This is a genomic window from Bacillus sp. RIT 809 (assembly GCF_016892495.1).
GTDB classification, from domain to species: Bacteria; Bacillota; Bacilli; order Bacillales; family Bacillaceae_G; genus Bacillus_A; species Bacillus_A cereus_U.
Genome location: NZ_JAFEMR010000018.1, coordinates 1 through 57,671, shown reverse-complemented (window position 1 = coordinate 57,671; position 57,671 = coordinate 1). Strand labels below are relative to the sequence as shown.

The following is a 57,671-nucleotide window of genomic DNA, read 5'->3' as shown; positions in this document are numbered from 1 at the left end:
TTTTATGTATCCGCACTCATAGGGTGGGGATTACTGCACGTTCAGAAACAGATATTAGATTAGGAAGGATGATTCTTATGTGCGGGATTACAGGATGGGTGGATTATAAACGCTCATTAGAAGGGGAAAGGGGCATCGTGACGAAGATGGCGGAAACGCTAGCGAAACGCGGTCCAGATGATAATAAAGTTTGGATTAAAGGGAACGTCGCATTTGGGCATAAACGGTTAATCGTTGTAGATCCTGAAGGTGGTAAACAACCCATGACTTGTTTGAAAGATGAAACTAGTTATGCGATTTGTTATAACGGAGAGCTCTACAATACAGAAGATATTCGCAAAGAGTTATTAAGAAGAGGTTATACATTTAAAGGGCATTCCGATACAGAAGTACTATTGGCCTCTTATATTGAATGGAAAGAAGAATGTGTCGATCATTTAAACGGTATATATGCGTTTGCAGTATGGGATGAGAAAAATGAACGAGTCTTTATTGCGAGAGATAGATTAGGTGTAAAACCGCTTTTTTATAAATATGATAGCGGACGATTATTATTTGGTTCAGAGTTAAAAGCGATACTAGCGCATCCAGATGTGAAGGCGGAAGTAACGTTAGAAGGATTATCGGAAATATTCGGCCTCGGACCATCTAGAACACCTGGTCACGGTATATATGCTGGTATTCAAGAACTGCGCCCGGGTCATGCAATGACGTTCTCAAAAGATGGTTTATGCATATGGAGATATTGGAATGTGGAAAGTAAAAAACATGAAGATTCATTTGAAGAAACAGTAGAGAAAACTCGTTTTTTATTACAAGATGCGATTACGAGACAATTAGTTTCTGACGTACCACTATGCACTTTTTTATCAGGCGGTGTAGATTCAAGTGCTATAACAGCAATAGCTGCAAAAGAGTATGAAAGATCAGGAAAAGGGCAATTACACACGTATTCTGTTGACTATGAAGATAACGAAAAATACTTTAAAGCGAATGCGTTTCAGCCGAATTCAGATGCTCCATTTATTAATTTAATGACAGAGACATTTCAAACAATCCACCATCGCTGCGTCATTTCCAATGAACAACTAGCACAGTATTTAACAGAAGCAGTACTCGTTCGTGATTTGCCTGGTATGGCAGATATTGATTCGTCATTATTATGGTTTTGCCGTGAAATAAAACAAGATTTTGTCGTCGGATTATCTGGAGAATGTGCAGATGAAATATTCGGTGGTTATCCGTGGTTTTATAGAGAAGATGATTTACAATCAAGTGCATTTCCGTGGATGCGTTCTACAGAAGCGCGTGAACAACTTCTAAAGAAAGAATGGAGAAATAAATTAAATTTACAACAATATGTGCAACAACGCTATGAAGAATCGATTCAAGAAGTTCCTATTTTAGAGGGAGAAAGCCCATTAGAAGCGAAGAGACGACAATTATTTTATTTAAACATGGTATGGTTTATGACAACATTATTAGACAGAAAAGACCGTATGAGTATGGGGGCAAGCTTAGAAGTACGCGTTCCATTTGCGGACCACCGACTTGTCGAATATGCGTGGAATATTCCTTGGGAAATGAAAATGTATAAAAACCGCGAAAAAGGTCTATTGCGTAAGGCGTTAGAAGGATTACTTCCAAATGATATATTGTATCGAAAGAAAAGCCCGTATCCGAAAACACATAATCCGCACTATACGAAAGCAGTCACAGTATGGCTCCAAGATTTATTAACGGATAAAGGCTCAATTTTGCATGAATTGTTCGATAAGGAGCAATTGAGCGGGTTGATTGAGTCGGGCGGAAGTGCATTCCGAACGCCATGGTTTGGTCAATTAATGACAGGACCTCAACTTTTAGCTCATTTAGCGCAAATTCATGTTTGGTTTAAAGAGTATGGGGTGAATATTAAAGAATAAGGGAAAAGGGCGGCTTGCAAATTGTTGTGAGCTGCTTTTTTATTAAATGAATTATCATATAAAATTCAAAGTTATATTATAGATAATATTTATTTAGAATTATTATTTTGACGTATTTATTATTGCTTGTTATACTTGAAAACAAATGTTCTTGAAAAAGATTCTCATTTCAAAAATTGAGTTGTCATATAGAGGGCGAAGAAGAAAATAGGTTTGCTTGTGATGGTGTATGGAACGCCAGAGTCATTAGGTGATGTAGAGGCGTATTATACTCACCTTCGTCACGGGCATAAGCCGTCTGAAGAAGCGCCCCAAGAGTTAATCGAACGGTATAAAGCAATTGGTGGAATTTCACCGCTTGCGAAAATAACGAAAGAGTAGGCGCATAAATTAACAGATTCAATGAATAAAATGTTTACAGAGTATGAATTTGCTTGTTACTTAGGTTTAAAACACATTGCTCGATTTAGAAGTTTTATCCCGCATTAACGGGCAGTAAAACTGCCACCTCAAAATTCAGCTGGAGCAAAGAAGTTAGGTGGGAGATCAACCGCCCGTAAATGCCCGATTGGTGCGGGCTAATAATCAGTGGGGGATGAACACCCCCCACTGATTAAAGTTTCACTTTATATGACAACGATTATGAATGTAAAGTTGTAACTGAGAAATTAAATGCCGCATATTTTAGACCGAATATGCCCAATGAACAATCTGTATTTATCGATTGTTTAACTGGAATTGTTTCCAAAAAAATGAAGGAAATAGTTGACAAGGATTTAGTTTTGAATAATAATTAGTTTATAATAATTTTAAATAAATAATTATTACTGTGAAAGAAAGAGGAGGATCCCCCTAGATGAATCCAAATAATCGCTTAACAACAAACCAAGGTGCTCCAGTTGGAGACAACCAAAATTCTCGTACAGCTGGTCGCCGTGGACCGGTATTGTTAGAAGACTATCATTTAGTAGAAAAACTTGCACACTTTGATCGTGAACGTATTCCAGAGCGTGTTGTGCATGCACGTGGTGCAGGTGCTCACGGTGTATTCGTAACGAAAAACAGCATGAAACAATATACGAAAGCAGCGTTTTTACAAAATGAAGGAACTGAAACGCCTGTATTTGTTCGTTTTTCAACGGTTATTCATGGTCAAGGTTCTCCAGAGACAGCTCGTGATCCGCGCGGGTTCGCTGTTAAATTTTATACAGAAGAAGGAAACTATGATATCGTAGGTAACCATTTACCAGTTTTCTTCATTCGTGACGCAATTAAATTCCCTGACATGGTGCATTCTTTAAAACCAGCACCTGATACAAATGTTCAAACACCAGATCGTTACTGGGATTTCATGACGTTAACTCCAGAATCTACACATATGATGACATGGGTATTTTCTGATTATGGTACACCAGCAAACTATCGCGAAATGGAAGGTTTCGGTGTCCATTCATTTAAATGGATTAATGCAGAAGGTAAAATTGTTTACATTAAATATCACTGGAAGCCACAGCAAGGTGTACGTAATTTAAGTGCGAAAGAAGTGCAAGAAGTACAAGGAAAAGACTTCAATCATGCAACTCGTGACTTATTCGATGCAATCGAAAAAGGAAACTATCCGAAATGGGATTTACACGTACAGGTAATGCAACTAGATGAAACGGATTCTTTAGACTTCGATCCATTAGATCCAACGAAAGTATGGTCAGAAGATCGCTTCCCGTTAATTGAAGTAGGGACAATGACGTTAAATCGTAACCCGAAAAACTTCTTTGCGGAAGTAGAACAAGCGGCGTTTACTCCAAGTGCAACTGTAAATGGTATTGAACCATCTGAAGATAAATTATTACAAGGTCGTTTATTCTCTTACCCAGATACGCAGCGTTATCGCCTTGGTGCAAACTATTTACAAATTCCTGTAAACTGCCCGTACGCAGCTGTTCGTAACCAACAACGTGATGGTGCGATGCAAGTGGATCAAAACCCATCTACAATAAACTACGAACCGAGCCGTCATACTGAAAATCCAGTTGAAGATCCAACTTACCGCGATTCAACTATGAAAGTAGAAGGCTACGTATCTCGTGAAAAAATTGAGAAACCAAATGACTTCAAACAAGCAGGTGAACGCTACCGTTCATTCTCTAAAGAAGAGCAAGATAACTTAATTGCAAACTTAACAAATGACTTAAAAGACGTAAATGAACGCACGAAATTATTAGCTGTTTGTAACTTTTTCCGTGCAGATCAAGAGTACGGCATGCGTTTAGCGCAGGCATTAAATGTTGATATTACGCAATATGTAGGAAATGCTCCGAAATAAATAGGGAAAGACGACTGGAAGAATTTTCGGTCGTCTTTTTATTTTACTTGTAGCGTTAGGGGGTATTCTTGGCTTCCGCTATGTCGGAATTTGTTGGTAAATCGATATATCGTGTCGAACCGCCGATATATTGAAAGAAACGATCGATATATTAAAAAAATCGTTGATATATTTACAAAAATACAGGGTGGGGTATGCCGCCCGGTGCGATAAAAAAGAGATGGAATCTACTATTAATAGATTCCATCTCTTTTTATTTAATTTACTCGTTCAGTATACTCGTAAGCTTTCTCCCCATGCATCGAAATATCAAGCCCCATTTGTTCTTCGTGCTCATCGACGCGAACAGGGAGGAAGAAGTTAATGGCTTTAATGATGGCGTACGTCATTATGATCGTGAATGCATATGTTGCGCCGATTGCTATAAGTTGTTTGAAAAGGAGAGTGGCGTTTCCGTAAAATAATCCGTTAGCGCCATCACCGTTTACAGTAGTAGTTGCAAATAGTCCAGTTGCAATACCGCCCCAAGTTCCTCCGATGCCGTGGCATCCAAAGGCATCAAGTGTATCATCGTATCCGAATTTGTTTTTTAAGAAGAAGACAGCACCGAAACATAATATACCACCAATTGCTCCGATAAGAAGAGCGGAGAAAGGTGTAACGAATCCGCAAGCTGGCGTAATTGCGACTAAACCAGAAACAACCCCGCAAGCAGCTCCCATCGCAGTCGGCTTCGATTGGAAGAACCATTCGGAAAGCATCCAAGTTAGAGCTGAGGCAGCGGCGGCTATATTTGTATTAATAAATGCGGCTAAAGCTACGTCATTTAAAGATAATGCACTACCGACGTTAAAACCGAACCAGCCGAACCAGAGTAAGCCTGCGCCTAACATTGTAAATGGTAAATGGTGAGGAGAGGTACCGCTTATGTTTTTTCGTTTTCCTAGGAAAATAGCTAATACAAGACCGGCAACACCAGATGTGATATGAACGACATTACCGCCAGCGAAGTCGAGCGCCCCAAGTTCTCTCAGCCATCCACCGACGCCCCATACCCAATGAGCGACAGGATTGTAAACGATTGTTGTCCAAAGAAGGATAAAAATAAGAAAGGCAGAAAATCGCATTCTTTCAGCGAATGCACCTGAAATTAAAGCGGGAGTTAAAATAGCGAACATGAGTTGGAACATCATAAATAAATTGTGAGGAATAGTAGATGAGTAGTCTGGGTTTGGTGCGTAGGTAACTCCGTTTAAACCGAACCAATCGAGATTGCCGATAAGTCCGTGCCAATCTGGTCCGAATGATAAAGAATAACCGATAACAATCCATTGAATCGAAACGATAGCCATTGCGCTATAACTGTGCATGGTCGTGCTGAGTACGTTTTTACTGCGAACCATACCTCCATAAAAAAGTGCCAATCCTGGTGTCATCAACATAACCATTACTGTCGTTACAAAAATAAAAACTGTATCTCCCGTATTCATTCTCTCTCCTCCTATGATGTTAGAAAATATAACATCGATTCGTTATGTTTCATATCATATTCGAAATAAAAAGAAAAATCAACTAAAAATTCAGAAAACTTTTTAAGTAATGTTAGAAAACCTAACATGATGTATTTTGGAGGGGTAAAGTGAAACTTTAATCAGTGGGGGTTTTGTCCATCCCCCACTGATTATTAGCTGAACCAATCGGGCTTTTACGGGCAGTTATCTCCCACCTAACTTCCTCGCACTCGCCGAATTTCGAGGTGGGAGTCTTACTGCCCACAAATAGCGGGATAAAATCAACGTATGCGATTTGCTCTAAAAATTGGTATAATATTCTTACAATTGGGAGTTTGGGGGGATGCGTGTGAAAAAAATATGGACTAAGGAACTATTCATTTGTTTTTGTTTAGCTGTTATTTTGTTTGTACCAGTACATACTTTTGCGGAAGAAAAAAGGGAATGGCGAGATGAAGTTATATATTCCATTATGATTGATCGCTTCAATAACGGAGAACCGAAAAATGACAAACAGTTAGACGTTGGTAATTTAGAAGGGTATCAGGGCGGAGATATAAGAGGGATTATAAAAAGATTGGACTACATAAAAGAAATGGGATTTACTACTATTATGCTTTCTCCGCTTTTTGAAAGTGAAAAGTATGATGGATTAGGCGTTCGAAACTTTCAAAAAGTAAATGAACATTTCGGAACAGAAAATGATGTGAAAGAACTTGTAAATGAGGCTCATCAAAAAGGAATGAAAGTTGTCTTTCAATTTCCGTATGAAGAAAATGAACAACAATTAATAGACTCGATGAAATGGTGGATAAAAGAAGTCGATTTAGACGGAAGTTATGTGATACATAGTGAAAAAAAGCCGCGTACTTTTTGGGATGAAGTGCAAAAGGATTTGCAGAAGGTAAAGAAAGATTTTCGCATTATGACAAAGGGAGATAATGAGTACTATAAAAAAATAGTAGAGTCATTTTCAAAAGTAGATATGTCTGTGAAACCTTTATATGATGTGAGCGGGAAAGAAGAGGAATTCGCTACGTTTTTAGATAATCAAGAAACAAAGCGGTTTGCGCGTATTGCAAAAGAAAATATATATTACCCGCCGTCTCGTTTAAAACTAGCGCTCACTTACTTATATACATCCCCAGGGATACCGAATTTTTATTACGGAACTGAAATCGCATTAGACGGGGGAGATGCTCCAGATAATAGACGATTAATGGATTTCAAATCGGATGAAAAGTTTATGCAGCATATAACGAAGCTAGGTGAACTTAGACAAGCGAGACCATCTTTACGACGCGGTACGTTTGAACTTCTATATGATAAAGATGGAATGAGTATACTAAAAAGAAAGTATAAAGACGAAGTAACATTAGTAGCGATTAATAATACGAAAGAAACGCAAAAAGTTTCCTTACCTGTAAGTGCAATTGGTGAAAAACAAGAGTTAAGAGGATTGTTAGAAGACGAAATTATAAGAGAAGAAAACGGAAAGTTTTATCTTGTTTTAAAGCGCGAAGAGTCGAATGTGTATAAAGTTAGTGAAGAAACAGGTGTGAATTGGTTATTTATTTCCTTAATAGTTGGTGTGAACGTATTATTTATTACTTTTTTAATTACGGTTAAAAAGAAACGGAAATGAGTAACTCTTCTTTTGGGTAGTCTGTTTACAGTTCAAGATGAGGTGAGATATTTGAGGAGAAAGAAGTTGTTCGCTCTATGTTTTTGTCTTCTTATCGTATTCGTAAGTTTGTATTTTTGGGCTAACGGTGATGATGGGGAATTTGTTCAGTGGGGCGATAGTGTTCATTCTGTCGATACAGCGGTTCTTAAGAGAAATAATATTAAATACAAAATTGAAAATGATAAAGTGTATATTCCAGAAAAATCATTTGATAAAGCAATATATTGTTGCTCGTAATAAGTATAAAACCTCCTCTGAATAGAGGAGGTTTCTTTTTAGCGGTAGTTAATGAACTGTACGTCGATTGGCAAGTCAACGCTGCGAACGGCTGCGATTACTGCTTGTAAGTCATCACGGCTTTTCGCTGTTACGCGTACTTGGTCATCTTGAACTTGTGTTTTCACTTTTAATTTCATTTCTTTAATGATGTTGTTGATTTTTTTCGCGTTATCTTTATCGATACCTTGTTGCAGAGTTGCACGTTGGCGAACAGTGTTACCAGATGCAGTTTCAACTTTTCCGTAGTCCAAGTTTTTAATTGGAACGTTACGTTTTACAAGTTTAGAAATTAGAACGTCTTTTACTTGGTCTAATTTGAATTCGTCATCAGAAGTTAAAACAAGTACTTCTTTTTCTAATTTAATATCACTTTTACTACCTTTAAAGTCATATCGGTTTTGGATTTCCTTTAATGCGATGTTAATTGCGTTTGTTACTTCAGGTAATTCTACTTTCGAAACGATGTCAAAAGAACTCTCTTTTGCCATAGTTAGCACCTCCAAATAAATTTCTATCTTTTAATGCACCTAAATAGGCTATGTAATATACATATTAAAGTATAGCGGAAAATACATCGATTAGATAGAGTGTTGCAACTTAAGTGTTTTGACGGATCATCCGTAGGGTAATATAGTCCTATAGATAAAGTCGTTATTTAATTATAGTGAATTTTGGGCAGTTGGACAAATAAAGGAAAAATCGTGTTATAATTAACTTTTGTTTGGAATGATAAAAAAGATAACTTTATATATATAGAAGGGAATTAAAAAATATGTATTTGCAATTAGGATCGATTGAACAGGTAACTGTTTTACGCGAAACGGAAATCGGATATATGGTTGGAAACGAAGAGGAAGAAATCTTCCTACATAAAAACGAATTAGCTGGAGAAATTGCAGAAGGCGATACGATTGATGTATTCTTATACCTTGATCACCAAAATCGTATTTCAGCAACAATGAAGGAACCAATTATTACAACACATGATTGGAATTGGGTAAAGGTTGTAGAAGTTATTCCTAGTTTAGGTGTGTTTGTTGATATTGGTGTATCAAAAGATATACTAATTCCACTTGATGAGTTTCCAATTTATATGCCAGTATGGCCTCAAGAAGGCGACGAATTATATTGTACGTTAAAATTAACGAATCGTGATCGTTTAATTGCTCTTCCGGCAAGAGACAGTGATATGCAAGAAATTATCGTAGATGCAACGCCATCTATGCGTAATAAAAACGTAAATGGACGTGTGTATCGCTCACTTCAAGTTGGTTCATTCATACTAACTGACGAGCATTTCCGTGCTTTCTTACACCATACAGAAAGAAAAGAACAAGTCCGCATCGGTGAGCGCGTAACAGGCCGTATCATTGACGTGAAAGATGACGGTACAATCAACATTTCACTTCTTCCTCGTAAAGAAGAAGGAATGGAAGATGATGCAGCAGTACTTTATGCATATATGGAAGAACGAGGCGGAGCAATGCCGTTTTGGGATAAGAGCAACCCAGAAGACATTAAAGAACGTTTCAATATGAGTAAGGCTGCCTTTAAGCGTGCACTTGGTAAACTGATGAAAGAAGAGAAGATTTACCAAGAAGAAGGCTGGACTTACTTTAAGAAATAAGATAAATGAAACAGGACTATTTTTTCTCTTGATTTTTAAGAGAAGAGATAGTTCTTTTTTTATTATAAAGTAGATAAAAAGTAAATAAGGTGTAATAAAATTCACAAAATCTGAAGATATACAAACGACTAGAATACGTTATGGTTTTTATTATAACAAGAACGAAGATTATTTCGAATAAAAAGAATATTAAAATGAGTTTTTGGGCTTTTAGTTAACAAAGTTTCAAAAATAAACATTTTATAAAGGTTTCCTTTATATATGATTATTGTATTTCGAGGGTTTCCTTATAAATCTTAGCTATATATTTTACAAAATCAATGATGGGATAGTGTATGAGCGAGCGGTGCTGCGCAAAACGAACTCCTGATTTTTCCATTTTCGAAATGAGTTGTTCAATTTCCAACTCTTTTTGTTGTATCTTATTATAATTTTGATATACAATGTTTTTCCATTGATAGGAAGAACCGTGAAAATAACTCTCTCCTTTTACCCTGTGATTAAATATTATTTCTATTTTTTCTCTACGTTGTCTTTCTTTCATATACGATTCCGTTGACTGCATGTTTATCGCCTCTTTCCTTTGTATTGTATACTGTTTCCAAAAATTCGGTCTAACTCATCATAGCCAATGTACAGTGATTTTGTTGGGAATTGTCGTTTAAGGCTATCTCATCAACTGTATATATTTTCCAAGTTCTTAATCTAATATCTTATATCTAAATAAATTGTTAGTGTGTATAAAACGCCATTAATCTTTTAAGTTTTTACTGCTAATAACAAAATTAGAAAGTAGCGAAAACGCATGAAAGATTAATTGTTTATCAATCTTTATTATAAAACGATTCTTTATGGGTATGCACCTTTTTATAATCACCAAGATTTACAACATGACGAGTATCTTCATCCATGAATGTTATTCTCTATTTACTGAGGATAGTTTTTTTATTTAGGTTAACTAACATATCGTATGCCTCAGTATTCCTTTTATAAAAGAGGACAATATATGTAACGGTTCCCCTTTTGATATGAAGAAATCATATCAAAACATAGCGCTCTTAAAGAATTTTGTTACAAATTTATTATGTTTGACTTTAAAAAAAGGAACGTAATATTTATTTGTAGAAAATTTTAAGGGTAAAAATAGAATGACTATTTATATGATAAGAAAAGGGGGCACTTATAGATGCTAACAAATGATTTAGATTTCCGATTAGAACCACGTTTAAAAGAAATGTATGAACAACATAAAATAAGAGCGCAGAAGATAGACTGGGGTTATCATGAGTTTTTACCATGGGATAAGGGAATGGACTTTAAAAGAGTTCCTTGGGATGAAAGTCAAGTTACTCTTCCTTCTGGTGTAATTACGGCCATCGAAACAGCTTTATTAACAGAAGTGAATTTACCATGGTTTACAACGTATTTATCTGCGACTTTTAAAGGATCCCTTTCTGTTATTACAGACTTTATTCATACTTGGACTTCAGAAGAGGATCAACATTCGAATTTATTGGAGATATATTTACTACTCACTCGAAGTGTGAACCCTAAACGAATACATGAATTAAGAAAGTCAGTCGTTGAGGGTGGATTTGAGCCTGATTTTCATACACCAATCGAAGCAATGACGTATACGACGCTACAAGAACTTGCAACGATGGTGTTTTACAATAATGTAGCTAAGGTTGCAAGTAAGTACGATCCAGATCTTGCTACATTATTACGCCGTCTTGCAAAAGATGAAACTCTTCATTATGCGTTTTATCGAGACGTCATTCGAACACATTTGGAATTGGAACCTAATTATTGCTATCATATTGCCAATGTAATTATGAATTTTAAAATGCCAGGTGCTGTCATGCCTGATTTTGAAAATAGAATGGCTGTGATTGCAAAAGAAGCTAACTATGGACCGCTACAATATTTTGATCAAGTACTTGATGTAGTGGTTGATTATTGGGGGTTAAAAGATTTACGACCAATTGCACCTCTAGCTGAAAAAGCAAGAATTGAGATTTTGGAGTACCACACAAGATTGAAAAAAATACGGGATCGATTTGGTCGTTTTCAAGGGAAAACTGATCTACGTTAATTAGTAGAGGTTTCAGAATATACGCGGGAAAATCCCCCTTCCCTTTATTCGAAATCCGACACGCTCCCTATAAATTTGGTGCTGTTTTTACTAAATTTTATTTTTGAAGAAAAAGATATTGACACTAAAAATAAATTTATGATATTATTAAATATTTGATAAAAAATCACATATATGTTAAGCTTAACAAGGTTACCATATATGGAGGTGGATTATATGTTTCAAATTGGCGATAACATTGTTTATCCAATGCACGGAGCAGGTATAATTGAAGCCATAGAAGAAAAAGAATTCTCAGGGAAAAAACAACAGTATTATGTCATAAAAATGTCAATCAGTAATATGCAAGTCATGATTCCTATGGGTAAAATATTAAGTTCGAGTATACGCCCAGTTACTGATATACTTGCATTAAAACACATTATACACATTTTTCAGCATGGAGAATCAGATAGATTACTGCCGTGGAAACAAAGGTATAAAGTGAACACGGACAAAATAAAAACGGGTGAAATACAAGAAGGTGCTGAAGTTGTACGTGATTTAATGCGTATGAAGAAAGAAAAAGCACTTAATACAAGCGAAAAAAAAATGTTGGATAACGCACATGAATTTTTGATTAGTGAACTAGGATTAATTAAAGGGATCACTGAAAATCAAATAAAAAGTTTCGGTTAAGGTTCATTATAGATAATGTATTACATCCCCCGGAAATATCCTGAATTTTTCGGGAATATGATTATTATTAAAAATAAATCATTTCAAAGACATTCAACTTCTTCAACTCACTTTTAGAGTAGGAACCTCTTTTGTTATTACTTCAATCTAATCCATTTTTATTTTTACATTTCTTTTACGAACGTTCGAAGTTTCATCAAATAACTCGATTAAATAGTCACTTGATTTTTGCAATCCTGATTCACACTGGCACGGACAAGGAGCCGTAAGGATGAAAGAGAGGTAGGGCTTTCATTGTTTTAGGTAATATACTATCTAAGTCATTATTTCTAGAAGAAAAAACAATCAATCTCACCGCTATCTTTAAGAGTTTCTTACATCTATTGAGACAGTGAATAGTAATTGTTTATCTTCTTTACGTAAAATTGATAAACGAACTGGTAACACCATATGGTCAACTACAAAAAATGGTTTCCAGACCAGGAAACCATTTTAAATTTCATTTACATAACAATAGTAAATTAAGCAGTAAGAAGGAGTGCACACATGAAAAAAATGTTAACAAAAGAATTAAGTAATGAATTAAAGAAGCGGGAAGGGATCATTTCTATTACGGTTGAGCCTTATGAAAAAATCGAAGTTGGTGGAATTCGTGTAGATGGACCAGCTGTTATTCTAATTAATCAAGAATAGCTAAAAATAGTTGAATGAACGAAGAAAAGGATCAGCCTTTACGAGAAGGGAAGATCCTTTTTGTTTGCTGCAGTTAATATGGGATATACATAATTTTCATCTGATGTGTTGGGGGTTAAAAGGAAGGAGAGGGTCGGGATTATCATAGTGGAAAGCTTAATATTGGTAGGATTTCTTTTCATGTTATATACATTAGTTGCTAAAAAAACAAACTAATTATTTAAATGGACAGATTTTTCTTTTTAAGGTAGGGATTTATTTTATTGTGAAATGGATAATTTAGATGGATGCAAGGAAAGAACGCATAAAATACGAGGAAATGTCAAAGAATTATGACTGTATTTATTTCGTTTATCCTATTAATTGTGCTTGTTTGTAGTCGTGTGATTATCATAGGAGCTACAGGGGGAAAATATGGAGTGTTTTTATTGTTAGCAATTTTACTTAACGCACGTATTACTAAAGAATCTCAAAAAATGTATGAGCACTATTCTAATAAAGGGCGTATTTAAAATGATACATATCTTGAAAGGAACAGCCTGGATGTACATTCAAAATATCCCTATATAATCACCTATTAACTAGTAAAAGTAACCTTATATAAATAATTTTTTAGCAATTTAGGAATAGAAAACGCACCTTATTAAAATGTTATTTTCGTTCCTATAATGAATTATCCTTCTAGTATAGTTATAAGATTTATATCATATATTAAGAGAAAAAATGTAAGTTAGAAAGGAGTCCTATAGAATGAGTTATTTAGAGGCAAATGACTTTTAGTGAACAAGATATGGTAAGTGTACCTTATATCAGACATTACAATCGGTAATTGGTAAACATGTGGTTATTGAAACTGTAAGAGGTAATGTAAGAGGAAAGTTAAAGAATGTGAAACCAGATCATTTGCTCACTGAAGATAAGGTGCCGCATATTGTACGTATTCAACAAATTGTATGGATTATGCCAAAACAATGATCAAATTACATCTAGTTTGATTTATAACAGATTGGCGTCATAGACGCCCAAATAAAAATACAGGGTTTTATCTCTGTGTTTCTTCAAATTTTCGTTTTTGAATATATGCTTGAGCATGAATGATTTCTTCCTGAAGTGCTTCTAATTCTTCCGTAGATCCTAATTCAATCCTCATATAAGTAGTAACTAAACTAATCATCATATCCATCTTCTCTACTATATTTTGAATGACCTGTTCAGATTGCTCTTTTTTAGGGTGTTGTATTGCTATTAATACATTTTTCATATAATTGTTCTTTCTTTGCTGGATATCATAAATAAACTGTTTTGTGTTTGAGTTCATTTGTTGTTCCTCCTTTTGGATATATTTCCATTCTATCATATTTGAATAGAAAATATTGGATTCCCCTAAATTCACACCTGTCTCGTATATCTCCACAAATATACAAACTAGTTCCTTAACGTACAGGGAATAAATTGAAATGCGTCAATTTTATGTCTAAATGTACAGTTTTCTTTTTTGGGTATGGTGCCCCTAATAGCTTCAGTTGAATTTTGTATGCTTTTAGTTACAAGAGATTAAGAAAGAATAGATGAGATATTGAAACGGAGGTACGGAAGTGCAAGATAATGAACTGGAACAATTAATAAACCGTCGTTCCGTATTATCCTCTGAAAAAGAACGTGAAATATTAGCGACGGATTTAAATGATATATATGAGAGTAGTCAAAGGTTTGAAAAGTTGCTTGAGAGTATGGTGAACTTTCAGCAAAATAAAGACGACTTAATAGATATATTAATTGAAGTAGAGATAGAACTAGATCACATCAATTGGCATTATAAAAGTCTGAAGAAAAAGCTGAAAGTATTAATGAAAGAATAAAAAGCACGACCTTATTTAAAAAAATAAGATCGTGCTTTGTTTTAGTTCCCTTTCCCAAAAAGATGAGAAAATGTATCTTTCAAATCATTATCGTTTATTTTAATATTCGCCTTCTTTAATTCATCTTGTAATAATTTTTGACCGAAGGAAGGGTCGGCAATACGTTCTTCTTCTAAGTCTTTACGTATAGAGTCTTTCACTTTATCGTAAGGTTTTAAATCTTTTTTATCAGTTAGTTTAATAATGTGATAGCCGTTTGGTGATTTAACGGGATTGCTAATTTGTCCAACCTTTAATTTGTAGGCAGCTTTTTCAAATTCAGGTGTCATTTTGCCTGCCCCGAAGTATCCGAGGTCTCCGCCATTATCTTTTGATAATATATCTTGAGACTCTTGTTTCGCTAATTCTTCAAATGAAGTGCCGGTATCTAATTTCTTCTTTATTTCTTTCGCTTCATTTTCGTCACTTACTAAAATGTGACTAGCTTTAATTTCTGGTTTATAGTGGTCTTTCACATCTTTTTCTGTAACGCTTTGTTTAATCGCTTCATTTAATGAAAGTTTGAATCTAATTTGATTTTTGAAATCTTCTTCATCTTTTAAACGATTATTTTCTAGTGTTGCTTTGAATTGTTCTCCATATTGATCTTTTGCTTTTTCTACTTCTTTATCTACTGCATCATTAGATACTTTATATTTTTTAGTAATAACATCTTGTGCTACCATTTCGTATAGCATGTCTTTTCCGTATCGATCTTTCAATTGTTTTTCGAAATCGCTCTTCGTAATGGTTGAGTTTGTTGTTGTAGCGATTGTGGCCGAGTCATTTTTTTGTCCGCAAGCAGATAGCATTAATATACTTATTAGTGCAGTGATAATGAATGTATTTTTTCCTTTCATGCTAACACCTCATCCGAATATGTTATCGCTATTGTAGAATATAGAAGTGAACATGAAGTGAATTTTTAATGTTTTTTCCCTGTAAAATGTAAAAAAAGTACATCAACATTAACGTTGATGTACGATGTAATCAAAGGTGATCGGTTTTCTTAGAATATGCACGTTTTCCTTGCTGAATATTTTTTTGCTCTTGTTCATTTTTTTGAGTGCGCTTTGCATTATTGTCGCGTGCTTTTTTGTCGTTATCGCTCGTATGTGGCATATGTATCAACTCCATTTCTAAACGTTGTATGTTTATCATTTCCTTTTTCGTAAAGACTATGTATAGCGGTGCATTCATGAATACTAAAGGTGGATTAGAAATGGATTTGAAGCTGAATTATACTGAACTTATTAAGAAGTTAGTCGTTGTGATTATTGCAGGTTTATTAAATGCGATTGGGATGAATTTATTTTTAACACCAGCGAAAGTATATGCGAGTGGCTTTGCTGGATTGTCTCAATTATTATCGCAAGTATTAGGTGACTTTTTATCCATTCATATATCTACGGGTGTATTGTTTAGTTTATTTAATATTCCCGTCGTTATTTTAGCGTGGAAAAAGGTTGGAAAGGCTTTTACGTTTTTTAGTTTTCTCTGTGTTATATTTATGACTTTGTTTTTAGAAATTATCCCAGTTAGAGCGGTTTCGAATGATATTATATTGAATGCGATTTTTGGTGGTATTATTTCAGCGATTGGGGTAGGAGTTGCTTTAAAGTGGGGTGCTTCTACAGGTGGCCTAGATATTATCGCCATGATTTTATCAAAGATAAAAGATAAGCCTATCGGCACGTATTTTTTCTTCTTTAATGCAATTATCATTATCGCTGCTGGCTATGTGTATGGATGGGAAAAAGCATTATATACTTTAGTCACTTTGTATATATCAACGAGAATTATTGATGCGATTCATACCCGTCATGTGAAGATTACGGCATTAATTGTTACAAAGAACGGGGCAGATGTGCGAAAAGCGATTCACTCTCGCTTAGTGAGAGGGATTACAACTATACCAGCAACAGGTGCTTATACAAATGAAAATAAAGAAATGTTAATGATTGTTATTACTCGTTACGAGCTGTACGAATTAGAGAGGGTTATTAAACAAGTGGACCCAGGTGCATTTACAAATATACTGCAAACGGTCGGAGTGTTTGGGTTATTTCGAAAAGAGTAAAGAGGACCAAAGCTGGTCCTCTTTTTTAATGCGAATTCGTAATGTTTTGCAATTGCTCCTGCATTTCACGTAGCTGAACTTTTTCAGCAGTTGAAGAGTTTGCATAAGCAGAGTGCAAAGAGTTTTTTGCTCTATAAACGAGTTCCTGTTGTTCAGCGCCACTTGAACAAGAAACGGCACTTGAAACAGCGTCTCTAGCTTGTTGGAATAGTAAGTTTCCCATTAAACCCCTCCAAACGAAGAGTTACTTCTCGCTTTTTCTGCCTCAGCTAATGTACCTCTGTACGGGAATCTTGCATCATGCTTCATAACAGCATCGGCTCCTTGCTGGATAAAACGTTTTGATTTGTTCTTTTTACCCATTCGAAAAACCCCCTTTATTTAGCTGAAAACAATTGACGCGCTGACTTTTGCGTCTAATAATAGTATGAGCGTTTGGCGAGAAACTATAAGCAGGGAATTTTTAGATTACAATCCAAGAACCTCTTCTAAATATAGAGCGATACCATCTTCTTCATTCGTTAATGTCGTATGATTTGCGAGTGATTTTAATTCAGGAATTGCATTACCCATTGCGATTCCATGACCAGCAAATTCGATCATTTCAAAGTCGTTATCCTCATCACCAAAAGCGATAATTCGCTCTTTAGGAATATTATAATGGCCTGAAATTTTTTGTAATCCGACAGCTTTATTTAATCCGCTTTTTACAATTTCAATAATTGGCCAAGGTGCACCCCATTTTCTATGGTCGATGACTTCAGCATGCATATCTGTTAAATGTTGGCGAATTGCAGCAGAATGCTCGTCATGTGCATCGATTAATAAGCAAGTTGGATGGTCGTTTAAAGTATTTAATAAATCTCCTGTGAAAATCTTAGGAGAACCGAATTCAAAAATATGTTTTTTATCTTCATCAATTTCACGGACATACACATCATCGATGACTTCAGCATAGACATTTTTCACGCCGAAATCAAAGCAAGCTCGGACGATTTCTTGCGCTGTTGAAAGTTCAAGAGGAGAGTGATGTGTTCCCCAACTTGAATCAAGAGGGTGATGCACGTAAGCTCCATTAAAGTTTACGATTGGTGTGTTAAGGCTAAGTTCTTTATAATAATCGTAACTAGCGCGGAATGGGCGCCCTGTTGAAATAACGACAATATGACCTTGTTCTTTTGCTTTTGCAATTGTTTTTTTCGTTCTTGGAGAAATTATTTTGTTGTCTGTTAATAAAGTTCCGTCTAAGTCTAATGCGATTAAATGTTGTTTATTCATAATTTCACCTCTTATAATAATTTTTTTGTTTCTATCTGTATTTCCGTTTTTAATATGCAGAAATAAGAGGTTAGACTGGGTGAAACTACTGTAGATGAAAGTTTCACTATATATCCATCTTACGTCGCGAAGCGCTGTGGTGTCTACTATTTCTCATTGGAAATCAGGGGAAAGTCAATATCTTTTTAGAAAGTTCAAACAATGTTTCTTTCATTATGTACAAATTGTGAAAAGGGTTACATTGTTTGGATGATGCGACTTATAATGAACATGTAATCTTCTCGTATATGTTTGACTCTCCTTTGGAACTGGCCTAAACTTAGGTTGGTTTCTTTTTTTTCAACAAATATACCAATAATTCCTGCTTAAGCTTGTGTAATTATATATATGTACATGGATAAACAGTAGTACTGTTTCCTAAACATGACAGAAAAGCTTTCTTTTAAAATGGATATACTAATGAGGCAAGACGTCATGGAAGGAGAATGGAAATGGGACAAAATCGCAGGTTTCGTTCAGGGCAAAAGGCGCCAAATGATGGCATTTACGTAGAAATTGGTGAAACGGGAAGTATGGTGAAAGATCCACAAATGGTGAAATTAACTGCCGGGGAAAGGTTTCCAGAGAACGCAAATCATAACCGTCAGTGGACATATAAAAGAAAACCGTAACAGAAGCCGCAATCGTTATTGCGGCTTTTTTTGATTAGGAAAATGAATGTTACTTTTTTCTTTTTCCAATAATAAGTTGGAACTACATAAGCAAAATTATTGTATAAAAAAGTCAGTTGGCGTATAATCAAATCAAAGGTCAAAGAAAGTCAAACATTTGGAGGGCTGTAAAGATGGACTTAAATCAAATGACAACGAAAACACAGGAAGCGATTATGAGTGCTCAATCTTTAGCGGTATCTCATCATCATCAAGAAGTAGATACTGTTCATCTGTTGCTTACGTTATTAGAGCAGCAAGACGGATTAACAGTACGTATTTTTCAAAAAATGAATGTCGATATAGAAGCGTTAAAGCAAGGTGTAGAAAGTTTAATTAAGAAAAAGCCTTCTGTAACTGGAAGCGGGGCAGAGGCAGGGAAATTATATGTAACAGGTGCTTTGCAACAACTGCTTGTAAGAGCAGGAAAAGAAGCGGAGAAATTGCAAGATGACTATATTTCAGTCGAACATGTATTACTTGCTTTTTCTGAAGAAAAAGGCGATATAAATCAATTATTTACAAAATTTCATATTACGAAAGATAACTTATTACAGTCTTTAATGACAGTTCGGGGGAATCAAAGAGTGACTAGTCAAAATCCAGAAGTAACTTATGAAGCGTTAGAAAAATATGGCCGTGATTTAGTGGCGGAAGTAAGAGCGGGGAAAATTGATCCTGTAATTGGTAGAGATAGTGAAATTCGCCGCGTGATCCGTATTCTTTCACGTAAAACGAAAAATAACCCTGTTTTAATCGGGGAACCAGGTGTTGGTAAAACAGCAATTGTTGAAGGATTAGCACAGCGTATTGTGAAAAAAGATGTCCCAGAAGGATTAAAAGATAGAACGATTTTCGCTTTAGATATGAGTGCACTTGTGGCCGGAGCAAAATTCCGCGGTGAGTTTGAAGAGCGTCTGCAAGCTGTATTAAATGAAATTAAAAAGAGTGAAGGCCGCATTTTATTATTCATTGATGAACTTCATACAATCGTCGGTGCTGGTAAAACAGAAGGAGCGATGGATGCAGGAAATATGTTAAAACCAATGCTAGCACGTGGTGAACTGCATTGTATCGGGGCAACGACATTAGATGAATACCGTAAATATATTGAGAAAGATCCAGCATTAGAAAGACGTTTCCAACAAGTATTAGCAGAAGAGCCAACTGTTGAGGATACAATTTCCATTTTACGTGGTTTAAAAGAGCGTTTTGAAATTTATCACGGTGTAAATATTCATGACCGCGCGATTGTAGCAGCATCTGTTTTATCAGATCGATATATTTCAGATCGTTTTTTGCCCGATAAAGCAATTGATCTTGTTGATGAAGCTTGTGCAACAATTCGAACAGAAATTGATTCTATGCCAACAGAATTAGATGAAGTAACGCGCCGCATTATGCAGCTGGAAATTGAAGAAGCTGCTCTTGGGAAAGAAAAGGACTTAGGTAGTCAAGAGCGCCTAAAAACATTGCAACGTGAATTATCGGATTTAAAAGAAGTTGCAAGTAGTATGAGAGCGAAATGGGAGAAAGAAAAAGAAGACATTCATAAAGTGCGTGACTTACGTGAACATTTAGAGCGTTTGCGCCGTGAGTTAGAAGAAGCAGAAGGAAATTACGATTTAAATAAAGCAGCTGAGCTTCGCCACGGGAAAATTCCAGCTATCGAAAAAGAGTTAAAAGAAGCGGAAGAGATGGGTGCACATAATAAACAAGAGAATCGTTTATTACGCGAGGAAGTAAGTGAAGAAGAAATTGCAGACATTGTTTCAAGGTGGACTGGTATTCCTGTCGCAAAACTCGTTGAAGGTGAACGTGAGAAATTATTACGTCTTGAACAAATTTTATCAGAGCGTGTTATCGGTCAAGAGGAAGCGGTAAGCCTTGTATCAGACGCAGTTCTTCGTGCTCGCGCTGGCATTAAAGATCCGAATCGTCCAATTGGTTCATTCATTTTCTTAGGCCCTACAGGTGTTGGTAAAACTGAGCTTGCAAAAACGTTAGCACAAACGTTATTTGACAGTGAAGAGCAAATGATTCGTATCGATATGTCTGAGTATATGGAGAAACACGCAGTGTCACGCTTAATTGGTGCGCCTCCTGGATATGTTGGATATGAAGAAGGCGGACAATTAACAGAAGCAGTAAGACGTAAACCGTATTCTGTTATTTTGTTAGATGAAATCGAAAAAGCACATCCAGAAGTATTCAACATTTTATTACAAATGTTAGACGATGGACGCATTACAGATTCACAAGGACGTACAGTAGACTTTAAAAACACGGTTATTATTATGACTTCAAATATTGGATCGGCGCACTTATTAGAAGGGCTAGAAGAAGATGGTTCTATTAAAGAAGAGTCAAGAGAACTTGTAATGGGACAATTAAGAGGACATTTCCGACCGGAATTCTTAAACCGTGTCGATGAAATTATTTTATTCAAACCTCTTACAAGGAATGAAATTAAAGATATTGTTGATAAGATTGTACAAGAATTACAAGGGCGTTTAGCAGATCGCCACATATCATTAGAATTGACGGAATCTGCAAAAGAATTTGTTGTAGAAGCTGGATTCGATCCGATGTACGGAGCTCGTCCGTTAAAACGATACGTACAGCGTCAAGTTGAAACGAAATTAGCGAGAGAATTGATTGCAGGAACGATTACTGATAATAGTCATGTAGTTGTTGATGTTGAGAATAATGAATTAGTCGTTCATGTAAACTAAAAAAAGAGTTCGGATAAAATCCGGACTCTTTTTAGTGTTGTTCTACTGGCTCGTTTGGAATCGCAGCTGCAATCGCTAATACTAATACCGCAAGAACAACTGAGAAAATAGACGCTTGGTTAAAATCGTATGTACCGCCAGTCATAGAGCCGATTACGTAGCTCATCATATGTACAAGCGCGAACGACCAAATTAATGCCCAAATGAAACGCATATTTTACACCTCTATTCGTTCAATCTGTCCTTATTGTAACACAATTGAAAAAAGAATATAGAAAAATATTTGTAGATTTTTCAACGCAAATTTGCATTCTGTTCATACATTATAAAAGAGTACTTTTATACGTTTAGAAAATAAGGCGGGGGAAAAATGAGTATTACAGAACGTTTTTTTTACTTAGAAAAAGAACCATGTGTAATTTATTTACCGGAAAAGCCAAATGGATTTTCTGTTATGCTCCTAGGAGATTATAACTATTTTATTGAGAATGGTACAAGTTTATGGACACAGCATGCAGGGAGAGCTTATTTTTTACAGGGCCTTATTGAAAAAGGTTACACAGTCTTTTCGTCTAACTTATACGGAAGGCATTGGGGGAACGACCGAGCTGTTCGTCTAGCAAAACGTTTGTATGATGTCGTTCTAAGAAAAGAGACATTGAATACGAAAATGCACATTATGGCAGATGGTATGGGAGCACTTGTAGCACTGGAGATGATGAACAAGTACCCTGAATGTATACGTTCGGTCGTTATGTTAAATCCGTGTTTAGATTTACCAGAATATGTGGAGTTTGAGAAAGAGCATAAGTTTTTTTACAAAAGATTAGTGAAGGAATTAAGTTTGGCGTATGATTCCAAAGAAGAAGAATTAGAATCAAAAATAAATAAGAAATCATTTGCGCTTCTTCCGTCTTGTGTACCTGTTAAAATTTTCGTATCAACACAAGAAAAAAGAGGAAGAAAACAATTGTTACGTAAATACGAGAAAATGAGGCAATTAAATCAATGCGATACTTCTGTTTTATTTCATCTGCAAGATGTGAAATATAAAATGGTTAGACAAACGACTGATTTCTTTAAAAAATATGAAGAAGAATTGTGAAGCTCCCATATACATAAATGAGGAGCTATTTGTTTCAAGGGGAAAGGGTTGGTGGTATGAAACGCGTGCTGATTATAGGTGCACTTACGTTTGTAGGTTATCACCTTGTAAATAAAATGATTGCAGAAGAAATAGAAGTGTATGGTCTTGATTTTGATGAATTTGATAGTATGACAAAAATTAATGAAGAGAAATTATTGTTGATTGGGCGAAATGCGTTATTTACGTACTATTCTATAAGGGATGAAGACGGATGGCGATCGGTAGAGGAAGAGAGTTTCGATACAGTTTATTTTTGTTTGTATGAGCCGAATCAGCAAAGTGGATTTCGGAATGAAAGGGTCATATTACAATATTTAAAACGAATCGTAAGGATGTGTGAAAAAAATAACGTAAAGTTAAATCTAATTTCTTCTATTGAAATAGGAAGCACTGAAGAATCCGAAAACAAACGTCTATTTTCGAAGGTGGAAGAAGGGTTGAAAAAAGGCGAATTACAATATAGTGCATATCGAGTTCCTACATTATATGGGCCGTGGCAACCGTCGTTTATGATGTATCATCAGCTTATTTTATCAGAACTTGATGAAAAAGAGTGCCGTTGTATAAATGGAGAAATAGGAAGCGATTTACTTTACATTGAAGATGTATGTGAATATTTATGGGAACATGGAATGAATGTAAAGCACCTCGGTGTATATAATTTACTTAGTGGAAAAGAAGAGTTATGGGAAAAAGGTATGACCTTGCTGCATGCAGATGATAAAGTAAATAAAAAAAATGTGGAAGTAAGAGATGAAGCTGTAGAGGTTATTTCTATTCAAAAAAATACACCAGTAGAATTCGGTTTAAATAAACAATTGGCACATATGAAAAAATATAAAGAGTTATACGAAGGGTAGCGCACGTGTTAAACTATTGTATGGATAATTGATTGAAAAGCTTTAATGGAGAGGAAGAGATTACATGAACGAAAAAAGTATGCAATTTTTACAAATCGCAATGAAGCATTTACCAGAAGCTAAGGCAATTTTAGATTCTAATGGAATTGCGCTTGATATGGAGAAAGCACAGCCGGTGTTAGAGCTATTGATGAAAGTAATGGGCGAAGCATATGAGCTTGGGAAAGCGGATAAAGAATAAAACTGAAAAAAACCCCTTCTTTTTGGGAGGGGAGAGGGGCTCGAGCCGTGAGTAGAAGCGGTAAGGGCCTTTTTTAGTCTCGAGCGAGGTAAGAACAGAGGGATGATGAGGTTAAAGGAGAACGCCTTAGTTTTGAAGGAAAGCGGATAAAGAATAAAAAATCTTCTTTTTGATGGGAGAGAGGCTCGAACCGTGGATAGAAGCGGTTGGGGCTTTTTTTAGTATCGAGCGGAGTAAGGGTAAGTGTGTGGAATAATTTATATTTTGAAAGGACAGGAATTTTTCTGTTTCTTTTAATGAAAAATAAAGTTAGTAATATGCTGTCTTTATTTTTTAGCTGAAATATATTCTAGACAAAAGTACATTTATGTTTTAAAATTAGTACCAAGTCATAATAATTGATATAAAATGGAGGGCTGCGATGTGAACGTGGGCATTTTAGGGGTCGGAAGATATGTGCCAGAAAAAGTAGTCACAAATCACGATTTAGAGAAAATCGTAGATACATCTGATGAGTGGATTCGTACGAGAACGGGAATTGCAGAAAGACGCATTGCCGATGATACAATAGATACTTCATATATGGCGGTAGAGGCTTCTAAAAAAGCACTTGAAGATGCTGGGATTAGCGGAGAGGATATCGATCTTATTTTAGTGGCAACAGTAACGCCAGATCGCGCATTCCCAGCAGTAGCTTGTGTAATCCAAGAAGCAATTGGCGCAAAACACGCAGCCGCGATGGATTTAAGTGCAGCGTGTGCTGGCTTTATGTACGGAATGATTACAGCGCAGCAATTTATTCAAACGGGAACTTATAAAAATGTATTAGTAGTTGGTAGTGACAAACTATCTAAAATTGTAGACTGGAACGATCGAAATACAGCAGTACTATTTGGAGACGGAGCAGGTGCTATCGTAATGGGAGCTGTTTCGGAAGGAAAAGGTGTACTTTCCTTTGAATTAGGAGCGGACGGAAGTGGCGGTAAGCATCTTTATCAAGACGAGTATGTTATGATGAACGGCAGAGAAGTCTTTAAATTTGCTGTTCGCCAACTTGGTGATTCCTGTCTTCGCGTGTTAGAAAAAGCGGGACTTACGAAAGAGGATGTGGACTTCTTAGTACCACATCAAGCGAATATTCGTATTATGGAATCTGCAAGAGAAAGATTAAATTTACCGAAAGAAAAAATGAGTATGACAATTGAAAAGTTCGGTAATACATCGGCTTCTTCAATTCCAATTGCAATGGTAGAGGAATTGCAAAATGGACGTATTCAAGATGGTGATTTAATTATACTAGTTGGTTTTGGCGGCGGGTTAACATGGGGAGCAGTAGCTCTTCGTTGGGGTAAATAAGGACTGAGAGAAAAAAAGGAGTGTATTTTGTATGGAAAAAAAGAGGGTCGTAATTACAGGGCTAGGAGCTGTTACACCGATCGGAACAGATGTTGAAACAGCTTGGGAAAACATTAAAAACGGTGTATCCGGAATCGGACGACTTACAAGAATAGATTCAGAACAAATTCCTGCAAAAGTAGCAGCAGAAATTAACGACTTTGAAGTCGAAAAATATATAGATAAAAAAGAAGCGCGCCGTATGGACCGCTTTACGCAATATGCAGTAGCAGCAGCGAAAATGGCAGTAGCAGATGCGAAGCTTGAAATTACAGAAGAAAATGCACCACGCATTGGTGTGTGGGTTGGTTCTGGTATTGGTGGTATGGAAACATACGAAGAACAATTTAAGATTTTTACTGAAAAAGGTCCGCGCCGCGTGAGCCCATTCTTCGTACCAATGATGATTCCAGATATGGCAGCAGGTCAAGTATCGATTGCTACAGGAGCGAAAGGGATTAATACTTGCTCTGTAACAGCTTGTGCATCTGGAGCAAACTCAATTGGTGATGCGTTTAAAGTAATTCAGCGCGGTGATGCTGATGCGATGATAACAGGCGGAGCAGAAGCGCCGTTAACAAGCATGGCATTCGCTGGGTTTAGTTCAGCGAAAGCATTAACATTCAATGAAGATCCAGCAACGGCTTGCCGCCCATTTGATAAAAACCGTAGTGGTTTCGTAATGGGTGAAGGATCAGGAATTCTTATTCTTGAAGAATTAGAGCACGCATTAGCACGTGGTGCCCACATTTATGCGGAAATTGCTGGTTATGGTGCAACTGGTGATGCGTTCCATATTACAATGCCTGCTCCTGGCGGTGAAGGCGGAGTTCGTGCGATGCGTCAAGCTTTAGCTGATGCAGGTCTAGAGCCAGAAGATATTGATTACATTAATGCGCATGGTACAAGTACGGATGCAAATGAAAAGTATGAAACGATGGCAATTAAAGAAACTTTCGGTGAGCATGCATATAAAGTAGCGATTAGCTCAACGAAATCAATGACAGGTCATTTATTAGGAGCAGCTGGTGCTGTTGAAGCGATCTTCTCTATTAAATCAATTACAGACGGAGTAATTCCTCCGACGATTAACTATGAAACACCAGATCCAGAATGTGATTTAGATTACGTACCAAATACAGCGAGACATCAAGAAGTGCGGGCTGTATTAAGTAATTCATTAGGATTCGGTGGTCATAACGCAGTATTAGTATTTAAAGCATATAAGTAATATGTACAATAAGGTGTCTTTTCGTAAAGTACTACGAAAAGACACCTTATTTATTTTTTATCACCTTTACGTTCCTTTCTTTTTTTGCATATACATAAGAAAAGGAGGGATGAAGGGTGGGGGTTGTTGAAACGGCAGAATGGTTACATCTGTATTATGGACGCCCAGAAAAGCTTTGTGAGAAATTTACAAAGTATATTCCATTGCCAAAAGAGAGGCTGTATCGTTTTTTAATCTCTAAAGGTATGTATCGCCCAGTAATGCGGGGGGAGCAGGAAATTAAAGAGTTAGAGAAGAAAGAAATTTGGAAAGAACTTAGCATGGAGTATGAAAAATTGAAAAGTTGGCTAAAAGGTCCAGATGTCCCTATCTTTATTTTATTATCAGATTCATATAATCGAACGGTACAAGAGGAATATAACGGGAAGGCTGGTTTATCTATGCGTCACGTTATTTTCTTATTCGTATGTGGACGTAATTCAGTAGAGGAACTAAAAGCTTTATTAACGCATGAATACCACCATATATGTAGATTACATCAAATTGAGACGAAGGAAACAGAGTATACATTACTTGATACGATGATTATGGAAGGGTTAGCTGAGCAAGCTGTGTATGAAAGGTATACAGAAAAAAGATGTGCACCATGGACTACTTATATTTCAAAAGAAGATGCTATTTATTATTGGAGAAATTCAATACAAGAACGAATAGATGTAAAGAGAGGTACGAGGGAGCATGATGTTTTATTAAATGGACTGCACTCGTATCCGAAAATGCTTGGCTATGCACTTGGATTTCATATTGTGAAAGACTGTGTAGCATTTGAAGGAGAAAATACACTGTCTTTATTATCTATAGATGCGAAAGAAATATTGAATAAAGCAAATACATTTCATGTTTCATAAAAAAACAGGAGCGTTACCTCCTGCTTTTTTTATATTATAGAAGAAAAAATAATAATTAGAATATATTTCCTTAAGTGGAATAAAATTAAGCAAAAATGAACATAATGATTGGTACAAACAGTAGTGAAGTGAGGGGTAGTGAATGTTATATCTACATGATGTATGGGTAAATTGGTTTGAAGGTGAAGAGAATGGGTATAACGTTTGTCATTTTTACGAATGGCGGAAAGATGATACGATTGAGCTATTAGATCAAGTGCCATTATTAAAAGTAGATGCCACATTATATCATTACATCGAGAACGAATTATTAGAGCTTCCGCAAAAATTATTGGAAGACGTATATCATAAGGCTTATATTCGTAAAAATCACGAACGTTTGCAACAAGAATATTGTTTTGTAGTTACAGATGGAAAAGGAATTATTGCGATTGATTCAATTGGCTATAATGTGCCAATTAGAAAAAGTAGGCTTATACCTCGTCAAGAACAGATGGTATATGAGATGGTAGAAAATGTGCAAGCAGAAAAGTATGAGTTCCAAGTGGAAGAGATTGAAAAAGAACATCATATTTTATCACCATCACCGTTCATTATGAATGGCCTAACTCGTAAAGAAAGACAGCTAAAACAATTATTATTTATGGCGTTAGATCAATTACATACAACGAAAAATCCAGCTGAAATTCGCTATTGGTTCACAGAGTGGGATCCATCAGCGTATGGAATGGTCCAACATATGGAGTTTGAAGATGTTTGGGCTAAACTTTATGATGAAGCGAAAACTGGATGGTCTGAGAAGCACGAGCAATTATGTGAGCGCCTTGTAAAAGGACAGCCGTTTTTTGAAAAGTTATGGGAAATGGAAAATGAGCAGAAGGTAAATTAAAAAAACCGCCAATTGGCGGTTTTTTTTATGGAGGTGGCAAGAATGTTCGGTGGCTTCGCGCCTTCCTGCGAGGCAAAAAACGCCTCTACGTCAGGAGCTCCATCCCCCTCACATTCTAAGCGAGCCGCTTCCGCTTTATGTGAAATCTAGCTCCAGCGGCAAGCTCTTCGTGTCTAAGAACCTTCCGCATAAGAAGGCAAAAAGCGCCTTTTATGCGAAAGAACCTTAGCCAGTCAGAGCTGAACGAGCCGCTTCCGCTTTTTATGTTACCTACGTTTTCTGCTTAGTCCCATTGCGTTTTCTACTTTGCGTAGTTGTTTGAATGCAACGCGGTTTGCTTTTTCGGCACCTTTGTCTAGAATTTCGTCTAGTTCTGGGGAGTTAATTAGTTCGTTATATTTGTCTTGGATTGGACGAATTGCTTCTACGACTACTTGTGCTAGGTCACCTTTGAAGTCGCCGTATCCTTTTCCTTCGTACATTGCTTCTATTTCTTCTACTGTTTTTCCTGAGAATGAAGAGTAAATTGTTAATAAGTTAGAGATTCCAGGTTTGTTCTCTTTATCAAATTTAACGATGCCTTCAGAGTCAGTTACGGCACTTTTTATTTTCTTTTCGATTGTTTTTGGCTCATCAAGCATACTGATCATTGATTTTGGATTTGGATCAGATTTACTCATTTTTTTCGTAGGTTCTGTTAATGACATAACGCGAGCTCCTACTTTTGGAATACGAATTTCAGGAACTATGAACACTTCACGGAAGCGTTTGTTGAAACGCTCTGCTAGATCACGTGTTAATTCCATATGTTGCTTTTGGTCATCACCAACAGGCACGATTTCTGTGTTGTAAAGTAAAATATCAGCAGCCATTAATGGTGGATATGTAAGTAATCCAGCTGGAACTGAATCTCTTCCTGAAGCTTTGTCTTTATATTGTGTCATACGTTCTAATTCTCCAACGTAAGCAACGGATTGCATAATCCATCCTAGTTGAGCGTGTGCTGGTACTTCTGATTGTACAAATAAAGTAGCTTTTTCAGGATCGATGCCGCATGCAACGTATAGCGCAGCAAGACTGCGGATGTTTTTGCGAAGCCCTACAGGGTCTTGAGGTACTGTAATCGCATGTTGGTTTACAATACAGAAATAACAGTCGTGTTCGTTTTGAAGCTCTGTAAATTGCTTCATAGCTCCTAAATAGTTTCCAAGTGTAATTGTTCCGCTTGGCTGAATACCAGAAAAGATAACTGACATAAGTAATTCCTCCTAAAATTGAATGTGCGATGGGGAAGAGAAGGCATACAAAAAAGCCCATTCATCCCAAATTACATAGGGACGAATGGACCGCGGTACCACCCTAATTATTTCACAGCTGTGAAATCTCTCAAGATCCATAATAACGTCTGGATATAACGCCAAAGCCTACTACTTTCGGTTCGGTTTGGTGCTCAAAAGCCCATTCCATACTGTACAATTACTTGTTCACACCACCCACAAGCTCTCTGAAATTGCCCCAATATGTACTCTTCTTTATCATCGCATACATATAAATTTATTGTTAACTGAGCCCTTTTAATATGAAAGAACTAAAGTTTTATAACAAAATGTTTTGCTGATTATTATATCATATGGAGCAGTGTTTGCAAACTACATCAAAATAGTAAAGCTAATGAGGATCGAGAACAACCCAAGTACGATGCCGGTAATACAAATCGGATACGTCCATTTGAATGAATATGTTTTATAAATACGTTCTTTCTTATCGATAGGTTCCTCTGCTTCTTCAATTAAAGAGTCAATTTTTTTATTCGTACCAAATACTCTTTGGAATGCGTAAATTGTTACGTTAAAAAATCCATTTTGAAATATGAATAAAAAACCACCTATAAGAATAAAAATCAATGCAATATAGAATGAGATGTTGACAAAATTCAACAAAAACTGAGATGAAACGAGGAATGCGCCCACACTAGAAGCGATTATCGCAACCAAAAATAGTATACAAGTATGAAAAAAAACTTTATTCAAAATATTCCCCTCCGTCAAAATATTACTAGAATTATTATACTATAAAAGCTATAATAAGTAATATAAATAATTTTTTGAAAATTATACGCAATTGCGGTTCTAATTTCAAGATGATGGTAGCAATGTTAACCTATCCCTTTACGAAAAATTAAAAATATAAACATTTTATTAAAAATTTTAACAAAAAAACAAAAAACTATATTCACAATCGTCATATTATATGTATAATGAAAATTGTAGAAACTTGGAGATTATTCTTTCAATTCTGTTTTTCTACAAGTGAGGGTACAGGAAGTGCAATTAGGGGAGGCAATACAACATGAAGAAAAAGATACCGCTATTGCTTGCATCGACGTTGACAGTAAGTGTGCTAGGAGCCTGTAGTTATCAAAAAGATGATAATAAGGCAAGCGCGAAAGGATCCAGTACTTCAAATAAGCAAGTATTGAATCTAACAGAAACTGCTGAGATACCAACAATGGATACGACGTTATCAACGGATGCAGCATCTTCTAACATTATGAATAATACAATGGAAGGATTGTATCGTCTGGGGAAAGACGATAAACTTGTTCCGGGAGTCGCTAAATCTTATGAGAAATCAGAAGATGGTAAAAAGTATGTATTTAAATTACGTGAAGATGCGAAATGGTCGAATGGTGAACCTGTAACAGCTAAAGACTTCGTTTATTCTTGGAGAAGAGCTATAGATTCAAATACGGGTGCCAAGTTTGCTTACATACTATTTGATGTTAAAAATGCGGAGAAAATTAACAAAAAAGAGTTACCAGTTGAAGAACTTGGTGTAAAGGCCATTGATGATCACACATTTGAAGTGGAATTAGACAACCCTGTTCCTTATTTTGTAAGTTTAACAGTCTATCCAACATTTTATCCTTTGAATGAGAAGTTTGTAAAAGAACAAGGAGATAAATTCGGATTAGAATCCAATACGACACTTTACAATGGACCATTCGTTTTAAATGAATGGAAGCATGAACAAAGTTTCAAATTGACGAAGAACCCGACGTATTGGGAAAATAAAGAAGTAAAACTTGAGGAAATAAACTTCAATATTGTTAAGGATCGTTCAACGGCTATAAATTTATATGAAACAAAAGCGATTGATCGTGTAGTATTAACATCAGAGTTTGTAGATAAATACAAATCAGATGCTGATTTTAAAACAATTAAGAGACCATCTACACAATTCATTCGTTTAAATGAAAAAAATAAATTTTTAGCAAATAAAAATATCCGAAAAGCAATTGCGATGTCCTTTGAACGTGAAAATATCGGGAAAGTTATCTTAAACGATGGTTCAGAAGGAATGTATGGTTTTGTTCCGAAGGGTTTGGCAAAAGGACCTAACGGAAAAGACTTCCGTGAAGAGAACGGAAAGCTTATAAAAGAGGATGTTAAAGAAGCTCAAAAATATTGGGAAGCTGGTAAAAAAGAACTTGGTGTAGACAAAGTAGAGTTAGAGTTATTAAACTTTGATACTGATGATGCCAAAAAAATCGGAGAGTATTTAAAGGGACAATTCGAAAAGAACTTACCAGGTTTAACAGTTTCAACAAAAATGCAGCCATTTGCACAAAAATTAAAACTTGAAGCAAGTGGAGATTATGCGATGTCATATGCGGGATGGAGTCCAGATTATATGGATCCAATGTCATTCCTTGAAATGTATACAACAGGCAATTCACAAAATAAAGTGAATTACGCAAATCCAGCTTATGATGCACTAATTAAGAAAGCCAAAACAGAAGTAGATGTACAAGCTCGTTGGGATGCTCTATTAAAAGCAGAACAACAACTGCTTGAAGATGCAGCGATTGCTCCAGTATATCAACCTGGAAAGGCATATTTACAACGTAGTTCAATTACAGGCCTATTAGAACATAAATATGGCGGAGAATTTAGCTATAAGTGGGTTGAACTCAAAAACTAAAAATGGTTTCCATCATGAATAAGGGTATATGCCTATGATGGGCATGTGCTCTTATTTTAAAAAAATAAAAGTAAGAATATTTCAAACTATCTTATTGCTTTTGAGAAAAACGGGGAGGTGCTTGACTATGGGACGTTATGTATTAAAACGTTTCGTGTACATGGCTTTGACATTATTTTTAATTACTACACTGACTTTCTTTTTGATGAAATTACTACCGGGTTCTCCACTTAAAAACCAGGAGAAATTATCACCGGCACAAAAAGAAATCATTCTTGACAAATATGGTTTAAATGATCCAGTACCAGTTCAATATGCACGTTACTTAGGTAACTTAGCGCAAGGTGATTTAGGGGTATCATTCCAATATGATAACCGCCCAGTAACAGACATGATTGTGGATCGCATTGGACCATCAGCACAACTTGGTTTACAAGCGATTATATTAGGAACATTTATCGGTTTACTTTTAGGAATTGTTGCGGCACTTCGTAATAATACATGGGTCGATTATAGTGCAACAGTTATTTCGGTACTCGGGATGTCGGTACCATCGTTCGTATTCGCCGCATTACTACAATATTTCGTAGGGGTAAAACTTGGCTGGTTCCCAGTAGCGTTCTGGAAAGGACCAGAGTTTACAGTAATGCCTACAATTGCATTATCGATGGGAGTTATCGCAACAATCGCACGTTTCTCTCGTGCAGAATTAATTGAAGTTATGCAGTCTGATTATATTTTAACAGCGAAAGCAAAAGGAATTAGTCAAGGCGTTATCATTGTCAAACACGCACTTCGTAACGCGTTAATTCCAGTTGTAACAATTTTAGGACCAATGGTTGCTGCATTAATTACAGGAACACTTGTTATCGAGCAAATTTATGCTGTACCAGGACTTGGGGAACAGTTCGTTAAATCTATTACAGTGAATGACTATACAATTATTATGGGAACTACAATTTTCTATAGTGCGATCTTCATCTTAGTTATTTTCATTGTCGATATTTTATACGGAATTATTGATCCTCGTATTCGTTTAGCGGGAGGGAAAAAATGATGAAAGATGTACAAAAATTATCTCCAGATTTATTTCAACAAGCCAATCAAAATAATGTTGATAATGAAGTCATTGCCCGTCCAAGCTTAACGTTTTGGCAAGATGTACGAAGACGCTTGTTCCAACATAAAGGCGCGATGTTGGGTTTCGGATTATTGAGCATTATTGTACTACTAGCAATTTTTGGACCGATGGTAAGTAAACATTCTTATAAAGAGCAGGATTTAGGTCGTGCGAAAATGCCACCGAAAATTCCAGTGATTGAAAATATTCATTGGTTACCATTTGACGGCACAGATCAATATGGTGTTGACCAATATGCAAAACGTGATATTAAAGAGTACTTCTGGTTTGGTACAGATGATCTTGGCCGTGATTTATGGACAAGAACTTGGGAAGGTACGCGCGTATCATTATATATCGCTCTATTAGCAGCAGCAATTGACTTAGTAATCGGGGTTGCATACGGGGGTATTTCAGCATTCTACGGCGGTAGAGTAGATAATATTATGCAACGTATTATGGAGATTATTAATGGTATTCCATACTTAATCATCGTTATTTTAATGGTAATCATTATGGGATCAGGTATTTGGTCGATTACACTTGCGATGGCAATTACAGGTTGGATAGGGATGTCGCGTATCGTTCGTGGACAGATCCTAAAATTAAAAAACCAAGAATATGTATTAGCATCTCGTACATTAGGTGCAACAAATACACAATTAATTGTGAAACACTTAATTCCAAACGTTATGGGACCAATTATCGTAATGACAATGTTTACAATTCCATCAGCGGTGTTTGGTGAGGCATTCTTAAGCTTCATCGGTTTAGGAATTCAGCCACCATTCGCATCACTTGGTTCTCTTGTAAATGATGGATATAAATCAATTCAAACGTATCCACACATGATGTTCATCCCTGCGGTTGTCATCAGTATGTTAATTCTAGCATTCAACTTAATGGCAGATGGATTACGCGATGCGTTAGATCCAAAAATGCGTAAGTAAACGAGGAGGGAGAAGTAAAAATGAAAACATTGTTAGAGGTAAAAGATTTACAAGTCTCCTTTGATACACATGCAGGTGAAGTACAAGCAGTGCGCGGAGTTACTTTTGATTTGAAAAAAGGGGAAACATTAGCGATTGTAGGAGAGTCTGGTTCTGGGAAATCAGTTACTTCTAAAGCGCTAATGGGATTAATCCCGAATCCTCCAGGCCGTATTAAAAATGGAGAGATTGTATTTGACGGTCGTGATTTAACGAAATTAACGGAAAAAGAAATGCAGCAAGTACGCGGTAAAGATATTGCGATGATTTTCCAAGATCCAATGACATCATTAAATCCAACGATGACAATTGGTAATCAGATTATGGAAGGTCTTATTAAACACCAAGGGATGAGTAAAGCGGATGCACGTAAAGTCGCTTTAGAATTAATTGACCTTGTAGGTATTCCAAATCCAGGAGCACGCTTAAAACAATATCCTCACCAATTCTCAGGTGGTATGAGACAGCGTGTAGTTATTGCGATGGCGTTAGCTTGTAATCCGAAATTATTAATTGCCGATGAGCCGACAACAGCGCTAGACGTTACGATTCAGGCGCAAATTCTAGAGCTTATGAAGGACATTCAGCAAAAAACAGAAGCAGCAATCATTTTCATTACGCATGACTTAGGTGTAGTGGCAAACGTTGCAGACCGAGTTGCGGTTATGTACGCTGGTAAAGTTGTTGAAATTGGAACTGTTGATGAAATTTTCTACAATCCACAACATCCATACACATGGGGCTTGATCGCATCTATGCCAAGCTTAGATGGTTCAGAGGACGAGCTATATGCGATTCCTGGAACGCCTCCAGACTTATTAAAACCGCCAAAGGGTGATGCTTTTGCACCACGTAACCCACAGGCACTGAAAATTGATTTTGAAATGGAACCACCTTTATTTAAAGTAAGTGATACACATTATGCGGCAACTTGGTTACTTCATGAGCAAGCGCCAGAAGTAAAACCACCAGCAGTTGTTGAAAAACGTATTCTTCAAATGAAAGCAGGTGAACAACATGACTAAACAACGTGAGAAATTAATTGAAGTAAAAAATGTGAAACAACACTTTGATGTGAGTGGTGGTGTTGTTAAAGCAGTTAATGATATTTCATTTGATATTTACCGCGGTGAAACATTTGGACTTGTAGGAGAATCTGGTTGTGGTAAGTCAACAACTGGAAGAACGATCATTCGTTTATACGATGCAACTGCCGGTGAAGTGTTGTTCGATGGTGAAAATGTACATGGGAAAAAATCACGCGCAGAACTTAAGAAGTTCAACCGTAAAATGCAAATGATTTTCCAAGATCCATATGCATCATTAAATCCTCGTATGACAGTAGGGGATATTATCGCAGAAGGTGTTGATATTCACGGATTAGCCAAAGGTAAAAAAGAGCGTATGGACCGTGTTCACGAGCTGTTAAATACAGTTGGTTTAAATAAAGAGCACGCGAACCGTTTCCCGCATGAATTCTCAGGCGGACAACGTCAACGTATCGGTATCGCTCGTGCGCTAGCTGTAGAACCTGAATTTATCATTGCTGATGAACCAATCTCAGCACTTGACGTATCGATTCAGGCGCAAGTTGTAAACTTACTGAAACAGTTACAAAGAGAAAAAGGTTTAACATACTTATTCATCGCCCATGATTTATCGATGGTAAAATACATTAGTGATCGCATTGGTGTAATGTACCGTGGTCAAATCGTTGAGCTGACAACAAGTGAAGAGTTATATGCGAATCCAATGCATCCATATACAAAATCACTACTATCAGCAATTCCACTTCCAGATCCAGATTATGAGCGCAATCGTAAACGTATCGTATACGACCCATCGCAGCATGATTATGGTAGTGAAGTGCCAACAATGCGCGAAATTCGCCCAGGACATTTCGTATTATGTTCTGAAGCAGAGTATAAGAAATATAAAGAAATCTATCAATAAAAAAGTAGAGTCATTCTTCTATTACAGAAGGATGGCTCTATTTTTTTATACTAGTTAAACTTAAGTTAGTATAAAGCGATTTTATCCAAGTTCTTTTTCTGTTTAAAGACAGCGAAGTAAGAGTTTCCGAGAATGAAGAAAAAGGCGACTGAAATCAGCCGCCTTTTCTTCATTTAGAAACACTTTTATTTTATTGCGCTTGAACAGAAACGCTCTTATCTTGCTCATCAGGTTTAACAAGTGCATAACTTTCCCACGATCTACTTCTCCATCGGAAGAACATAATAATCGCCCGCGTCCATTCATCGATAGCGATCGCTAGCCAAATACCAACGAGACCCATATCTAAATGGAAGGTGAAAAAGTAACCGAGTGGTAAGCTCATTAACACCATGGAGAATGCTCCGATTAAAACAGGATATTTGGCATCTCCAGCCGCACGAAGTGAATTAATGATGACGATGTTCATCGTCCGTCCTGTTTCCAGTAGTACACTTAGTAAAAGAACGCTTGCTCCTAGAGAGATAATATGAGGATTATCCGTAAATAATCCCATTAATTGTGTTCGGAATGTAACAACGAGAATGACCATAAATAGAGTTACACCAATCGCCCATTGTACACTTTTCCATACACGTGTGTACGCTTCATCTTTTTCATTTCCGCCAACTAGGCGTCCAACGATAATAGCTGTTCCCATACCGATAGCAATGGCGAATAAATAAGTGAACATGGAAATGTTAGTAGCGTATTGTCTTGCTGCTAATGATTCCGTACCTAAGTATGTTGCGTAATATAAGAAGACAATTTGACAAGCTTGATACATGACTTGCTCGAATGCCGATGGAATGCCGATCTTTAAAATTTTGCCAACGTATTCTTTTGATAAAGTGAAGTAATATTGTAATTTCACACGGTATTCCATAACGCGATACAGTAACCAGAAGAAAACGATAAGTGCGATTAACCGGCTGACAGCAGAAGAAATAGCAGCCCCTTGCACACCAAGTTCAGGGAAACCGAATTTCCCGAAAATAAGTACGTAGTTTCCGGCGATATGAATAATATTCATTCCAAGCGAAACAAACATTGCTTGCTTTGTAAAGCCGTGAACGCGGATAATTGCGGCTAATGAGTTAATAATAGCTTGAAGGAAAATAGCTCCTCCGACGATGGATAGATAGCTTTGTGCATACGTTAGTACATCGCCTTGTAAATTCATTGCCATCATCATATGTTTTGAAAATAAAAGAAAACCAGCGCTTATAATGAGTCCGACCACTAAATTTAATGTGACGGCTAATGCTGATATTTTTGATGCTTCCATAAAGCGTTTAGAACCGAGGTATTGGGATACAACGATAGCTGCACCATTCCCGATGACTTCTAGTACTAAAATCGCGATATGAAGGTATTGATTCGCTGCACCAACCCCAGATACAGCATCGTCTGATAATGCACTTAACATGAAAGTATCAGCGATCCCCATCAGCATAAAAAGAAAAACTTCTAGAAAAATAGGCCATGTTAATAAGAATAAACTTAATTTCTCTGTTGGCCCGTTTTTTGAGCGAATTGCTGTCATGTCCGTCCCCTCTTTACCGATATCTATTTTTAGCAAAGTGTATCGTAACACACTTTCATATCCTTTGCACTTATTTTAGCCTACATATTTTCAATATGAATAAACCTTCATTTTATGACAAAAAAGGAAGAATAATTATACGTAAGATATTATAGGATATAAAATTTGTTTTTCTCTGATAATTTAGAAAAGTATAAAATTTGGTATTTTTAACACTTTAGTTCAATAAATACGCAGTATGAAACGTTTACAAATATACTGAACGTTAACAGAAAATTTTAATAAAATAGAAATATAAATATACAAAGAATATATTTGTGTGTATAATATGAATTATTAGAACATATATATATTTCTTTCTGTTTGAAAATGAAAGGGCTAACATTTTTTTGGAGGGGTGGAAGTATGAAAAAAAAGATACCAGTTTTTGTAGCATCAACAGTAGCAATGAGCATGATTTTAGGGGCATGTAGTTATGATAAGGATGAGCCGCAAGCGAACGCAAAAGGGGATAGCGGGAAAAGCGGTGCGAAGCAAGTTATTAACTTAATTGAAACACAAGAAATTCCAACGATGGACCCAGCGTTATCAGCTGATGCAGTTTCTTCAAAAGTAATGAACAATACGATGGAAGGTCTATACCGCCTTGGGAAAGATGATAAATTAGTTCCAGGTGTAGCGAAAGAATTCCAAAAGTCAGAAGACGGTAAAAAGTATACATTTAAATTACGTGAAGATGCAAAATGGTCAAATGGTGACCCTGTAACGGCGAAAGATTTCGTGTATGCATGGCAAAGAGCGATTAATCCAGATACAGCTGCGAAATCGGCGTACATTATGTACGATATAAAAAATGCTGAGAAAATTAATAAAAAAGAGATGAGTCCAGATCAATTAGGCGTGAAAGCGATTGATGATCATACATTAGAAGTAGAATTGGATAATTCTATTCCATATCTTGTTGATTTAATGGTCTATCCGATCTTCTATCCTGTTAATGAAAAGTATGTGAAAGAGCAAGGTGTGAAGTTTGGTTTAGAAGCAAATACAACACTTTATAACGGACCATTTACATTAAGTGATTGGCAACATGAACGTAGCTTCAAAATGACAAAGAGCCCATCATATTGGGACAATAAAGAAGTGAAGCTCGAGGAAGTAAACTTTAATATTGTAAAAGATACATCTACGCCAATTAATTTATATGAAACAAACGCAGTCGATCGAGCGACGTTATTAGCAGAGTTCATCGATAAATATAAAGGAAAACCAGATTTCAAAACGGTAGAAGATACTTCTGTATTCTTCCTTCGCTTAAATCAAAAAGACCCAGCTTTAGCAAATAAAAATATTCGTAAAGCAATTTCTCTTGGTTTTGACCGTAAACCATTCGTTGATACATTATTAAATAACGGTTCTAAGCCAGCGACGGGATTAATTCCTGACAATTTCATTAAAGGACCGGATAAACAAGATTTCCGTGCTGAAAATGGAGATATTGTAAAACCAAATGTAAAAGAAGCGAAAAAGTATTGGGAAGCTGGTAAAAAAGAGCTTGGTAAAAACGAAATTGAATTAGAGTTATTAAATGAAGATGTTGAATTATCGAAGAAAACTGGTGAATATTTAAAAGGTGAGTTAGAAAAGAATTTACCAGGATTAACAGTGAAAATTAAACAACAACCATTCGCGCAAAAACTAAAATTAGAAGATGCTGGCGATTATGTAATGTCATTCTCTGGATGGAGTGCAGACTTCCCGGATCCAGTTACATATCTTGATATGTTTGTAACTGATGGAGCGCAAAACAAAATGAAGTATTCTAATCCGAAGTACGATGAGATTATTATGAAAGCGAAAAAAGACGGAAGCGATGTAAATGCTCGCTGGAAAAACTTATTAGAAGCAGAAAAAATGTTACTTGATGATGCTGCGATTGTTCCAGTATATCAACGTGGTAGAGCATATTTACAAAGAGAAACAATTAAAGATATGTACAACCATAAGTATGGTGGCGAAGTAAGCTTCAAATGGGCATCAGTAGAGAAATAACAAAAAAAGCAGGTGATTACCTGCTTTTTTTAGTACGTACGTTTTTTATAAATGCCTTTTCCGCCAACTTGGTTCCAGCCAGATTGTACATCTAAACTTTTGTTAACAAACTTCATTTTTTCTTTCCCACCAAAGAGTTTTTCACCGATGCTATTTGTAATGACACCAATCAATGCTGTTATTCCGATGATGAGGGTAGCAACAATGATAAAATCAGTAAAAAAAGCGATCATATGCACATTCCCCCTTTGCCTGTCTTTATTTTTATTGTATGAGATAAATGGTAAAAAAGAAAGAAATGTCAGAAAAATATTCGATTTACTTTAGAAAGCATATAGACATGAGCGGGGAGATTTGTTAAAATGAGAACAAGTGTTCTTTTCGTTTCTAATCTTTAGAGTCTTACATTTCTCAATTGTTTTGTCGGGAAAAGGTAAGAAAACGTTCTCTTTTTAATGGGGAAGATTATGAAACTGTAATTGTATATCAAGTGAAAATTATTGTAGAAAGCAAGTATCAAAAGGGTTGAAGGCCGTTGTTAAAGGACAGTTTTAATGAGTGTAATCATGTTACATAGCAGTGGAGTACACGGAGAATTTTTCTCAACTAGCAGTAAATTCACTGTATATTTCTTGCAAAAACTATTGTATAATGATTATAGAAGTTACTTATTAAAAGTAATTGTTGTTGCTTACATGAATTGCGATTTTTTACTTTGCTATAAGACAAGTTATCGCGAAAAATTGCGGAAGTTAGAAATTTAAACTGTAATTAGTACAGAATTTGTACTCTTTAAGGAGAGTGAGCTTTGTATGGTAACATTATATAGTTCTCCAAGCTGTACGTCTTGTAGAAAGGCGAAATTATGGCTAGAGGAAAATCATATTCCTTATACAGAACGTAATATTTTCTCAGATCCATTAACGATTGATGAGATTAAAGAGATTTTACGTATGACAGAAAGCGGAACGGATGAGATTATTTCTACTCGTTCAAAAGTTTTCCAAGAATTGAATGTGAACTTAGAGTCTTTACCACTTCAAGATTTATATAAGATGATTCGTGACTATCCAGGTATTTTACGTCGTCCAATTATGATTGACGAAAAACGCCTTCAAGTAGGTTACAACGAAGACGAAATCCGTCGTTTCTTACCACGTACAGTAAGAACGTTCCAATTACGTGAAGCACAGCGTCTTGTAAATTAATTATAATAATATGAAAACCTTCTACCTATTATAGAGTAGAAGGTTTTTTTTTACTGTTTAACATTACGTAATCGCACTTGTTGAACGATAAAGCCTATGCATAAAATCGTGAAAATGAACAAATAAGGGATACTTGTGGTAAAACTAGGATTATGATGAAAAAACGTTGCAAGTCTGTCTTCATGTGTAATCATTTTTCCTGCTGTATAGGCGAGAACTGCTGCTCCGCAATAAATGAGAAATGGAAAGCGTTCCATGAGTATTAAAATAAGTTTGCTTCCCCAAATGATGATCGGGATAGAAATGAATAAACCGATAATTACGAGTGAAAGTCTTCCGTGAGCTGCTCCTGCAATGGCAATAACATTGTCAAACCCCATAACGAGATCCGCGAATACAATTGTACGCACAGCTTGAAATAAAGTTGTTTTTCCTTTGATAGAAGAAAGATCGTTGTTATTATCAGTGAGTAAATTTACCGCAATTAATGTGAGTAAGATTCCGCCGATGAGTTGTAAAAATGGGATATCAAGTAAATAGACAGCTAGTATTGTGAGGAGAATTCGTAGCACAATTGCTAAAATAGTACCAATCAAAATGGCTTTATTTCGTTTTGCTTCAGGTAAATTTCGGCTAGCTAGTGCGATGACAATTGCGTTATCGCCACCTAGTACAACATCGATACCGACAATCATTAGTACAGATGTTAAAAACTCTAAGTCCATTCGTCTGCCTCCATTTATGATGTTTTAATAAGCGAAATATATGTATGTGGTGAAGAAAGTTTGTCTAGTTTTGATCCCGCGCCCCCCCGGGTACAAAATAATCACCTATAATAGAAGTTTCACTTTATTACAGTGTACGGGGGAATATGGGAATGTATGTCCAAATTTTTTGTGAACAGTGAATTGGTATGATGGTATATTTATCCCGATTAGTGCGAGCTAATAATCAGTGGAGGATGAAAAAAATACTGATTAATGTTTCACTTTATGTAAACGGTCGAATACAGATAGGTATATAACTATTTTTGTAAAATAAATCGATTTTATTTCCATTCTGGAGAATCTTATCATAAAATGAGAGTACAAGAATCTATTGTTTTGTCATATGAGTGGGGAATCCCTTCATAATAATTCTGAGCAGGAAGGGAGAGTTGTATTTTGGATATTGAAAGAATTAATGACCATACGATGAAATTTTTTATTACGTACATTGATATAGAGGACAGAGGGTTTAACCGTGAAGAAATTTGGTATGATCGCGAACGAAGTGAAGAGCTCTTTTGGGAGATGATGGACGAAGCTCGTGATCATGATGATTTCTTTGTCGATGGACCGTTATGGATTCAAGTGCAAGCAGTCGATAAGGGGATTGAAGTACTTGTAACGAAAGCGGAGCTTTCAAAGGATGGACAAAAGCTGGAACTACCAATAGGTGTGGATAAAATTATAGACATTCCTCTAGATGAAGGCATCGAATCATTATTCCAGCAAGAATTAGTGGAAGAGGTAGAAGAACAAGTAGGAACAAGCTTTAATGAAGATGGTACGTTTGGCTTTTTAATTAAGTTTAATGATTTTGAAGATGTCATTTCATTAAGTCATCGTCTTATCTTTGAAGATATAAAAGATGAATTGCATTCATTTGAGGACCGCTATTATGTATATGTGGAATTTGATGAAGTGCTACATGATGAAGAAGAGATTGATCGTATTTTAAGTATTGTTTTAGAATATGGAGAAGAATCTACTTTAACGATTCACCGTGTAAGTGAGTATGGGAAACAGGTTGTGAAAGAGCGTGCGCTTGAGACAATTCGCAACAATTTCCCTCCTAAAATGTAGGCCGATTTCTATAGTATGAAATCGGCTTTTTTTATGAAGAATAGGAAGGCTTTCTTATTTAGGGGGTAAGAGATGAAAAATACACTAAAACTACTTTTCTTTTTTCTACTACTGTTCGCATTATTTGTTTCATTACGCATGTTTATTGATGTAGCATTTTATTCGGATGTCATGGGGATAAAGGATGTTTCGATTTTAGGTATTATTAGTATTTTATTTACGGTTTCCGCATTTTTAATTGGATGTGTTATTTTCTTAGAAAACCGCCATCCGTCAAAAACACTTACGTGGTTAATCGTACTAGGTATTTTTCCAGTGTTCGGTTTCTTTGCTTATCTTTTATTTGGACAAAACTTTCGCAGAAAAAGAATGTTCCAAAAGAAGGCATTACTCGATGAACAGGCGTTTTTACAATATAAGGGACACGAAGATTACGAAGAACGGATTTTACGAGATCATAAGCATCAAGAATTGTTATTTCGTTTAGCAGATCGACTCGGTGCTTTAAATATTTCATTTCAAACTGAAACGAGGACATTAACAAATGGAGACGAAACGTTTCAGGCAATTTTAGATGGGTTAAATCGAGCGAAACACCACATTCATATGGAGTATTACATTGTGCGTGATGACAAGCTCGGTACAGAAATTAAAGATATTTTAATAAAAAAATCAAAAGAAGGCGTTGTCGTTCGTTTTTTATACGACGCGGTTGGAAGCTTTAAATTATCAAATTCGTATATTGAAGAATTGAATGATGCAGGAGTAGAAATGATTCCATTTTTCCCTGTGCGTTTTCCGATTTTAAACGATAAAATTAATTATCGAAACCACCGAAAAATCGTTATTATAGATGGAAATGAAGGGTTTGTAGGTGGATTAAATATTGGTGATGAGTATTTAGGGAAGGATAAATATTTCGGTTTTTGGCGAGACACGCATTTATATTTACGCGGTGAAGCAGTTCAAAGTTTACAGCTGATTTTCCTTCAAGACTGGTTTTATATGACTGGTGAGGCGGTATTAGCACCTGAATATTTACAAGCGGAAGCAGTTGAGGGTGATCATTGGGGCGGCGTCCAACTTGTTGGAGGTGGACCAGATAATAAATGGGAAACAATTAAACATTTATATTTTGCAATGATTGCTTCAGCTAGGAAATCGATTTGGATTGCAACACCATACTTTATTCCAGATGATGATATTTTATCTGCATTAAAAGTAGCTGCACTTGCTGGTATTGATGTTCGTTTGTTAATGCCAAGTAAGCCGGATAAGCGCACTGTCTTTTATGCATCAAGATCGTACTTTCCGGAGTTATTAGATGCAGGAGTAAAAATATATGAATATGAAAAAGGTTTTCTTCATAGTAAAGTCGTTATCGTGGATTCTGATCTCGCATCAATTGGGACAGCTAATATGGATATGAGAAGTTTTCATTTAAACTTTGAAGTAAATGCCTTTTTATATGATACAGATAGCATTCGAAAGCTCGTTCAAGATTTTAAAGACGATTTAGAAGAATCAAGTGAAATTCATGTTGACCGATTTCATAAGAGACGTCTTCATAGGCGGATTGTTGAATCGACGTATCGGTTATTATCACCCTTATTATAGAAAGAGATGTCCTAATTTAGGACATCTCTTTTTTTGAAAGGAATTTGTAGTAAATTGTAGAATACAAGGAGTTGAAAGGGTGTGATTGTGATGTTTATTGCAAGGAGAGAAAACGGAGAGAAAATTCATCTATTATATAACCGGGATGAAGAGCTTTTACGCGAAATGCGTAAACGAGAAAAATTCTTTTGTACAGCTTGCGGAAAAGAAGTGCAAATGAAATTAGGAAAACAGAAGAGCTGGCATTTTGCTCATAAGAAAGTGGATTCATGTCTTACCTTTTATGAAGCAGAATCCATGTATCATATGCACGGTAAAGAATTGTTATATAGCTGGTTAAAACGTCAAGATTTTCATGTAGATATAGAGCATTATCTGCCGGTAATCCAGCAACGGCCAGATATTTACGTAGAGAGAGCGGATAGAAAAATTGCGATTGAATATCAATGTGCAAATCTTTCCGTAGAGCAGCTTTATAAGCGAACATATTCGTATTGGCAAGCTAGTATACAAGTCATCTGGATAATCGGTGGAAATCAGTTGAAAAAGCAATCCGCCTATTGGATGACATTCTCCGCCCTTATGGCGTTCTCCTTACAACCTTATCCTCAGCCATTTCTTATTTTCTTTTGCCCGAAACAAAAATCGTTTATGAAATGCGCATTTATCACTCCGTTTTCTACAAATGTTTCTTTCTCACATACTATTTATTTACCAACCGATACGACTACTGTTGACATGCTCTTTTCTCCCGTTCCTTTCCGGAAAGAGTTATTAGGACAAGAATGGAAGAGAAAAAAGAACCATTTTCGGCAAAACGCTCTATCTATCTGGAATTATAATCATAAGTCACTACTCCGCCTCTTATATCAATATAAATGTACCCCAGCGAGTTTTCCTTCTGAAATCGGTGTCCCGCTCCCATCCTCATTTGCTTTTCAAACAAATCCATTTATATGGCAAGCTTCTCTTTATATGAAGTGTATAGGTATGCTTAAGGTAGGGGAGTATATTTCTCTGCAAAACGTATGTAACTATGTGGCAAAGTATACGAAGAGGCGTCTACTTCCGTATTTTGCACAACATATATGGAAGGTAGCAGTTGCAGAGTATATGACATTTTTATGTTATGTAGGTGTATTAATAAAAGTAGATATTAATAAGTATCGAAAAATAAGAGATATTATGTTGTTAAAAACAGAGGAAGAAATTATGAAATATGATGAAATTTGCTTAGCGCATGCACTATCTCTATTTGAGACAAAGTACAACATGAGAGAGGGAAAAGGGGATATAATAAAGACTGATCGTGAAGGAATTACATAAGAAAAATCGAATTGTACTTAAGTAGAGATATTATAAGGAGGGCTTAAAGAATGGCTGAAAAAAATACAGTAAAATCATTACCAAATCGCAATGAGATTGAAGAAGCAAACACATGGCGATTAGAAGATATTTTCCAAACAGATGCAGAATGGGAAAAAGAATTCCAAGCTATTAAAGAGCTATTGCCAAAGTTAACTGAATTTAAAGGGAAGCTTGGCGACTCTGCAGACAATTTGCTTGAGGCATTGCAATATGAAGATGAAATTTCAATGCGATTAGGTAAGCTATATACATATGCACATATGCGTTACGATCAAGATACAACAAACTCTGTGTATCAAGCATTAAATGATCGCGCAACAAATTTATACTCACAAGTATCTAGTAGCACAGCTTATATCGTACCTGAAATTTTATCTATTTCAGAAGATACATTGCAAACTTTCTTACAAGAAAATCGAGAACTAAGTGTATATGAGCATGCATTAGAAGAAATTACACGTCAACGTCCGCACGTATTATCTGAGGCAGAAGAAGCGTTATTAGCAGAAGCATCTGAAGTGATGAGTGCATCAAGTAATACATTCGGTATGTTGAATAATGCGGATTTGAAATTCCCATCTATTAAAGGTGAGGATGGAGAAGAGGTAGAAATAACACATGGTCGTTACATTCAGTTTTTAGAAAGTGATGATCGTCGTGTGCGTGAAGATGCATTCAAAGCTGTATATGAAACATACGGAACATATAAGAACACATTTGCAAGTACGCTAAGCGGGGCTGTGAAACGTAATAATTTCAATGCACGCGTTCGTAAATACGATTCTGCACGTCAAGCTGCATTAAGTAATAATAATATTCCTGAGGCGGTGTATGATCAACTTATTGAATCGGTAAATGATAATTTACACTTACTACATCGATACATTGATATTCGTAAGCGTGCCCTAGGTCTTGATGAGCTTCATATGTACGATTTATATACACCACTTGTACCAGAAGTGAAAATGAATGTGAAGTATGAAGAAGCGCAAGAAATGTTATTGAAATCTTTAAATGTACTTGGTGATGAATATGTTGAAATTTTAAAAGAAGCATATGAAAATCGCTGGGTAGATGTATACGAGAATAAAGGAAAACGAAGCGGAGCATATTCATCTGGTGCATACGGAACAAATCCATATATTTTAATGAACTGGCATGATAATGTAAATAATTTATTTACACTTGCTCATGAGTTTGGTCATTCAGTGCATAGTTACTATACAAGGAAGACACAACCGCACGTATATGGTGATTATTCAATCTTCGTTGCAGAAGTAGCTTCAACTTGTAATGAAGCGCTTCTAAATGATTACTTATTGAAGACGACAGAAGATAAGAAAGAGCGTCTATATTTATTAAATCACTATTTAGAAGGATTCCGTGGTACTGTATTCCGTCAAACAATGTTTGCAGAGTTCGAGCATATCATTCATAAAAAAGTACAAGAAGGACATGCTGTTACGCCAGATATGTTAACGGAGATTTACTACGATTTAAATAAGAAATATTTCGGGGACGCTTTAGTAATTGATAAAGAAATCGGTTTAGAATGGTCTCGTATTCCGCACTTCTATTACAACTATTACGTATATCAATACGCAACAGGATTTAGTGCAGCGACAGCTTTGTCAAAACAAATTTTAGAAGAGGGACAACCAGCAGTAGAACGTTACATTAACGAATTCTTAAAAGCTGGAAGCTCTGATTACCCAATTGAAGTGTTGAAAAAAGCAGGAGTAGATATGGCATCGCCAGAACCTGTAAAAGAAGCATTACAAGTATTTGAAGAGAAGTTAAATGAATTAGAAGCACTATTGTTTGAAGAGAAATAATGAGAAAAGACGAGGGATTTTATCCTCGTCTTTTTTGTTTGGAACATTTTCTCAAAAGTACACGATGTCGATATTTGTCGAATAATTAAGGTGATTTTCTTTACTTTTTCTATATGAGAAGGAATTTTTACGACTTATTTTTGTAGTTAAAATCCTTTAAATCGTTTTCTATAGTTGAAATAAGAGACAGCGATGACGATAACTCCGAATAAAAGAGGGAAGGCAATAATTTTAGGAAAAGCTTGTAATAGAGAGAGGATATACAAGAAAAAAGAAACAATAACACATAGAAAGATAAGAAATATATGAGACTTTTTCATAAGGAAACCTCCTAAATTGCTTTTTTTATAGCTTATTCAAGAATGAAAACGTTTAGAATGTGACAAAAGTGTGAAATTCGACAAAAGGGGTTGTCATCTGACGTCGAATCTTGTAATATAATAAGCGTGAACGAATTCACATACAAACATATACCCCTTTGTTTGAACGTGAAAATTTCTCCCATCCCCTTTAATATTTTTATAAGCCGTAAAGAAGAAGACCTGGTGTTTACACCAGGTCTTTTTCTTTTGCTATCCATTTCCAATAACGCTCGCACTTCACTTCAATCATTTGTACTTTTCGTTTTAGTTGTAATTTCTTTAGTTCACGCTCTATTTCTTGTTGAGGGCAGTCATATATAAATGAGATTTCCTTTGAAGAAATAAATTGTGTTGCTTCTAGTAATACTTCTAAAGGAGGTAATGGCTCTGGCTCAATCTCGCATTTTACAAGTTCTTTTAATAGCTGTACGTATACATCATAGGAATAAATTCCTGCGATTTTAATACCTTCCTCATCTGAATTTGCATGAAAAAATAGGAGGGAAGGTATTTCTGTAATATGCATCTCATTTGTGAATTTTAGGTCGCATTGGAAAGCTTTTTTTGCGCTAACTGAGTGTAGGTCTTTTTTAAATTCCTCTACATCAATGCCACTATCTTTAGCGCATGTCAACAATAATTCACAGTCAGGGTTTGATACATTTTCAAGAAGAATGTATTCTTGGAGTTTTCGCAAAAATTTCGAACCTGCTTTTCGGCCTTGCAACTCCGCCGCCTTAATTGCCATCGAAACTAAATATGGTGTTGACGATGCCTCTTGCATATGTACTTTTCCATCACATGAAAACCCTTGTAAACTTGTTGTTTTTTCCCACACAAATCGAATATTAGCAGGTTTATTCCATTTGTGTGAGGAAGCGTTTGCTCCGTCCACTTTTCCTGTTACGATATGACGAATAGAGAAGTATTTCCCATACTCAAGCCATAGTTTAATAATAAATGGCTCGATATCCCAGCAATCTTTACAAAGTGGATCAATAAATAAATATGCTTCTACAGATTTATGCTCGCATGTGGAAGGAGAAGGCATATTTATATGCTTTGCTTCCTGCTTATCCATTACACTTCACCTGTTTCATTTGGAGTATTGACCATATGTTGAGCAGTTAATGCTAAACGTTCAAAAACAAACTCTCTTATATGACCGTGCACTCCTGTATCATCCATTGCTTGCTCCATACATGATAGCCAAGCTTCTGCGCGTTTTGGAGTAATCTCAAACGGAAGATGGCGTGCTCTTAGCATAGGATGACCATGTTCTTCAGTGTATAAATTAGGACCACCTAAATATTGTGTTAAAAATTGTTTCTGCTTCCTAGCAGTTTCTGTTAAATCATCCGGGAAGATCGGAGATAAGTCAGGGTGTTCACTGACATAGGAATAAAATGTATCCACTAATGTTGCAATGCATTGTTCACCGCCAATTGCTTCAAATGGTGTCATCGGTTGCTTGCTCATCCTTTATAAACTCCTTTTTCCATGAAATGTATATCTATTGTAGCAATGGAATGTTATGAAGGGCAACTAAACAGCCTTCATAACATTCTTTGCTTATTCTATATGTTGCTAATAAATCTGCACTTTCCAAAAAGGTGAAACATAGCCACCAGTAAATCACTTCTGCACTGATGGAAATTTTACTTTAGCGCTCTTCGTTTTGTTTGGCAAGGAAAAAGCGTTTTACTTTGTTGTTTGTATGACGAACTGGTACGTTATGTTGCTTTAATAACCTTATAAATGCTGCTTTACCGGTCTTTTCATCTTGCACTTCGTATTCAATTTCATAATCATCGTGATTGTAATAGAAACTATGATCAAAGACAAGCGTTCCGCCTTCAAATAATGTTTCAGCTCTTTCAGTTGTTAAACTACCCATATAAGTTAAAGAGGAAACGGGAATTTGTAATTTGTGTAGCTGATCCATTACAGTTCCTTGAATGAGTGCGTTTGTTTCCATCATAAGTTTTGCTTCTTTTTCTGTTACAGACTGATGAGTTTCTAATAAACCAATTTCAGCAGGTTGTTTTAATGTTAATGTATAAGTTCCATCTTTATGACGAATACGAAGTGCAGAGCCTGCATCTTTTAAAGAGAAGTGAGGTGTTTCAAAGTAGTGATTCACTTGTTTTGTAAATGCTTCAATAGAAAAAGATTTGCATAATGTTTGGAATTCTTCCTCTGTAACCATATTTTTAAATTCAATTTCAATTTCTTGTGTCATTTTATGCGCTCCTTTTGAAAAATAATTCTTTCCACATTATCGCTTTTTCGCAAATTTGGTTCAATGTTTTATTTGTTTGCGTCCATGTTATGATACAATAATACTGTTAAGTAAGACAGGAAGTTGAGATGGAGGAGTTTGAGAATGCAAAATAAAATTCAAGTTAAGAGCGTAGAAATGAGAGAGAATGCGCTTATTTTTTGTGCGGAAAATACTGAAATAGAGGTAAAGGAGTTAAGTGCGCGTAATCACGTACTTGTAGACTCAGACAATTTATCATTTTTATATATCTTAGAAAATGAATCATCTTTCATTTATGTAAGTATTCCGCATACATGCTGGGAAGCAATGCATGAAGCGATGAATAAAGATACAGCGATGTTTATTCGCGTGAATGATGTTGAAATAGAATTAGAAGGATTAAAAGAAGAAGTAGAATATTTAGTTGAAAATATTGAAGGTAATGCAAATTACGGAGAAGAATTAGTAACTGCTGTAGAAAAAGTGTTTCTATAAGCAAATGGATTGATTTTGGTGGTGGTTGAAATGAATCGTAATTGGGAAGAATTTTTAGCGCCTTATCACCAAGCGGTGGCGGAGCTGAAAGTGAAACTAAAAGGAATGCGTACTCAATTTGCAATGTTAACGGAGCATTCTCCAATTGAGTTTGTAACAGGAAGGGTAAAGTCGGTTGCAAGTATTATTGATAAAGCGGAGAAGAGAAATGTACCGCTAGACCGAATTAGAGAAGATATGCAGGACATCGCGGGCCTTCGAATGATGTGTCAATTTGTTGATGAGATTAAGCCTGTTGTAGAATATCTTCGAAAACGAAATGATTTTGAAATTGTGGAAGAACGTGATTATGTAACGCAAAAGAAAGATAGCGGCTATCGCTCTTACCACGTTGTCATTAGTTATCCTGTTCAAACGATACAGGGAGAAAAAAAAGTGTTAGTGGAAATTCAAATTCGCACGTTAGCAATGAATTTTTGGGCAACGATTGAGCATTCTTTAAATTACAAATATAGTGGACGTTTTCCTGAAGATATTAAAATACGCTTACAACGTGCAGCGGAAGCGGCGTTTTTATTAGATGAAGAAATGTCTTCCATTCGTCTTGAAATTCAAGAAGCGCAAAAGGTCTTTTCACGAAAGCAGGAAACGAAAGATTCTGAATCATAAACTAAAGGGTGTTGGGCGATGAAATTTACAATTATGTCAAAGGGTGATCAATCATCAGATACACTAGCAAGTACGATGAAAGAATACTTGCTAGATTTTGGGTTTACAATGGATGAAAAGGAACCTGATATTGTAATTTCTGTTGGCGGAGATGGAACGCTTTTATATGCATTCCATCGTTACTATAATCGATTAGATGAAACCGCATTTGTTGGTGTACATACAGGACATTTAGGTTTCTATGCAGATTGGTTACCAACGGAAGTAGAGAAGTTGGTGATTGCAATCGCTAAAACACCGTTCCAAGTGGTTGAATATCCACTTTTAGAAGTAATTATTCGCTATGTGAATGGTAGTAAAGAGTCGCAGTATTTGGCGATGAATGAAGCGACTGTAAAAAGTGCAGAAGGTACATTAGTAACAGAAGTGGAAATACGCGGAGAGTATTTCGAAACGTTTCGCGGAGATGGTCTTTGTATTTCTACTCCTTCAGGAAGTACCGCGTATAATAAGGCGCTTGGCGGAGCAATTATTCACCCTTCTATTGAAGCGATTCAAATTGCAGAAATGGCATCTATCAACAATCGTGTATTTCGTACGGTAGGTTCGCCGCTCGTGCTGCCGAAGCATCATACATGCGTTTTAAAGCCGGCTGCAGGAATGAACTTGCAAATTACGGTGGATCATTTGACGATGGTTCATCAAGATGTGAAATCAATTCAGTATCGCGTTGCAAACGAGAAAGTACGATTTGTTCGTTTCCGTCCGTTCCCATTCTGGAAACGTGTTCGTGACTCGTTTGTTGCAGATAAATAGAGAGGGTTTATATATTTGAACAGATTTACATTGAAATGGGATATAGGGCTAGCTGAAGAGGGAACTTTAGTTAGAGAATTTTTGAAAACAAAAGGGATTTCGAAAGCTGCTTTAACGGATATAAAGTTCCGCGGGGGAGCAATTGAAGTAAACGGTCAACACACGAGTGTTCGTCACAAGTTACAAGCTGGTGAAGAGTTACAAGTCTTTTTTCCAGTGGAGGAAAGAAGTGAAGGGATGGAAGTGGAAGAGATCCCTTTATGTATCGTATATGAAGATGACGCGGTTCTTGTTATAAATAAAGAAGCAAATATGTCGACAATTCCGTCTAGGGAGCACCCGTCAGGAAGTGTTGCAAACGCTCTTTTACATCATTATGATAAACAAAATCTTGCAAGTACGGTGCACATTGTGACGAGGTTAGACCGTGATACTTCAGGGCTTATGTTAATTGCGAAAAATAGATTCGTTCACCACCTTTTATCGAAGCAGCATCAACAAAAAGGGGTGAAACGAACGTATGAGGCAATCGTTCATGGGACTATTTTAGAAGAAGTAGGAACGATTGACGCGCCAATCGGACGAAAAGCGGATAGTATTATCGAGCGAACTGTCTGTGAAGATGGTCAAAGAGCTGTTACTCATTTTAGAGTGATGGAGAGTTCTTCCGATAAGACACATGTAGCGCTTGAGCTCGAGACGGGAAGAACACATCAAATTCGTGTACATATGGCATATATAGGACATCCGCTACTTGGGGATGATTTATACGGCGGCCGAAGAGATGTGATAAAACGCCAAGCGCTTCATAGTACATCTTTGACGTTTTATCACCCTATTTTAGAAAAGGAAATGACTTTTACCGTAAGTATCCCAGATGACATGCAATCCGCTTTACATAACAATTAAAAGGGAACAAAATTCTTATTGAACGAAGAATTTTGTTCCCTTTTTTTAGCGGAATAATATTAAAATTTGATGTTCACCAGTACGTTTGATAACGAAAAAGCCACTTTCAGCTTTTGTAGCAATGCCGTCATCATTTGGACGACAATATCCGTGTGTTTCGCAAGTACCGTCATCACGTACTAACATTTGTCCAATTAATCCGACAGGAAGCCACTCAGTACGGTCTTTTCTTGATATATACTTACAAGCTGGATCCCATTCTGTATTTAAAAGGGGTTGTATTTCTTGTTTGTTAGTACGTGTATATTGACGTTTTCCGAAGCTATCTGTTTCATAGCGTTTTTGCCAACTTAAAGCACCGCTATTTCCTATGAGAGCAGGAGTAGCGCTAGATATGCCTAATATGAATGTATCATTTGAAGTAGCTTTTCGAATTTTTTCTTCGTTACTAAATGTAATGAAATAACCGACATCAATAGGGCTATGATCTGCTGCCTCAAACATTTGTGCAAAATCAGTACCACCTGCATTGTAAGAAGCGCCATCGATATACATTTCTCCGTTATGGGCAAGCCATTTGGCACCTATATTATAATCAGTGTCATTTGTCCCATTTGCAATAAACCAGGAATAAGCTTCTTCTGCTGTACCAAATTTACCCATAATATGGCTGCCTGCAAAATTAGCTGTTGATGTATGATTTCCTTCCGCATGAGATGAGAATCCGTTAGCGATAGTTGCGGTTCCTTCTGCATGTGCTGCTTCGCCGAAAGTAATTGTATGCTTTCCTTCCGCGTGAGAATAAGGACCGCCTGCTGTCGTTTCACTTCCTTCACTATGCGAACTATGTCCAGTTGCCTTTGTTTTTGAACCTTCTGCATGAGAAAAGGCACCCTCTGTATGAGTAAGAAATCCTTCTGCATGTGAGGCTACCCCGTCAGCCGTAGAGTGAAGGCCCTCCTTATATGCGTATCTGGCTACTTTTTCATTCTCAGCAGGAGTAGGTGAAAGTATAGGGGGCTGAGTGATAGTAGAATCCTCTTTTTTTATTTCATTGGTTAAAGTTAATCTCTCTTTTATTTTTGTTACTTGCTGTATAATATTGGTGGGAATTTCAGCCTGTGCTTTTTCTTTAATTGCTTTAGGAATTTCAGCCTGTGCTTTTTCTTTAATTGCTTTAGGAATTTCAGCCTGTGCTTTTTCTTTAATTGCTTTAGGAATTTCAGCTTGGGCTTTTTCTTTAGTTGTTTTAGGAATTTCTTTGTTTATATTCTCCTGTAAATTCTTTGACTCAAGTATAGGCTCATTGTTATGAGAAAAGCGTTTCTTTTTTTGTAGTGCCTTTATTTTTCTGTTATCTATAATTCGTTTCATAACAGCATGTTCTAAAGAAATATATGTTCCTCTCGTTTTCCCTGTTTTTGTTTCCACATGTTCTTCTATCTCTTCAATAGCCGCAGCTCGTATGCTACACCAGTTGTTAATTCCATATATGGGATGATATAAAGGAGAGAAATTTCTTTTTTGTTTAGATCGTTTTTTCTTCATTCCGTCACCTCCTGCGACAGTATATGCCGCATAGTAAAAAAAAGATGCACTTCATAGCATCTTTTTTTACTGTATGACCGATTTTTAACGAGGAATTCGCCTAGAAATCATTCTTTATACGTACTCGGAATGAATTGTACAAAGGTAAATGTAATTATGAAATTGGGCGGAACTTCTCAGTGACAAAAGGTAGGGAAGAAGGAACGGAAATGGCCTCCATTTCAGGATAACGAAGTCCAGTTAGTTTGCCGCCAAATACAGCGCCGGTATCAATATTGATTGTATGATTCACAAAGCGAGGCTCGTTGACAGGTGTATGTCCATATATAATCCATGTTTCTCCCTTATACTCTTTCGCCCAATCTCGGCGTACAGGTGAGCCGTCAGGATGCTTTTCTCCTGTAATATCACCATATAATACAAATGTTTGCACTTTTTTATCATGTCTTTCTATGTAATCCTGACGAATGCCAGCATGGCATACGATTAATTTCTTGTTATCCAGTATGTGATACAGGGGGGACTGCTCGTAAAGCGTAATGAACTTTTCTTTTATGATTTGTTGTTTATTAGAAGGTAATGCTTCATATTCGGCAACAGTTGTTTCGAGTCCATGAGCGATTGAAACATTACGCCCAAGGAAAAAACGATACAGTTTATTACAGTGATTCCCAGGCGCATAATAAGCTTCTTTTCTATTTATTACGAGCTCCCATACGATTTCAATCATACGTAATGAATGAGGGCCTCGGTCTGTAATATCACCAACGAACGCCAGCTTTCGTTTGGCGTTATGTATAGGGAGACCACTAGCCCAGCTGTATCCTAGTTTCGTTGTTAAATCTTTAAACTCTTGGAAGCATCCGTGAATATCACCTATAATGTCATACTTCATATGTAAACCTCCAGTTCATCTTTTCATTAGTATATCTAAAATGAATATAGAAAAAAACATACCGGTTTTCCGATATGGTTCATTTAAACATAAAGATTTGTGTTCTTGAACGTACGTTTAAAATAAATCCAATAGCAATCATGTATGTGAGTAGTGAACTCCCGCCATAGCTCATAAGAGGTAATGTTATTCCTGTAATAGGGAGTAAACCGATTGTCATCCCAATATTTTGGAATACTTGGAAGGTGAACATTCCGATTGTACCAGCGCAAATATAACTACCGAAAGGTTCATTGCTTTCTAAAGCGATATGGATCATTCGGTAAATGAGTAAGAAAAAAAGTGAAATAATAACACTTGCTCCTAAAAAACCGAATTGTTCAGCGACATTTGTGAAAATAAAATCTGTATGTGGCTCTGGAAAATATACTTGTCCATTTTCCCATCCTTTTCCTTGCATTTCTCCTGATCCGGTAGCTAAAAATGCCTGTCTTAATTGGTATCCTTGTGCGTCATATTCGTAAGGAGATAACCAGCCATAGAAGCGGTTTAATTGATATTCTTTAAGAATATGCTCTTTAAAGAACTCTGGATGAGTGAAATAAATATATATTAAGGTAGAGCCTATGACGAAAATGACGGAGGTTAATCCGAGGATAAGGCGCCAACGTATACCAGAAACTAAAATCATTGCTGCAAGCATCGCTGATATTACCATAGTGTTTCCTAAATCAGGTTCTTTTGCGATTAAAAGTAGTGGAGGTAAACTAGCTGCGAATATTTTTCCAAGTAAAATAAAATCGTCACGGGTTGTCCGGAAAAAGTACTTTTCATTATGATTTACTATAATTCGTCCAATGATGATAATTAAAAATAATTTCATAATTTCAGAAGGTTGAAAGTTTCCGATGCCTGGGAGTCTATACCATGCGGTAGCCCCTTTAATCGTAACGGCACCCGGAACTTGAAGTTCTAGACCAATAAGAAGTATGAGGGCAAAGCTATACAAATACCAAGCAATTTGTTTATATCGATCGAAATCAATAATCATAATAACGCCAATGGCCACAAATCCAATGACATACCATTGAATTTGTTTTAATGCAAAATTTATGTTTTGTAAAAATGGTGGTAAAGAAGCTTGTGCACTTGCAATAGCAAAGCAGCTAACAGTCCCAATGGCAAATAAAATAAAGATTAGTATGTAGTCTATTTGATATTGAGAGTTCGTATCTTTCACGGTATGTATTCCTTTCTATCGCCTAGTAAGTGTGATGATGACGTGATTGCAAAAAAATAATATGCAAGTAGACTGTTCATACATTTATTCCACTATTTATGGAAAGTCATACATAATAGGAAGGAATATCTCTTTTGTAATTATATTCAAGTTATAGGGAAGATGTACATCCGCATTTAGAATGAGGTTGGGATGTTATCTATAAAATTGCGAAAGCAGTAAAACTGATACCAGTTTTACTGCTAAGGAAACAATTATGCAATTTTTTCAATAATAATTGATGCCCCTGTACCAACAGCTAGTGATAATATCGCCTCTATACCAATTACTTCAACTGATACTGGAGCTGTTGTAATTTGTATAATCGCTTGGATAACGATAGGTGTTCCAAGTGAAACTAAGTTTCTTACAGCACCTGGTACTGCTAGGCCATTTACTTGAATTTCAATGCCACCGAGTAAACCTGATGTTGCAGTATATGCGATAACAGTAATTTTATATAATCCATTTTGGTGTATGGTGAAAGTATCGCTATCTAATTGAGTAATCGCTGTACCGAGCTGTGACCCAGCGGTATTAAATGGTACAGGCGTGTTAATCCCAACGTTGATGCTACTCGCAGCGGAGTTAAATGCGTACAATCCTGCTGGAAGTCCTAATCTAGATGGTCCAGTAGCACCAGTAGGTCCGGTAGTACCAGATGGTCCAGTAGCACCAGTAGGTCCG

The 57,671-nt window shown here is 36.2% G+C and carries 56 protein-coding genes, 4 pseudogenes and 1 other annotated feature; of the genes and pseudogenes, 38 read left to right on the top strand and 22 right to left on the bottom strand.

What is annotated here, in order from left to right; all coding sequences use genetic code 11:
* The first annotated feature begins 77 nt into the window (after positions 1–77).
* The 4 genes and pseudogenes from asnB to katB all read left to right on the top strand — a co-directional run bounded on the left by asnB (position 78) and on the right by katB (position 4,248).
* Complete coding sequence (gene asnB, locus JTF23_RS19220; RefSeq protein ID WP_204209396.1) at positions 78–1,925, top strand: asparagine synthase (glutamine-hydrolyzing); 1,848 nt, start codon at positions 78–80, stop codon at positions 1,923–1,925.
* 207 nt (positions 1,926–2,132) lie between these two features.
* A pseudogene (locus JTF23_RS19215) lies at positions 2,133–2,393 on the top strand (ferrochelatase); the annotation flags it as partial.
* Positions 2,394–2,551: 158 nt separating this feature from the next.
* Positions 2,552–2,722 (top strand): annotated as a pseudogene (locus tag JTF23_RS19210) (ferrochelatase); the annotation flags it as partial.
* Between the two features lie 59 nt (positions 2,723–2,781).
* Positions 2,782–4,248, top strand: coding sequence for a catalase KatB (gene katB, locus JTF23_RS19205; RefSeq protein ID WP_204209395.1), 1,467 nt, complete (start codon positions 2,782–2,784; stop codon positions 4,246–4,248).
* A 257-nt stretch (positions 4,249–4,505) separates the two neighbouring features.
* Here the strand turns inward: katB and JTF23_RS19200 are convergent, their stop codons facing one another.
* Positions 4,506–5,738, bottom strand: a complete 1,233-nt coding sequence (locus JTF23_RS19200; RefSeq protein WP_204209394.1) for an ammonium transporter — start codon at positions 5,736–5,738, stop codon at positions 4,506–4,508.
* A 364-nt stretch (positions 5,739–6,102) separates the two neighbouring features.
* On the opposite strand from JTF23_RS19200, the gene JTF23_RS19195 reads away from it, so the two are divergent.
* Together JTF23_RS19195 and JTF23_RS19190 are read left to right on the top strand one after the other, a co-directional pair.
* Complete coding sequence (locus JTF23_RS19195) at positions 6,103–7,404, top strand: alpha-amylase family glycosyl hydrolase (RefSeq protein ID WP_204209393.1); 1,302 nt, start codon at positions 6,103–6,105, stop codon at positions 7,402–7,404.
* A 51-nt stretch (positions 7,405–7,455) separates the two neighbouring features.
* Positions 7,456–7,683: a hypothetical protein gene (locus JTF23_RS19190; protein WP_033714674.1), complete on the top strand. Its 228-nt coding sequence runs from the start codon at positions 7,456–7,458 to the stop codon at positions 7,681–7,683.
* 38 nt (positions 7,684–7,721) lie between these two features.
* Here the strand turns inward: JTF23_RS19190 and JTF23_RS19185 are convergent, their stop codons facing one another.
* Positions 7,722–8,213: a YajQ family cyclic di-GMP-binding protein gene (locus JTF23_RS19185; RefSeq protein WP_002030284.1), complete on the bottom strand. Its 492-nt coding sequence runs from the start codon at positions 8,211–8,213 to the stop codon at positions 7,722–7,724.
* A gap of 284 nt (positions 8,214–8,497) precedes the next feature.
* Here JTF23_RS19185 and JTF23_RS19180 point away from each other — a divergent pair, with 284 nt between their 5' ends.
* Complete coding sequence (locus tag JTF23_RS19180; RefSeq protein ID WP_002011240.1) at positions 8,498–9,352, top strand: CvfB family protein; 855 nt, start codon at positions 8,498–8,500, stop codon at positions 9,350–9,352.
* 265 nt (positions 9,353–9,617) lie between these two features.
* Here the strand turns inward: JTF23_RS19180 and JTF23_RS19175 are convergent, their stop codons facing one another.
* A complete protein-coding gene (locus JTF23_RS19175; RefSeq protein ID WP_016104161.1) occupies positions 9,618–9,917 on the bottom strand; it encodes a hypothetical protein in 300 nt (99 codons plus the stop codon).
* Positions 9,918–10,538: 621 nt separating this feature from the next.
* On the opposite strand from JTF23_RS19175, the gene JTF23_RS19170 reads away from it, so the two are divergent.
* From JTF23_RS19170 to JTF23_RS19150, 5 genes and pseudogenes are all read left to right on the top strand, one after another.
* A complete protein-coding gene (locus JTF23_RS19170; protein ID WP_204209392.1) occupies positions 10,539–11,447 on the top strand; it encodes an acyl-ACP desaturase in 909 nt (302 codons plus the stop codon).
* Between the two features lie 216 nt (positions 11,448–11,663).
* On the top strand, positions 11,664–12,125 hold the full coding sequence (locus JTF23_RS19165) for a CarD family transcriptional regulator (protein ID WP_002149222.1): 462 nt from the start codon (positions 11,664–11,666) through the stop codon (positions 12,123–12,125).
* Positions 12,126–12,671: 546 nt separating this feature from the next.
* The gene (locus JTF23_RS19160) at positions 12,672–12,818 is read left to right on the top strand and encodes a BC1881 family protein (RefSeq protein ID WP_000738547.1); all 147 of its coding nucleotides are present in this window, start codon (positions 12,672–12,674) and stop codon (positions 12,816–12,818) included.
* Positions 12,819–13,101: 283 nt separating this feature from the next.
* Positions 13,102–13,330, top strand: a pseudogene (locus JTF23_RS19155) (hypothetical protein).
* Between the two features lie 238 nt (positions 13,331–13,568).
* Positions 13,569–13,793 (top strand): annotated as a pseudogene (locus tag JTF23_RS19150) (DUF2642 domain-containing protein).
* 67 nt (positions 13,794–13,860) lie between these two features.
* Here JTF23_RS19150 and JTF23_RS19145 read toward each other — a convergent pair.
* A complete protein-coding gene (locus JTF23_RS19145; RefSeq protein WP_016104166.1) occupies positions 13,861–14,136 on the bottom strand; it encodes a hypothetical protein in 276 nt (91 codons plus the stop codon).
* Positions 14,137–14,413: 277 nt separating this feature from the next.
* Between JTF23_RS19145 and JTF23_RS19140 the strand changes: the two genes are divergently transcribed.
* Complete coding sequence (locus JTF23_RS19140) at positions 14,414–14,677, top strand: hypothetical protein (protein WP_204209391.1); 264 nt, start codon at positions 14,414–14,416, stop codon at positions 14,675–14,677.
* A gap of 41 nt (positions 14,678–14,718) precedes the next feature.
* Here JTF23_RS19140 and prsA read toward each other — a convergent pair whose 3' ends face one another.
* Positions 14,719–15,576 (bottom strand): peptidylprolyl isomerase PrsA, encoded by an 858-nt coding sequence (gene prsA / locus JTF23_RS19135; RefSeq protein ID WP_204209390.1) that lies wholly within the window; start codon positions 15,574–15,576, stop codon positions 14,719–14,721.
* Positions 15,577–15,706: 130 nt separating this feature from the next.
* Positions 15,707–15,838, bottom strand: a complete 132-nt coding sequence (locus JTF23_RS19130; RefSeq protein WP_001120851.1) for a DUF3941 domain-containing protein — start codon at positions 15,836–15,838, stop codon at positions 15,707–15,709.
* Between the two features lie 100 nt (positions 15,839–15,938).
* Here JTF23_RS19130 and JTF23_RS19125 point away from each other — a divergent pair, with 100 nt between their 5' ends.
* Positions 15,939–16,796, top strand: a complete 858-nt coding sequence (locus tag JTF23_RS19125; RefSeq protein WP_204209389.1) for a YitT family protein — start codon at positions 15,939–15,941, stop codon at positions 16,794–16,796.
* Positions 16,797–16,821: 25 nt separating this feature from the next.
* On the opposite strand, the gene JTF23_RS19120 is transcribed toward JTF23_RS19125, so the two are convergent.
* From JTF23_RS19120 to JTF23_RS19110, 3 genes are all read right to left on the bottom strand, one after another.
* On the bottom strand, positions 16,822–17,019 hold the full coding sequence (locus JTF23_RS19120; RefSeq protein WP_002011309.1) for a DUF3813 domain-containing protein: 198 nt from the start codon (positions 17,017–17,019) through the stop codon (positions 16,822–16,824).
* Positions 17,019–17,159: a hypothetical protein gene (locus JTF23_RS19115; protein ID WP_000516816.1), complete on the bottom strand. Its 141-nt coding sequence runs from the start codon at positions 17,157–17,159 to the stop codon at positions 17,019–17,021. The genes JTF23_RS19120 and JTF23_RS19115 overlap by 1 nt, the downstream gene beginning before the upstream one ends.
* 105 nt (positions 17,160–17,264) lie before the next feature.
* Positions 17,265–18,074 carry a Cof-type HAD-IIB family hydrolase gene (locus JTF23_RS19110; RefSeq protein WP_088077984.1) on the bottom strand — a complete coding sequence of 270 codons (810 nt, stop codon included), beginning with the start codon at positions 18,072–18,074 and terminating at the stop codon, positions 17,265–17,267.
* A 491-nt stretch (positions 18,075–18,565) separates the two neighbouring features.
* On the opposite strand from JTF23_RS19110, the gene JTF23_RS19105 reads away from it, so the two are divergent.
* Positions 18,566–18,745, top strand: coding sequence for a YjzC family protein (locus JTF23_RS19105; protein ID WP_002117000.1), 180 nt, complete (start codon positions 18,566–18,568; stop codon positions 18,743–18,745).
* A gap of 173 nt (positions 18,746–18,918) precedes the next feature.
* Positions 18,919–21,519, top strand: coding sequence for an ATP-dependent chaperone ClpB (gene clpB, locus JTF23_RS19100; RefSeq protein WP_204209388.1), 2,601 nt, complete (start codon positions 18,919–18,921; stop codon positions 21,517–21,519).
* A gap of 31 nt (positions 21,520–21,550) precedes the next feature.
* Here the strand turns inward: clpB and JTF23_RS19095 are convergent, their stop codons facing one another.
* The gene (locus tag JTF23_RS19095; protein ID WP_001211111.1) at positions 21,551–21,733 is read right to left on the bottom strand and encodes a YjzD family protein; all 183 of its coding nucleotides are present in this window, start codon (positions 21,731–21,733) and stop codon (positions 21,551–21,553) included.
* A gap of 156 nt (positions 21,734–21,889) precedes the next feature.
* On the opposite strand from JTF23_RS19095, the gene JTF23_RS19090 reads away from it, so the two are divergent.
* From JTF23_RS19090 to JTF23_RS19060, 7 genes are all read left to right on the top strand, one after another.
* A complete protein-coding gene (locus tag JTF23_RS19090; protein WP_002149846.1) occupies positions 21,890–22,624 on the top strand; it encodes a lipase family protein in 735 nt (244 codons plus the stop codon).
* Positions 22,625–22,653: 29 nt separating this feature from the next.
* Positions 22,654–23,526 carry an NAD-dependent epimerase/dehydratase family protein gene (locus JTF23_RS19085; RefSeq protein ID WP_002158895.1) on the top strand — a complete coding sequence of 291 codons (873 nt, stop codon included), beginning with the start codon at positions 22,654–22,656 and terminating at the stop codon, positions 23,524–23,526.
* A 64-nt stretch (positions 23,527–23,590) separates the two neighbouring features.
* Positions 23,591–23,767 carry a ComZ family protein gene (locus tag JTF23_RS19080; protein ID WP_002011319.1) on the top strand — a complete coding sequence of 59 codons (177 nt, stop codon included), beginning with the start codon at positions 23,591–23,593 and terminating at the stop codon, positions 23,765–23,767.
* Positions 23,768–24,190: 423 nt separating this feature from the next.
* Positions 24,191–25,123, top strand: a complete 933-nt coding sequence (gene fabH, locus JTF23_RS19075) for a beta-ketoacyl-ACP synthase III (RefSeq protein WP_002149840.1) — start codon at positions 24,191–24,193, stop codon at positions 25,121–25,123.
* Positions 25,124–25,154: 31 nt separating this feature from the next.
* On the top strand, positions 25,155–26,393 hold the full coding sequence (fabF, locus tag JTF23_RS19070) for a beta-ketoacyl-ACP synthase II (RefSeq protein WP_002011323.1): 1,239 nt from the start codon (positions 25,155–25,157) through the stop codon (positions 26,391–26,393).
* A 116-nt stretch (positions 26,394–26,509) separates the two neighbouring features.
* Positions 26,510–27,301: a DUF2268 domain-containing putative Zn-dependent protease gene (locus JTF23_RS19065; protein ID WP_002149838.1), complete on the top strand. Its 792-nt coding sequence runs from the start codon at positions 26,510–26,512 to the stop codon at positions 27,299–27,301.
* A gap of 142 nt (positions 27,302–27,443) precedes the next feature.
* Positions 27,444–28,190 (top strand): YjbA family protein, encoded by a 747-nt coding sequence (locus JTF23_RS19060; protein WP_002030367.1) that lies wholly within the window; start codon positions 27,444–27,446, stop codon positions 28,188–28,190.
* A 266-nt stretch (positions 28,191–28,456) separates the two neighbouring features.
* Here JTF23_RS19060 and trpS read toward each other — a convergent pair whose 3' ends face one another.
* Positions 28,457–29,446, bottom strand: a complete 990-nt coding sequence (trpS, locus tag JTF23_RS19055) for a tryptophan--tRNA ligase (RefSeq protein WP_002158892.1) — start codon at positions 29,444–29,446, stop codon at positions 28,457–28,459.
* Positions 29,447–29,520: 74 nt separating this feature from the next.
* Positions 29,521–29,738: a binding site (T-box leader), on the bottom strand.
* Between the two features lie 101 nt (positions 29,739–29,839).
* A complete protein-coding gene (locus JTF23_RS19050; protein ID WP_002158891.1) occupies positions 29,840–30,220 on the bottom strand; it encodes a DUF3899 domain-containing protein in 381 nt (126 codons plus the stop codon).
* Positions 30,221–30,539: 319 nt separating this feature from the next.
* On the opposite strand from JTF23_RS19050, the gene JTF23_RS19045 reads away from it, so the two are divergent.
* The 5 genes from JTF23_RS19045 to JTF23_RS19025 all read left to right on the top strand — a co-directional run bounded on the left by JTF23_RS19045 (position 30,540) and on the right by JTF23_RS19025 (position 36,236).
* A complete protein-coding gene (locus tag JTF23_RS19045) occupies positions 30,540–32,174 on the top strand; it encodes a peptide ABC transporter substrate-binding protein (RefSeq protein ID WP_002158890.1) in 1,635 nt (544 codons plus the stop codon).
* A gap of 127 nt (positions 32,175–32,301) precedes the next feature.
* Positions 32,302–33,231, top strand: a complete 930-nt coding sequence (gene opp3b, locus JTF23_RS19040) for an oligopeptide ABC transporter permease (protein ID WP_078180012.1) — start codon at positions 32,302–32,304, stop codon at positions 33,229–33,231.
* Positions 33,228–34,244: an oligopeptide ABC transporter permease gene (gene opp3C / locus JTF23_RS19035; RefSeq protein WP_078180013.1), complete on the top strand. Its 1,017-nt coding sequence runs from the start codon at positions 33,228–33,230 to the stop codon at positions 34,242–34,244. Before opp3b ends, opp3C begins: the two co-directional genes overlap by 4 nt.
* Before the next feature lie 20 nt (positions 34,245–34,264).
* Positions 34,265–35,308 (top strand): ABC transporter ATP-binding protein, encoded by a 1,044-nt coding sequence (locus JTF23_RS19030; RefSeq protein WP_078180014.1) that lies wholly within the window; start codon positions 34,265–34,267, stop codon positions 35,306–35,308.
* Positions 35,301–36,236: an ABC transporter ATP-binding protein gene (locus tag JTF23_RS19025; RefSeq protein WP_078173317.1), complete on the top strand. Its 936-nt coding sequence runs from the start codon at positions 35,301–35,303 to the stop codon at positions 36,234–36,236. Before JTF23_RS19030 ends, JTF23_RS19025 begins: the two co-directional genes overlap by 8 nt.
* Positions 36,237–36,426: 190 nt before the next feature.
* On the opposite strand, the gene JTF23_RS19020 is transcribed toward JTF23_RS19025, so the two are convergent.
* Positions 36,427–37,872, bottom strand: a complete 1,446-nt coding sequence (locus tag JTF23_RS19020; protein ID WP_070146320.1) for an MATE family efflux transporter — start codon at positions 37,870–37,872, stop codon at positions 36,427–36,429.
* Between the two features lie 354 nt (positions 37,873–38,226).
* On the opposite strand from JTF23_RS19020, the gene JTF23_RS19015 reads away from it, so the two are divergent.
* Entirely contained in the window at positions 38,227–39,873 is a 1,647-nt protein-coding gene (locus JTF23_RS19015) for a peptide ABC transporter substrate-binding protein (protein WP_078180015.1), read from the top strand.
* Between the two features lie 29 nt (positions 39,874–39,902).
* On the opposite strand, the gene JTF23_RS19010 is transcribed toward JTF23_RS19015, so the two are convergent.
* The gene (locus JTF23_RS19010) at positions 39,903–40,106 is read right to left on the bottom strand and encodes a hypothetical protein (protein WP_000559981.1); all 204 of its coding nucleotides are present in this window, start codon (positions 40,104–40,106) and stop codon (positions 39,903–39,905) included.
* A 579-nt stretch (positions 40,107–40,685) separates the two neighbouring features.
* Here JTF23_RS19010 and spx point away from each other — a divergent pair.
* On the top strand, positions 40,686–41,081 hold the full coding sequence (spx, locus tag JTF23_RS19005; protein WP_002011348.1) for a transcriptional regulator Spx: 396 nt from the start codon (positions 40,686–40,688) through the stop codon (positions 41,079–41,081).
* A gap of 50 nt (positions 41,082–41,131) precedes the next feature.
* Here the strand turns inward: spx and JTF23_RS19000 are convergent, their stop codons facing one another.
* The gene (locus JTF23_RS19000) at positions 41,132–41,806 is read right to left on the bottom strand and encodes a TerC family protein (protein WP_204209387.1); all 675 of its coding nucleotides are present in this window, start codon (positions 41,804–41,806) and stop codon (positions 41,132–41,134) included.
* A gap of 438 nt (positions 41,807–42,244) precedes the next feature.
* Between JTF23_RS19000 and mecA the strand changes: the two genes are divergently transcribed.
* The 4 genes from mecA (at position 42,245) to pepF (ending at position 47,748) form a co-directional block, all read left to right on the top strand.
* Positions 42,245–42,928 carry an adaptor protein MecA gene (gene mecA, locus JTF23_RS18995; RefSeq protein ID WP_002158885.1) on the top strand — a complete coding sequence of 228 codons (684 nt, stop codon included), beginning with the start codon at positions 42,245–42,247 and terminating at the stop codon, positions 42,926–42,928.
* A 72-nt stretch (positions 42,929–43,000) separates the two neighbouring features.
* Positions 43,001–44,545: a cardiolipin synthase gene (locus JTF23_RS18990; RefSeq protein ID WP_002201375.1), complete on the top strand. Its 1,545-nt coding sequence runs from the start codon at positions 43,001–43,003 to the stop codon at positions 44,543–44,545.
* 90 nt (positions 44,546–44,635) lie between these two features.
* Positions 44,636–45,871 (top strand): competence protein CoiA, encoded by a 1,236-nt coding sequence (locus JTF23_RS18985; protein ID WP_078180052.1) that lies wholly within the window; start codon positions 44,636–44,638, stop codon positions 45,869–45,871.
* Between the two features lie 50 nt (positions 45,872–45,921).
* On the top strand, positions 45,922–47,748 hold the full coding sequence (gene pepF / locus JTF23_RS18980) for an oligoendopeptidase F (protein ID WP_078180018.1): 1,827 nt from the start codon (positions 45,922–45,924) through the stop codon (positions 47,746–47,748).
* 549 nt (positions 47,749–48,297) lie between these two features.
* Here pepF and JTF23_RS18975 read toward each other — a convergent pair.
* From JTF23_RS18975 to JTF23_RS18965, 3 genes are all read right to left on the bottom strand, one after another.
* The gene (locus tag JTF23_RS18975) at positions 48,298–49,191 is read right to left on the bottom strand and encodes a ClpXP adapter SpxH family protein (protein WP_002158882.1); all 894 of its coding nucleotides are present in this window, start codon (positions 49,189–49,191) and stop codon (positions 48,298–48,300) included.
* Positions 49,191–49,589 carry a globin domain-containing protein gene (locus JTF23_RS18970; protein WP_000043388.1) on the bottom strand — a complete coding sequence of 133 codons (399 nt, stop codon included), beginning with the start codon at positions 49,587–49,589 and terminating at the stop codon, positions 49,191–49,193. Before JTF23_RS18970 ends, JTF23_RS18975 begins: the two co-directional genes overlap by 1 nt.
* Before the next feature lie 184 nt (positions 49,590–49,773).
* On the bottom strand, positions 49,774–50,352 hold the full coding sequence (locus JTF23_RS18965) for a CYTH domain-containing protein (RefSeq protein ID WP_002158881.1): 579 nt from the start codon (positions 50,350–50,352) through the stop codon (positions 49,774–49,776).
* A gap of 144 nt (positions 50,353–50,496) precedes the next feature.
* Here JTF23_RS18965 and JTF23_RS18960 point away from each other — a divergent pair, with 144 nt between their 5' ends.
* The 4 genes from JTF23_RS18960 to JTF23_RS18945 are packed head-to-tail and all read left to right on the top strand — an operon-like array spanning position 50,497 to position 53,262.
* Positions 50,497–50,868 carry a UPF0738 family protein gene (locus tag JTF23_RS18960; RefSeq protein ID WP_002149812.1) on the top strand — a complete coding sequence of 124 codons (372 nt, stop codon included), beginning with the start codon at positions 50,497–50,499 and terminating at the stop codon, positions 50,866–50,868.
* Positions 50,869–50,898: 30 nt separating this feature from the next.
* Positions 50,899–51,537 (top strand): GTP diphosphokinase, encoded by a 639-nt coding sequence (yjbM, locus tag JTF23_RS18955; RefSeq protein WP_002201371.1) that lies wholly within the window; start codon positions 50,899–50,901, stop codon positions 51,535–51,537.
* Positions 51,538–51,555: 18 nt separating this feature from the next.
* Positions 51,556–52,353, top strand: a complete 798-nt coding sequence (locus JTF23_RS18950; RefSeq protein WP_000673196.1) for an NAD kinase — start codon at positions 51,556–51,558, stop codon at positions 52,351–52,353.
* A 15-nt stretch (positions 52,354–52,368) separates the two neighbouring features.
* A complete protein-coding gene (locus JTF23_RS18945) occupies positions 52,369–53,262 on the top strand; it encodes an RluA family pseudouridine synthase (protein ID WP_204209386.1) in 894 nt (297 codons plus the stop codon).
* A gap of 45 nt (positions 53,263–53,307) precedes the next feature.
* On the opposite strand, the gene JTF23_RS18940 is transcribed toward JTF23_RS18945, so the two are convergent.
* The 4 genes from JTF23_RS18940 to JTF23_RS18925 all read right to left on the bottom strand — a co-directional run.
* Positions 53,308–54,810 (bottom strand): peptidase G2 autoproteolytic cleavage domain-containing protein, encoded by a 1,503-nt coding sequence (locus JTF23_RS18940; RefSeq protein WP_204209385.1) that lies wholly within the window; start codon positions 54,808–54,810, stop codon positions 53,308–53,310.
* Positions 54,811–54,964: 154 nt separating this feature from the next.
* On the bottom strand, positions 54,965–55,705 hold the full coding sequence (gene prpE / locus JTF23_RS18935; RefSeq protein WP_204209384.1) for a bis(5'-nucleosyl)-tetraphosphatase PrpE: 741 nt from the start codon (positions 55,703–55,705) through the stop codon (positions 54,965–54,967).
* Between the two features lie 79 nt (positions 55,706–55,784).
* Positions 55,785–56,945, bottom strand: a complete 1,161-nt coding sequence (locus tag JTF23_RS18930) for an FtsW/RodA/SpoVE family cell cycle protein (RefSeq protein WP_078180022.1) — start codon at positions 56,943–56,945, stop codon at positions 55,785–55,787.
* 254 nt (positions 56,946–57,199) lie between these two features.
* A partial coding sequence (locus tag JTF23_RS18925) for a BclA C-terminal domain-containing protein (RefSeq protein WP_483862071.1) occupies positions 57,200–57,671 on the bottom strand: 472 nt, incomplete at its 5' end.

What these genes read in the sequence shown, in the direction of transcription:
- asnB (WP_204209396.1), top strand. Translation starts at nt 78, where the DNA reads ATGTGCGGGATTACAGGATGGGTGGATTATAAACGCTCATTAGAAGGG.
- katB (WP_204209395.1), top strand. Translation starts at nt 2,782, where the DNA reads ATGAATCCAAATAATCGCTTAACAACAAACCAAGGTGCTCCAGTTGGA.
- JTF23_RS19200 (WP_204209394.1), bottom strand. Translation starts at nt 5,738, where the DNA reads ATGAATACGGGAGATACAGTTTTTATTTTTGTAACGACAGTAATGGTT.
- JTF23_RS19195 (WP_204209393.1), top strand. Translation starts at nt 6,103, where the DNA reads ATGCGTGTGAAAAAAATATGGACTAAGGAACTATTCATTTGTTTTTGT.
- JTF23_RS19185 (WP_002030284.1), bottom strand. Translation starts at nt 8,213, where the DNA reads ATGGCAAAAGAGAGTTCTTTTGACATCGTTTCGAAAGTAGAATTACCT.
- JTF23_RS19180 (WP_002011240.1), top strand. Translation starts at nt 8,498, where the DNA reads ATGTATTTGCAATTAGGATCGATTGAACAGGTAACTGTTTTACGCGAA.
- JTF23_RS19175 (WP_016104161.1), bottom strand. Translation starts at nt 9,917, where the DNA reads ATGCAGTCAACGGAATCGTATATGAAAGAAAGACAACGTAGAGAAAAA.
- JTF23_RS19170 (WP_204209392.1), top strand. Translation starts at nt 10,539, where the DNA reads ATGCTAACAAATGATTTAGATTTCCGATTAGAACCACGTTTAAAAGAA.
- JTF23_RS19165 (WP_002149222.1), top strand. Translation starts at nt 11,664, where the DNA reads ATGTTTCAAATTGGCGATAACATTGTTTATCCAATGCACGGAGCAGGT.
- JTF23_RS19160 (WP_000738547.1), top strand. Translation starts at nt 12,672, where the DNA reads ATGAAAAAAATGTTAACAAAAGAATTAAGTAATGAATTAAAGAAGCGG.
- JTF23_RS19145 (WP_016104166.1), bottom strand. Translation starts at nt 14,136, where the DNA reads ATGAACTCAAACACAAAACAGTTTATTTATGATATCCAGCAAAGAAAG.
- prsA (WP_204209390.1), bottom strand. Translation starts at nt 15,576, where the DNA reads ATGAAAGGAAAAAATACATTCATTATCACTGCACTAATAAGTATATTA.
- JTF23_RS19130 (WP_001120851.1), bottom strand. Translation starts at nt 15,838, where the DNA reads ATGCCACATACGAGCGATAACGACAAAAAAGCACGCGACAATAATGCA.
- JTF23_RS19125 (WP_204209389.1), top strand. Translation starts at nt 15,939, where the DNA reads ATGGATTTGAAGCTGAATTATACTGAACTTATTAAGAAGTTAGTCGTT.
- JTF23_RS19120 (WP_002011309.1), bottom strand. Translation starts at nt 17,019, where the DNA reads ATGGGAAACTTACTATTCCAACAAGCTAGAGACGCTGTTTCAAGTGCC.
- JTF23_RS19115 (WP_000516816.1), bottom strand. Translation starts at nt 17,159, where the DNA reads ATGGGTAAAAAGAACAAATCAAAACGTTTTATCCAGCAAGGAGCCGAT.
- JTF23_RS19110 (WP_088077984.1), bottom strand. Translation starts at nt 18,074, where the DNA reads ATGAATAAACAACATTTAATCGCATTAGACTTAGACGGAACTTTATTA.
- JTF23_RS19105 (WP_002117000.1), top strand. Translation starts at nt 18,566, where the DNA reads ATGGGACAAAATCGCAGGTTTCGTTCAGGGCAAAAGGCGCCAAATGAT.
- clpB (WP_204209388.1), top strand. Translation starts at nt 18,919, where the DNA reads ATGGACTTAAATCAAATGACAACGAAAACACAGGAAGCGATTATGAGT.
- JTF23_RS19095 (WP_001211111.1), bottom strand. Translation starts at nt 21,733, where the DNA reads ATGCGTTTCATTTGGGCATTAATTTGGTCGTTCGCGCTTGTACATATG.
- JTF23_RS19090 (WP_002149846.1), top strand. Translation starts at nt 21,890, where the DNA reads ATGAGTATTACAGAACGTTTTTTTTACTTAGAAAAAGAACCATGTGTA.
- JTF23_RS19080 (WP_002011319.1), top strand. Translation starts at nt 23,591, where the DNA reads ATGAACGAAAAAAGTATGCAATTTTTACAAATCGCAATGAAGCATTTA.
- fabF (WP_002011323.1), top strand. Translation starts at nt 25,155, where the DNA reads ATGGAAAAAAAGAGGGTCGTAATTACAGGGCTAGGAGCTGTTACACCG.
- JTF23_RS19060 (WP_002030367.1), top strand. Translation starts at nt 27,444, where the DNA reads ATGTTATATCTACATGATGTATGGGTAAATTGGTTTGAAGGTGAAGAG.
- trpS (WP_002158892.1), bottom strand. Translation starts at nt 29,446, where the DNA reads ATGTCAGTTATCTTTTCTGGTATTCAGCCAAGCGGAACAATTACACTT.
- JTF23_RS19045 (WP_002158890.1), top strand. Translation starts at nt 30,540, where the DNA reads ATGAAGAAAAAGATACCGCTATTGCTTGCATCGACGTTGACAGTAAGT.
- opp3b (WP_078180012.1), top strand. Translation starts at nt 32,302, where the DNA reads ATGGGACGTTATGTATTAAAACGTTTCGTGTACATGGCTTTGACATTA.
- opp3C (WP_078180013.1), top strand. Translation starts at nt 33,228, where the DNA reads ATGATGAAAGATGTACAAAAATTATCTCCAGATTTATTTCAACAAGCC.
- JTF23_RS19030 (WP_078180014.1), top strand. Translation starts at nt 34,265, where the DNA reads ATGAAAACATTGTTAGAGGTAAAAGATTTACAAGTCTCCTTTGATACA.
- JTF23_RS19025 (WP_078173317.1), top strand. Translation starts at nt 35,301, where the DNA reads ATGACTAAACAACGTGAGAAATTAATTGAAGTAAAAAATGTGAAACAA.
- JTF23_RS19015 (WP_078180015.1), top strand. Translation starts at nt 38,227, where the DNA reads ATGAAAAAAAAGATACCAGTTTTTGTAGCATCAACAGTAGCAATGAGC.
- JTF23_RS19010 (WP_000559981.1), bottom strand. Translation starts at nt 40,106, where the DNA reads ATGATCGCTTTTTTTACTGATTTTATCATTGTTGCTACCCTCATCATC.
- spx (WP_002011348.1), top strand. Translation starts at nt 40,686, where the DNA reads ATGGTAACATTATATAGTTCTCCAAGCTGTACGTCTTGTAGAAAGGCG.
- JTF23_RS19000 (WP_204209387.1), bottom strand. Translation starts at nt 41,806, where the DNA reads ATGGACTTAGAGTTTTTAACATCTGTACTAATGATTGTCGGTATCGAT.
- JTF23_RS18990 (WP_002201375.1), top strand. Translation starts at nt 43,001, where the DNA reads ATGAAAAATACACTAAAACTACTTTTCTTTTTTCTACTACTGTTCGCA.
- JTF23_RS18985 (WP_078180052.1), top strand. Translation starts at nt 44,636, where the DNA reads ATGTTTATTGCAAGGAGAGAAAACGGAGAGAAAATTCATCTATTATAT.
- pepF (WP_078180018.1), top strand. Translation starts at nt 45,922, where the DNA reads ATGGCTGAAAAAAATACAGTAAAATCATTACCAAATCGCAATGAGATT.
- JTF23_RS18975 (WP_002158882.1), bottom strand. Translation starts at nt 49,191, where the DNA reads ATGGATAAGCAGGAAGCAAAGCATATAAATATGCCTTCTCCTTCCACA.
- JTF23_RS18970 (WP_000043388.1), bottom strand. Translation starts at nt 49,589, where the DNA reads ATGAGCAAGCAACCGATGACACCATTTGAAGCAATTGGCGGTGAACAA.
- JTF23_RS18965 (WP_002158881.1), bottom strand. Translation starts at nt 50,352, where the DNA reads ATGACACAAGAAATTGAAATTGAATTTAAAAATATGGTTACAGAGGAA.
- JTF23_RS18960 (WP_002149812.1), top strand. Translation starts at nt 50,497, where the DNA reads ATGCAAAATAAAATTCAAGTTAAGAGCGTAGAAATGAGAGAGAATGCG.
- yjbM (WP_002201371.1), top strand. Translation starts at nt 50,899, where the DNA reads ATGAATCGTAATTGGGAAGAATTTTTAGCGCCTTATCACCAAGCGGTG.
- JTF23_RS18950 (WP_000673196.1), top strand. Translation starts at nt 51,556, where the DNA reads ATGAAATTTACAATTATGTCAAAGGGTGATCAATCATCAGATACACTA.
- JTF23_RS18940 (WP_204209385.1), bottom strand. Translation starts at nt 54,810, where the DNA reads ATGAAGAAAAAACGATCTAAACAAAAAAGAAATTTCTCTCCTTTATAT.
- prpE (WP_204209384.1), bottom strand. Translation starts at nt 55,705, where the DNA reads ATGAAGTATGACATTATAGGTGATATTCACGGATGCTTCCAAGAGTTT.